Annotated in this window: 39 protein-coding genes, 1 tRNA gene and 1 pseudogene (1 of these 41 only partly in view); 18 read left to right on the top strand and 23 right to left on the bottom strand. The window is 36.8% G+C overall.

Features of this window, described 5'->3' with window-relative positions:
* The first annotated feature begins 1,076 nt into the window (after positions 1-1,076).
* Both tgt and ACFINM_RS03500 read left to right on the top strand, forming a co-directional pair.
* The gene (gene tgt / locus ACFINM_RS03505; protein WP_375613106.1) at positions 1,077-2,195 is read left to right on the top strand and encodes a tRNA guanosine(34) transglycosylase Tgt; all 1,119 of its coding nucleotides are present in this window, start codon (positions 1,077-1,079) and stop codon (positions 2,193-2,195) included.
* Positions 2,196-3,408: 1,213 nt separating this feature from the next.
* On the top strand, positions 3,409-4,608 hold the full coding sequence (locus tag ACFINM_RS03500; RefSeq protein ID WP_375621400.1) for an MFS transporter: 1,200 nt from the start codon (positions 3,409-3,411) through the stop codon (positions 4,606-4,608).
* 44 nt (positions 4,609-4,652) lie between these two features.
* Here the strand turns inward: ACFINM_RS03500 and ACFINM_RS03495 are convergent, their stop codons facing one another.
* From ACFINM_RS03495 to ACFINM_RS03485, 3 genes are all read right to left on the bottom strand, one after another.
* On the bottom strand, positions 4,653-6,080 hold the full coding sequence (locus ACFINM_RS03495; protein ID WP_375640459.1) for an MFS transporter: 1,428 nt from the start codon (positions 6,078-6,080) through the stop codon (positions 4,653-4,655).
* A gap of 118 nt (positions 6,081-6,198) precedes the next feature.
* Positions 6,199-7,413 (bottom strand): NADP-dependent isocitrate dehydrogenase, encoded by a 1,215-nt coding sequence (locus tag ACFINM_RS03490; RefSeq protein ID WP_375621398.1) that lies wholly within the window; start codon positions 7,411-7,413, stop codon positions 6,199-6,201.
* A gap of 789 nt (positions 7,414-8,202) precedes the next feature.
* Positions 8,203-8,277 (bottom strand) — tRNA-Glu (locus ACFINM_RS03485).
* Between the two features lie 1,341 nt (positions 8,278-9,618).
* Between ACFINM_RS03485 and ACFINM_RS03480 the strand changes: the two genes are divergently transcribed.
* Positions 9,619-10,935 (top strand): homoserine dehydrogenase, encoded by a 1,317-nt coding sequence (locus tag ACFINM_RS03480; RefSeq protein WP_375621331.1) that lies wholly within the window; start codon positions 9,619-9,621, stop codon positions 10,933-10,935.
* A gap of 141 nt (positions 10,936-11,076) precedes the next feature.
* On the top strand, positions 11,077-12,063 hold the full coding sequence (gene glpX / locus ACFINM_RS03475) for a class II fructose-bisphosphatase (protein WP_375621330.1): 987 nt from the start codon (positions 11,077-11,079) through the stop codon (positions 12,061-12,063).
* 105 nt (positions 12,064-12,168) lie between these two features.
* Here glpX and ACFINM_RS03470 read toward each other — a convergent pair whose 3' ends face one another.
* Positions 12,169-13,275 (bottom strand): branched-chain amino acid aminotransferase, encoded by a 1,107-nt coding sequence (locus ACFINM_RS03470; RefSeq protein WP_375630167.1) that lies wholly within the window; start codon positions 13,273-13,275, stop codon positions 12,169-12,171.
* 304 nt (positions 13,276-13,579) lie between these two features.
* On the opposite strand from ACFINM_RS03470, the gene ACFINM_RS03465 reads away from it, so the two are divergent.
* A complete protein-coding gene (locus tag ACFINM_RS03465) occupies positions 13,580-13,855 on the top strand; it encodes a hypothetical protein (RefSeq protein ID WP_375630168.1) in 276 nt (91 codons plus the stop codon).
* Positions 13,856-14,035: 180 nt separating this feature from the next.
* Here ACFINM_RS03465 and ACFINM_RS03460 read toward each other — a convergent pair whose 3' ends face one another.
* The 3 genes from ACFINM_RS03460 to ACFINM_RS03450 form a co-directional block, all read right to left on the bottom strand.
* Positions 14,036-16,552: an SPOR domain-containing protein gene (locus ACFINM_RS03460; protein ID WP_375640454.1), complete on the bottom strand. Its 2,517-nt coding sequence runs from the start codon at positions 16,550-16,552 to the stop codon at positions 14,036-14,038.
* A 151-nt stretch (positions 16,553-16,703) separates the two neighbouring features.
* A complete protein-coding gene (argS, locus tag ACFINM_RS03455; RefSeq protein ID WP_375640451.1) occupies positions 16,704-18,461 on the bottom strand; it encodes an arginine--tRNA ligase in 1,758 nt (585 codons plus the stop codon).
* Between the two features lie 30 nt (positions 18,462-18,491).
* On the bottom strand, positions 18,492-19,694 hold the full coding sequence (locus ACFINM_RS03450) for a deoxyguanosinetriphosphate triphosphohydrolase (protein ID WP_375630171.1): 1,203 nt from the start codon (positions 19,692-19,694) through the stop codon (positions 18,492-18,494).
* Positions 19,695-19,802: 108 nt separating this feature from the next.
* Here ACFINM_RS03450 and ACFINM_RS03445 point away from each other — a divergent pair, with 108 nt between their 5' ends.
* The 5 genes from ACFINM_RS03445 to glmS all read left to right on the top strand — a co-directional run bounded on the left by ACFINM_RS03445 (position 19,803) and on the right by glmS (position 25,348).
* Positions 19,803-20,126, top strand: coding sequence for a HesB/IscA family protein (locus ACFINM_RS03445; protein WP_375613096.1), 324 nt, complete (start codon positions 19,803-19,805; stop codon positions 20,124-20,126).
* 39 nt (positions 20,127-20,165) lie between these two features.
* Positions 20,166-21,155, top strand: coding sequence for a carboxypeptidase regulatory-like domain-containing protein (locus tag ACFINM_RS03440; RefSeq protein ID WP_375630184.1), 990 nt, complete (start codon positions 20,166-20,168; stop codon positions 21,153-21,155).
* 43 nt (positions 21,156-21,198) lie between these two features.
* Entirely contained in the window at positions 21,199-21,987 is a 789-nt protein-coding gene (locus ACFINM_RS03435) for a cytochrome c biogenesis CcdA family protein (RefSeq protein WP_375640546.1), read from the top strand.
* 14 nt (positions 21,988-22,001) lie between these two features.
* Entirely contained in the window at positions 22,002-23,351 is a 1,350-nt protein-coding gene (glmU, locus tag ACFINM_RS03430) for a bifunctional UDP-N-acetylglucosamine diphosphorylase/glucosamine-1-phosphate N-acetyltransferase GlmU (RefSeq protein WP_375610449.1), read from the top strand.
* Positions 23,352-23,524: 173 nt separating this feature from the next.
* Entirely contained in the window at positions 23,525-25,348 is a 1,824-nt protein-coding gene (glmS, locus tag ACFINM_RS03425; protein ID WP_375640447.1) for a glutamine--fructose-6-phosphate transaminase (isomerizing), read from the top strand.
* A gap of 355 nt (positions 25,349-25,703) precedes the next feature.
* On the opposite strand, the gene recG is transcribed toward glmS, so the two are convergent.
* A complete protein-coding gene (gene recG / locus ACFINM_RS03420; RefSeq protein ID WP_375640443.1) occupies positions 25,704-27,812 on the bottom strand; it encodes an ATP-dependent DNA helicase RecG in 2,109 nt (702 codons plus the stop codon).
* A gap of 402 nt (positions 27,813-28,214) precedes the next feature.
* Here recG and dnaE point away from each other — a divergent pair, with 402 nt between their 5' ends.
* Positions 28,215-31,682: a DNA polymerase III subunit alpha gene (gene dnaE / locus ACFINM_RS03415; protein WP_375640542.1), complete on the top strand. Its 3,468-nt coding sequence runs from the start codon at positions 28,215-28,217 to the stop codon at positions 31,680-31,682.
* Positions 31,683-31,873: 191 nt separating this feature from the next.
* Here the strand turns inward: dnaE and ACFINM_RS03410 are convergent, their stop codons facing one another.
* Together ACFINM_RS03410 and ACFINM_RS03405 are read right to left on the bottom strand one after the other, a co-directional pair.
* Positions 31,874-33,121 carry an FAD-binding protein gene (locus ACFINM_RS03410; RefSeq protein ID WP_375640438.1) on the bottom strand — a complete coding sequence of 416 codons (1,248 nt, stop codon included), beginning with the start codon at positions 33,119-33,121 and terminating at the stop codon, positions 31,874-31,876.
* Between the two features lie 52 nt (positions 33,122-33,173).
* Positions 33,174-33,422: a zinc-finger domain-containing protein gene (locus ACFINM_RS03405; protein ID WP_375611536.1), complete on the bottom strand. Its 249-nt coding sequence runs from the start codon at positions 33,420-33,422 to the stop codon at positions 33,174-33,176.
* A 324-nt stretch (positions 33,423-33,746) separates the two neighbouring features.
* Here ACFINM_RS03405 and ACFINM_RS03400 point away from each other — a divergent pair, with 324 nt between their 5' ends.
* The gene (locus ACFINM_RS03400) at positions 33,747-35,927 is read left to right on the top strand and encodes an RNA degradosome polyphosphate kinase (RefSeq protein WP_375640434.1); all 2,181 of its coding nucleotides are present in this window, start codon (positions 33,747-33,749) and stop codon (positions 35,925-35,927) included.
* 6 nt (positions 35,928-35,933) lie between these two features.
* Positions 35,934-37,451, top strand: a complete 1,518-nt coding sequence (ppx, locus tag ACFINM_RS03395; RefSeq protein ID WP_375640429.1) for an exopolyphosphatase — start codon at positions 35,934-35,936, stop codon at positions 37,449-37,451.
* A gap of 273 nt (positions 37,452-37,724) precedes the next feature.
* Here the strand turns inward: ppx and ACFINM_RS03390 are convergent.
* A pseudogene (locus ACFINM_RS03390) lies at positions 37,725-37,909 on the bottom strand (DNA-binding protein).
* Positions 37,910-38,553: 644 nt separating this feature from the next.
* Positions 38,554-39,708 (bottom strand): ribonuclease D, encoded by a 1,155-nt coding sequence (gene rnd, locus ACFINM_RS03385; protein WP_375640425.1) that lies wholly within the window; start codon positions 39,706-39,708, stop codon positions 38,554-38,556.
* Positions 39,709-39,840: 132 nt separating this feature from the next.
* Between rnd and aspS the strand changes: the two genes are divergently transcribed.
* Both aspS and parC read left to right on the top strand, forming a co-directional pair.
* Complete coding sequence (gene aspS / locus ACFINM_RS03380; protein ID WP_375640419.1) at positions 39,841-41,634, top strand: aspartate--tRNA ligase; 1,794 nt, start codon at positions 39,841-39,843, stop codon at positions 41,632-41,634.
* Between the two features lie 778 nt (positions 41,635-42,412).
* Positions 42,413-44,662, top strand: a complete 2,250-nt coding sequence (parC, locus tag ACFINM_RS03375) for a DNA topoisomerase IV subunit A (RefSeq protein ID WP_375640414.1) — start codon at positions 42,413-42,415, stop codon at positions 44,660-44,662.
* 466 nt (positions 44,663-45,128) lie between these two features.
* On the opposite strand, the gene ACFINM_RS03370 is transcribed toward parC, so the two are convergent.
* The 10 genes from ACFINM_RS03370 to rpe all read right to left on the bottom strand — a co-directional run bounded on the left by ACFINM_RS03370 (position 45,129) and on the right by rpe (position 54,232).
* Entirely contained in the window at positions 45,129-46,385 is a 1,257-nt protein-coding gene (locus tag ACFINM_RS03370) for a multidrug effflux MFS transporter (RefSeq protein WP_375611542.1), read from the bottom strand.
* A gap of 71 nt (positions 46,386-46,456) precedes the next feature.
* Positions 46,457-46,789, bottom strand: coding sequence for a Grx4 family monothiol glutaredoxin (gene grxD, locus ACFINM_RS03365; protein WP_375606638.1), 333 nt, complete (start codon positions 46,787-46,789; stop codon positions 46,457-46,459).
* Positions 46,790-46,887: 98 nt separating this feature from the next.
* The gene (locus tag ACFINM_RS03360; RefSeq protein WP_375611543.1) at positions 46,888-47,121 is read right to left on the bottom strand and encodes a BolA/IbaG family iron-sulfur metabolism protein; all 234 of its coding nucleotides are present in this window, start codon (positions 47,119-47,121) and stop codon (positions 46,888-46,890) included.
* A 57-nt stretch (positions 47,122-47,178) separates the two neighbouring features.
* A complete protein-coding gene (gene purL / locus ACFINM_RS03355; RefSeq protein WP_375640412.1) occupies positions 47,179-49,389 on the bottom strand; it encodes a phosphoribosylformylglycinamidine synthase subunit PurL in 2,211 nt (736 codons plus the stop codon).
* Between the two features lie 293 nt (positions 49,390-49,682).
* Positions 49,683-50,354, bottom strand: coding sequence for a phosphoribosylformylglycinamidine synthase subunit PurQ (gene purQ / locus ACFINM_RS03350; protein WP_375613086.1), 672 nt, complete (start codon positions 50,352-50,354; stop codon positions 49,683-49,685).
* A gap of 11 nt (positions 50,355-50,365) precedes the next feature.
* Positions 50,366-50,605 (bottom strand): phosphoribosylformylglycinamidine synthase subunit PurS, encoded by a 240-nt coding sequence (gene purS / locus ACFINM_RS03345; RefSeq protein ID WP_375640410.1) that lies wholly within the window; start codon positions 50,603-50,605, stop codon positions 50,366-50,368.
* A 78-nt stretch (positions 50,606-50,683) separates the two neighbouring features.
* The gene (gene purC / locus ACFINM_RS03340) at positions 50,684-51,448 is read right to left on the bottom strand and encodes a phosphoribosylaminoimidazolesuccinocarboxamide synthase (protein WP_273791179.1); all 765 of its coding nucleotides are present in this window, start codon (positions 51,446-51,448) and stop codon (positions 50,684-50,686) included.
* Positions 51,449-51,621: 173 nt separating this feature from the next.
* Positions 51,622-52,170: an RBBP9/YdeN family alpha/beta hydrolase gene (locus ACFINM_RS03335; protein WP_375611547.1), complete on the bottom strand. Its 549-nt coding sequence runs from the start codon at positions 52,168-52,170 to the stop codon at positions 51,622-51,624.
* Between the two features lie 68 nt (positions 52,171-52,238).
* On the bottom strand, positions 52,239-53,546 hold the full coding sequence (purB, locus tag ACFINM_RS03330; protein ID WP_375613148.1) for an adenylosuccinate lyase: 1,308 nt from the start codon (positions 53,544-53,546) through the stop codon (positions 52,239-52,241).
* The gene (gene rpe, locus ACFINM_RS03325; RefSeq protein ID WP_375640409.1) at positions 53,546-54,232 is read right to left on the bottom strand and encodes a ribulose-phosphate 3-epimerase; all 687 of its coding nucleotides are present in this window, start codon (positions 54,230-54,232) and stop codon (positions 53,546-53,548) included. Before rpe ends, purB begins: the two co-directional genes overlap by 1 nt.
* Before the next feature lie 146 nt (positions 54,233-54,378).
* On the opposite strand from rpe, the gene ACFINM_RS03320 reads away from it, so the two are divergent.
* Together ACFINM_RS03320 and dksA are read left to right on the top strand one after the other, a co-directional pair.
* Complete coding sequence (locus ACFINM_RS03320) at positions 54,379-54,918, top strand: flavin reductase (RefSeq protein WP_375611549.1); 540 nt, start codon at positions 54,379-54,381, stop codon at positions 54,916-54,918.
* A 308-nt stretch (positions 54,919-55,226) separates the two neighbouring features.
* A complete protein-coding gene (gene dksA, locus ACFINM_RS03315) occupies positions 55,227-55,643 on the top strand; it encodes an RNA polymerase-binding protein DksA (protein ID WP_015856486.1) in 417 nt (138 codons plus the stop codon).
* Between the two features lie 52 nt (positions 55,644-55,695).
* Here the strand turns inward: dksA and ACFINM_RS03310 are convergent, their stop codons facing one another.
* Positions 55,696-56,172: a hypothetical protein gene (locus tag ACFINM_RS03310; protein ID WP_375621317.1), complete on the bottom strand. Its 477-nt coding sequence runs from the start codon at positions 56,170-56,172 to the stop codon at positions 55,696-55,698.
* A 217-nt stretch (positions 56,173-56,389) separates the two neighbouring features.
* Between ACFINM_RS03310 and ACFINM_RS03305 the strand changes: the two genes are divergently transcribed.
* A protein-coding gene (locus ACFINM_RS03305; protein WP_375640405.1) for a response regulator crosses the window boundary here: on the top strand, positions 56,390-57,671 show its 5' portion. It continues 1,253 nt past the right edge of the window; 1,282 of the gene's 2,535 nt are visible here — the first part of the coding sequence; its start codon is at positions 56,390-56,392; the stop codon falls past the right edge of the window.

Here is a 57,671-nt window from a genome sequence, read left to right as displayed (position 1 = left end):
TATTAAGACGGATAAGAGCTTTACTAGCTCATCCAGTTTTCCTAGCAAGGTGGAAAACCAGCATTTATATATATTGGCGTAATCTTTAAAATAAGAAGACGGTTTAATCTTAGAAGAATATAATAAAGGCGCAGAAGTGAAACAAATGGCTAGTCTTGCCATCTCCTTTTTAATTCAACTTTACTTTTTTAAAAGTATCTAACGCAATATCTTTTAAATAATGAAGATTATGCATGGACTTACGCTTTTATTTTTCTCGTTTTTTAATAGAGGAATGCTCCAAACGGAATACACTTGTGTTGCGTATTTACGTGTTTTTTTAAGAAGCATTTCTCAGTACATATCAACGTTCACTTCCACGATGATATTCATGGCATGTATAGTTTTAAAGCTATAAATAGTATAAAATCTATTATGCACCACCTTCTTTAAAGCTTATGACGGAGCAAGCGGGTACCATCATACGCTTTTTCAGCCTCTAATGGTACGATAGAGCTTTTGGTATTTGAGAATCTTTACAAAAAGCATTTTTAGTTTTTTAAAGTATTTTTATTTACACGTTAATTTCTTTTGTGAATTATCTTAAATGCCAAGAGCTATCTCAATATTGTGAGTGGATAAGTGATTATGCTCATTTGCGCTTTTATTAAGCGTGAGGATCGCTGTGCCCAGTAGATGAAAAATTTTTATCTGTAAAAGTTAAAGAATATGTAAGCTGTACAATGCGTTCAAAATTTTCTTCTATGGGTACAAAGTTACTGCTTATGGAAGTATGTGAAGATGAAATTATTGTGATAATAATTTTGCAGTTCTGTTAAGGCTTTAGTGCGTTAAGCGTAGGTATTTTGTGGTATGATATTATAAGGATTTTACTATTTTTCTAGAGTTAGATTATCACTTTTATTATGGTGATTTCTTAATAAGAAATGTTCTTTTATTTCGTTTAATTTTTGATGCTGGTTACAATATTGAGCGAATCAAAAATTAATTCATAAAGCTTTTGACAATGCTCGTAAGGGGATATCTTTTTTCTTTCTATAGAGATATGCATTGATGGAATCAAAAAGACGAGAGTTATGATAAAGACATTTCATTATAGAAAAATTGCTCAAGATGGGTATGCACGTCGAGGCGAAATTATAACGGGGCGAGGATGTGTTCGTACACCCGCATTTATGCCTGTTGGGACGGCAGGAACCGTTAAGGCTATGTATATGGATCAAATTCGTGATCTTGGTGCAGATATCATTTTGGGGAATACTTATCATTTAATGTTACGTCCAGGAGCTGAACGTGTTGCGCGTTTGGGAGGATTACATGAATTTTCACGCTGGAGCGGACCTATTTTAACCGATTCTGGTGGCTTTCAGGTTATGTCATTGGCGGGAATCCGTAAAATTACTGAACAAGGTGTGATTTTTCGCTCTTACATTAATGGAGCTTACTATGAAATGAGTCCAGAGCGTTCTATCGAAATTCAAGAACTTCTTGGTGCGGATATCCAGATGCAGTTGGATCAATGTATTGCATTACCCGCAACTGAAAAAGAAATGGAAGAAGCTATGGAACTTTCATTGCGGTGGGCGCTGCGTTGTAAAACAGCTTTTGGAGATCAGCCAGATAAAGCATTGTTTGGGATTGTTCAAGGTGGTGATAATATGAAACTGCGTGAACGTTCTGCTCAAGCATTAAAAGAAATCGATTTAAAAGGTTACGCTATTGGAGGGCTTGCTGTTGGTGAGCCGCAGAGTGTTATGACAGCAGTATTGGATACTACTTGTCCGATTTTACCAGAGGATAAACCACGCTATCTTATGGGAGTAGGGACACCTGATGATATTTTACAAAGTGTTGCTCGTGGTGTTGATATGTTTGATTGTGTTATGCCGACGCGTGCAGGACGTCATGGTTTAGCTTTTACCCGCTTTGGTAGAATTAATTTGCGTAATGCGCGTTATGCAGAAGATCCACTTCCTCTTGATCCACAGTCACTTTGTCCAGCAGCACATGATTATAGTTGTGCTTATTTGCATCATTTGATTAAATCTGGTGAATCTCTTGGGGGGATGTTATTGACTTGGAATAATCTTTTTTATTATCAACAACTTATGCAGGGAATTCGTGATGCCATTGAGGAAGGCTGTTATGCCGATTTTTGCGCTGAAACGCGTGCTCTATGGGCACAAGGACGCTAAAATATTAATCGTAATATAGCACCTCATTTTTTTATTGAATTTATTCTCGCACTTACAAATTTAGCTAAAAATATGAAATTAGAAACATCTTCCAAAATTATAAAATTCCACTATCTTAAGATATAACAGTGCGGTTTTATAGGGTACATATTCTTTTCTAATTACTATATAAAACAGAAACTGTTACTCCGGTACGCGCTACCTGATCCGGAGAAAAACAGTTTTTCTGTTTCTGATGACTGTTTACAGCAACAATGTTAATGAGGCGTTAGCGAACTCTTAAAGAAGTATGAAAATTGTACTTTTATGAGCTACTTTGTGTTTTTTATTACTAAAGGTAAAGAATGGATTATATACAATCGAACAGATAAATTTTTAGAAAAATTAAAATAAAACTAAAATAAAATTACAACATTTAAAATGTTATAATTTTATTTTTTAAGTTTTTATATATAAATTTAAATATTAATCACGGTAATTGTCATATTTATAAAATATAAATAAATATACTTATACAAAATTTATTATATTTGTTTTTTGCTTTGTTTATAGAATTTATCTGAAAATAATCATAATATATTTACGTGAATATTTTAATTTACAGATAGTGAGTTAGATATCTGATGCGATTTCTCTGTGAGAGAGGGGTAAAGATGTCTAAAAGAGGGTATTTAATAAATCTAGAAACCAAGCACTATTATCATGAGAATTTTTAAAAGACTCTATAATAATTTATAAGAATGGCGTAAAGTTGAAATTATAACTTATCGATTTGGAGGGTCTATATTCAGGTAGCAAAAATAAAGCAACAATAATTTTGGGGGAGAAGTTTTATCTTTGTATCAAGATAATGATGAGATATTATTCACTTGTTTGAAATGCATTCTTCGGCAAATTTTAGAATTATTTATAGGATGTAGTATATCGTTGCAAAATAAAGCTTTCACTGTAAAATTACAATGGCTGAAAAGAGGAGACAAAGTTTATTATCTGGCAGATCTGATAGAAATAGGTGAATACGTCTATGATCTTGAGGTTTTCAAAGATTTTCCATTAAAGAATCTTACTTAAAACTCCATAAAATGCTTTATATATCAAAATATTTCTAAAACTTTATTAGGGACTATTGGGCATGCGTATAACAATGTTTTGAATTTTTGTTTGTGTGTATTACAGATATTTACAGTTAAAACTCCTATTCAGAAGTGATGATATGAGGGATTCTTATCAACAAAAGGTTCTTGTATTGGGAATTGATTCGAGAATACGACGTTTAATAATTTTAGCTCTTGCCGTGGGCAGTTTTGCTATTGGTACTGCAGAGTTTGTTGCAATGGGGCTACTGCCAGAGATGGCACGAAGTTCCTATGTTGATATTCCTACCGCTGGTCAATATATTTCTGCTTATGCATTAGGAGTTGTGATTGGAGCACCTCTTTTAGCTGTGGCAACAGCTCAGGTATCACGCAAAACTGTTTTGATAGGCTTGATGCTTTTTTATGCCTTAGCAAATATTGCTAGTGCCTTTGTTTCTGATTTTAGCATATTAGTCGTATTACGCTTTCTCAGTGGACTTCCTCATGGAATCTATTTTGGACTTGCGGCTATGGTTGCCTCTTCAATGGTAGAAATGAAAGAACGTTCTAAAGCTGTTGGATATGTTATGCTTGGCTTAACAATTGCAACCGTTTTGGGGGCACCCAGTGCTACTTGGATTGGTCAACTTATTGGTTGGCAGATTGCTTTTGTCCTTGTGGGGATGATCGCTTTATTATGTTGTTTGCTTGTTTGGAATTTTTTTCCTTGTAATTCAAGTTTTCCAAAAACGAATCCTTTGCAAGAAATGGGTGCATTAAAGCAAAAGCAGGTGTGGCTTCTTTTGTTGATGGTGTCGGTGGGAGCGTCAGGATTATTTTCTGTTTTCACTTATATCAAGCCAACATTAATGCATATTTCTGGTGTTTCACTTGAGTTGGTACCATTTATCATGCCGTTAGTTGGATTGGGTATGGTGGTAGGAAATCTCTTGGGGCCTAAATTGGCCGTTAAAATTGGTATTTCGCCGATGATATTTTTTTCTATGCTTTGGAGCGTATTTGTTTTTTTTCTTTTTTTCTTTTTATCCTATGCTCCGTTAACAGCGGCAATAGGATGCTTTTTTGTTGGAACTTCTTTTGCTGCTATGCCTTCTATACAAACAAAAATTATGGATGTTGCACTACAGGGACAGATTTTGGCAGGAGCATTAATGCAGTCTGCTTTTAATATTGCCAACGCTCTTGGTGCAGAATCTGGAGCATTAGTTTTAAAATTGGGCTATAGTTATGAATATACAGCTGTTTTAGGAAGTGTTCTAACTTTGTGTGGATTAATGGTTTTTTGCGTCTCATGGTATATGGAGAAGCATGCTTAATATTTTTCATTTTTTAAATGAAGAAGGAATTTTTCTATTTATTTTTAGTTATTGGAATGTCCTGTTGGATTTTTCAATATGCAGTAAGAAATGCGCAGTGCTAATGGAATAGCAAGACAAAATAAAAGACCCATGAGCACTATAAGAAGAGTTTTTGCTGCTAAGATCATTCCTATTGTTCCTCCAGGATTAAAGAGGCCAGCAAGATTGGTGATGACTCCTGCTAGAGTTGCACTTAAGGCCGCTGAAAATAGTTGTACAGAGGTAAGGGATTCACTGGCACGGAGAGCATCTTCATCATTTGCACATTGTAAGATCCTTGTGAGCAAATGTGGCCATGCTATACCCGCACTGATTCCAATAGAAAACAGTGCTAAGCAAATAATAAAAATATATTCAAGCGCGGAAACTTCTGTTGGGATGAGCCATAAAAGAATCACTATGCCTAACAGTTTTAATAGGGGCGAGTATACAATGATGTTGCGAATTTTTTTTGTGGAGACACCAGCACTTGAGATGGCTCCACATGTCCACCCTATGCTCATAAGTGCTGCTATATAACCAGCAACAAGTGGAGCTTGCCCATGAAGCTCTTGAAGAAAAAGTGGAAAATAAAGTTCTATACTGTATACGACTGTTGTCATAACAAGTATCAATGCGTAAACAGAAAAGATTTCAGAAGAGAAAGAAAAGGATTTGCGGGGCAACATAGGATGAGGGGTAGATGATTCGATTTTTGCTAGAACAAAGAGAAGACTAAGTCCGATAACTAATCCGCAAATTTTTGCTATTGTAGACTCCATAGCCCCTCCAACAGAAATAATAAAAATCAATAAGGAGAGTGTGAAAAGCTGGAGAAGAGGAAGAGGGGGTGTTGGAACATCGTTTTCATTCTTTTTTGGTAAAAATTTAAAGGCGATGAGTGAGAAAAATATAGCTAATACGCCAATGATCAAAAAGGATGCTCGCCATAGCCCATAATATACAGAAAGCCCCCCGATTGCTGGTCCTAACAAGGTTGATATTCCCCACATTCCAGAGATAATACTTAATGCATGTGACCATAAAGATGGGCTGAAAACAATCCGTACCATGGAATAGGATAGGGATAACAAAGAACCACTTCCAAATCCTTGGATAAAGCGTCCTATTAAAAACAATGGCATAGATGAAGAAATGCTGCACATAAAAGTGCCTAGGGTGAAGATAAGTCCAGAAATAACATACGCATTGCGAGGACCTAATTTCCCTAATATTTTTGTTGCAAGTGAAGTACCCACGAGTGAAGCTGTAATAAAGACAGTAGCCACCCAAGAATAATATATTTCACTGCCAATATGATTCATAAGAGAGGGTAAAATAGTAATAACAATATAAACGTTGGTGGCGTGTAACACAACTCCACCTGTAAACGTTAAAAAGCAAAGACCATTTTTACCCAATAAAAGCGCAGACCAGCCCTGTTTTTTCACTGTTTTTTGCTATTTAATAAAAATCTATCCTCTTTTTACTTATAAGGTACTTCTTTGAATTTGCCAAGAGAAATTCAAAGCTCTGTTTAGAGCTTTGAATTTTAATTTAAGTAATAACTTAACTGCCCATTGCTTTTTTGAGATTCTCATCAATTTTATCGAGGAAACCTGTTGTAGAAAGCCACTTTTGTTTAGGCCCAATCAAAAGTGCGAGATCTTTGGTCATAAAACCTTCTTCGACGGTTTTAATACAAACTTCTTCCAATGTCGTGGAAAAGTTTTTTAACTTCTCATTGTTATCTAGTTTAGCACGGTGCGCTAGTCCACGCGTCCATGCAAAAATAGATGCAATAGAGTTCGTTGATGTTTCTTCATTCTTTTGATGTTGACGATAATGGCGTGTTACGGTGCCGTGTGCTGCCTCTGCTTCAACAATTTTGCCGTCAGGTGTCATGAGAACAGAAGTCATGAGACCCAGAGAACCAAAGCCTTGGGCAACAATATCAGATTGGACATCACCATCATAGTTTTTACATGCCCATACGTATCCACCTGACCACTTTAATGCAGAAGCAACCATATCATCAATAAGACGGTGTTCGTAATATAATTTACGGTTTTCAAATTCAGTTTTAAATTCCGTATCGAATATTTCTTGAAAGATATCTTTAAAACGACCATCGTAAGTTTTTAGAATGGTATTTTTTGTTGAAAGATAAACTGGAACATTCCGTTGTAGTCCATAATTAAAGGATGCGCGGGCAAAATCACGAATTGACTCATCAAGGTTATACATAGCCATGGCAACCCCTGCGCTTGGAGCATCAAAAACATCATGTTCAATAACTTGATTGTCATCACCTACAAATTTAATACTTAATTTCCCTTTGCCTGGAAATTTAAAATCTGTTGCCTTGTATTGATCGCCAAAAGCGTGACGTCCGATAATAATTGGCTTTGTCCAGTTAGGAATAAGGCGAGGGACATTTTTACAGATAATGGGTTCGCGAAAAATGACTCCTCCTAAAATATTGCGGATTGTACCATTAGGTGATTTCCACATTTTTTTTAGGTTAAATTCTTTAACGCGTGCCTCATCAGGTGTAATGGTTGCGCATTTTATACCAACCCCATATTTTTTGATAGCATTGGCAGAATCTATAGTTACCTGATCATTGGTTGCATCACGATTTTCGACGGAAAGATCATAATATTTTAGATCAATGTCGAGGTAGGGATGGATTAATTTATCTTTGATATATTTCCAGATGATGCGGGTCATCTCATCCCCATCAAGTTCAACAACGGGGTTTTCTACTTTGATCTTTACCATTAGAAATCCTTTTTCTTTTAAGCAATACTACTTGTATAACACTTTCAAGTTTATAATGAAAAGTAAAAACAAGGGAAAAAAGCATTCAAATATGAGCTTTTAGAATATATTATCAATAGAGTGTAAAATTTTGGTGGAGGGTTTAATCTTTGAAAAGAAGTGATGTGTTGCAAATCTATAATTATTCTATGATTGATGAAGAATCTGTTTAATGGATAAGGTAGTTAGATCACCGGGGGACAGGGATTGTGCATTTTTATTATCAGAGATTCCATTTAATAAGTTGATCGTATTCTGAATTATAGTTTCTTGATTTTTTGTGTTAGGTGAATAAGAAACTATTTTTATATTGCTATTCCAATTCTAAGATTATGGTCTGTTTGTTTATAAAAAGTTTAATGTGATAACAAAGGCACTGTAATTAGAAATGCTTCATATAAAATGCGTTTGGGATAAACTTCAGTTTTGAAGGTTGGAAAAAACGTATAAATGATGCGGCTGGTTTTAATTTAAAAATTAACAGCAGACGCGAAAATATGACTTATAAATTACCGTATCGCGAGCTAGAATCTTCTAATTCTTATGTTTTATCGATTCTTATTGTTATTAACTGTGTGCTGTAAAGCACTATCCTCGAAATGCAACAAAGAAATTAGTTACCTAATGATTCTTGTATCCTTTTTACGAAGAGATACCTTTTAAAATCTTATTCCCTCATTTTTATTTATGCATTCCTCATTTTTAAAAACACAAATAAAATGAATATATTACACATATAAAAAAGAAACATGGTACGCCCAAGGGGAATCGAACCCCTGTTTCCGCCGTGAAAGGGCGATGTCCTAACCGCTAGACGATGGGCGCAAACCAATGATGAGGCTTATAGAGAGGATCTTTTTACTTCGCAAGCCCTCTGTGTCATTTTTTTTGAAAAAAGAGTGTTTTATTGAATAATTTTTGAGCGATTCCTGTTTGGATCATTTTATTTTCTAAGATTTTTTGTAGAAAAAATATAAAGTTATCATGATTGATAGAAAATTTTGATGTGGGAATCATCTCAGGGAATGATATTTTCAGTTTGAGGAGTAGGCAAAAATGATCAAAAACAGCATTTTTATGTATTTATTTTTTGCATATTTTATCGCTTGTTATCTTTGCTCACCACATGAGAATATTATTTAACTTGCTTGAAAGAGCCTTTATACAGAAGATTTCTCATTCGAGCTTATCATAAAACAAAAACTGTATAATTTATGAAGTAGAAAGACAATATTTATTACCAAATTAATAAATAATACCAATCATACAAAAGTTTTTTGATGAATAATCCATAGATTATTTGCAGTTTAAAAAAATATAAATAGATATCTGTATGATAAAAATGAAAATATTAAAGCAATTTTTATAGAATATATGAAAAAAATATTTTTTTATATTTACTTTTACATGTCTGTAAAATTTTTAAAATTAAAAACCATTCATTTGCTCTTTTACATATTGGGAAGGTTCTTGATTTGAAAATGAATTAGCGTGGATAAAGGGTAGATTGAGTTTTTTCTCATTTCAATTCGCTAGTTTTTCAAAGAGGTGGCAATAAGTTTAGATAAAATATTCGAGTTTTGTAAATTTATTCTCCATATTTATAATATTTCAGAATTATGGTATACAAATATTAATTCTTGTTTTTTAATTTAATGTAAGATTCTATTTTGATATATGGGTTCATTAATATTTTTGCATTAAAGATTTATATTTCAAACTATGGAATGGTAGGAAGGAATGTGTTATTATTTACTGATCTAATTTGTTTTATCCATTCTTTTAATTTATCATATGAAAGAATGTTTTTTGTTCCGTATTTGTTAATTTAGAAGAGATGTTTTTATTCTTTCTTACTAATCCTTAATATTCTTTAACTTGTTATTGATTATTTTTTAGAACTTTTCTTTATGGCAACTTGCATTTATCAGTTTTACAGATTTTCATTCTGAATTAGATGTTTTATAAAGATTCTGAAATCTTTGAAGACAATAAATATTATATTTTTAGGAATGTTGATTGAACAAGCGGGGATCATTCTATTGGAGAACATGAAGTGAATAGAGCAGGGTATTTCTTTTGTTCTTATGAACATAAGTACTTTTTGTGTTGATTGGCACATCATTTAAACGATTTTTCAGTGAAGATAGGGATCAGTGGTTAATAATGGCAGAAGCTTTAAAAGTTGGTGTTGCGGGACTTGGTACAGTTGGTACTTCAGTTGTTCGAACTCTATGTGAAAAAGCGAATAGTTTAGCTTGTCAATGTGGGCGATTCATCAAAGTTGTTGCTGTTAGTGCGCGCGATAAAGGCCGCAATCGTGGACTTGATCTCAGTGATATAAAATGGTTTGATTCACCTGTGGAGTTGGCTGCTTCTGATGAGATTGATGTTTTTGTAGAGTTAATTGGTGGTGAATTGGATGTGGTGTATACCGCTGTTAAGAGAGCGCTTGAGGCGGGACATCATGTTGTAACAGCCAATAAAGCTCTTCTTGCTCGACATGGAGTAGAGCTGGCTATAATTGCAGAAAAAAAAGGTGTTTTTCTTCATTTTGAAGCAGCTGTTGCAGGGGGGATTCCTGTCATCAAAGCGATGAGAGAATCACTTGTTAGTAATCGCATATCGCGAATTTATGGTATTCTCAATGGAACCTGTAATTATATATTAACACGCATGTTTACGGAAGGTCTTTCATTTAAAGATTGTTTAGCAGATGCACAGAGACTTGGGTATGCTGAAGCAGATCCAGCTTTTGATATTGAGGGAAATGATACTGCTCATAAATTAGCTTTGTTGACAAGCTTGGCATTTGGAACAGCTGTTTCGTTAGATGATGTTTATGTTGAAGGAATTCATAATATTTCGCAAATTGATATTAGAGCAGCTGATGAATTGGGGTATCGGATTAAGCTTTTAGGGGTTGCATTAAAAACGGATTCTGGAATAGAGCAACGTGTTCATCCAACAATGGTACCAGCATCCTCAATGATTGCACAGATAAATGGTGTAACCAATGCTCTTTCTATTCAAAGTGATTTATTAGGTGAATTACTGTTTTCTGGTCCTGGCGCCGGAGGAAAGGCAACAGCATCAGCCGTTATTGGTGATTTGGCTGATATAGCAAAAGCGCGTTCTGGTTTTCAGTATGCACCTGTTTTAAGACGTCCAGCATTAGAACTTACTCCTCATAAAAAAGCACGTATTTCGCATCATGCAGGTGGTTATTTTATTCGTTTAAATGTTCATGATCGTACTGGTGTTTTTGCCGCGGTCGCAAGGCATATGGCTGATAATCACATCTCATTGGAGTCGATTGTTCAAAGATCTTTTGTAGAAGATCAAATTGAAAAAACAATTATTTTAATTACGCATGAAACAACAGAGGTGAATGTACGACAGGCACTTGCAGAAATTGAAAAAGATGGACATCTTGTTGCAAAATCTCAATTTATTCGTATTGAACCTATGGCAAAGAATTGATAACTTTCTTGATAATAAAAAAAGCACGCTTGAGTTCTTTTATCTCTTGTGGAAAATTTTCATCTTTGCCAAAAAACTTTATTCTTAGTATTTAATAAGGACTCATATTTTTCTGGTATTCATTCGGTAGGATTTTTTCATATGCCCACAACTCAGAAGATTTTAAATGGACTTGATCGTATTTTGACGCTTGAATTGGTACGTGTTACTGAACGTGCTGCTGTTGCTGCTGCACGCTGGCGCGGACGTGGCGATGAAAAGGCAGCGGATCAAGCTGCTGTAGATGCAATGCGGCAGGAACTTAATCGATTGCCTATTGATGGTACAGTGGTGATTGGTGAAGGTGAGCGGGATGAAGCGCCTATGCTTTATATTGGAGAAAAAGTAGGTTTTCAAAGTGGATTGGCGATCGATATTGCACTTGATCCACTAGAGGGTACAACACTTTGTGCTAAAAATATTGCCAATTCTTTGGCAGTAGTTGCAATTGCTGAAAAGGGTAATCTCCTTTATGCCCCTGATGTTTATATGAACAAAATTGCTATTGGTCCTGGTTATCCAAAGGGAGTAGTCGATATAGATGCTTGTCCTACCGATAATATACATGCTCTTGCGAAGGCTAAAGGAGTGACTGTTAATCAGATTGTTGTTTGTATTATGGATAGACCTCGTCATGAAAAATTGGTTAATGAAGTACGAGCGACAGGGGCGTCGATTCGCTTGATTGGGGATGGAGATGTGGCTGCTGTTATTGATACAACTGATCCAGAAGAAACAGGTATTGATATCTATATGGGGATTGGTGGAGCACCTGAAGGTGTCTTAGCTTCTGCTGCTTTGCGCTGCATTGGAGGACAGATGCAAGGTCGTTTGCTGCTAGATACAGAAGAGAAAATTGCTCGTGCAGCTAAAATGGGGATTAGTGATCCCAATAAGGTTTATACAATGGAAGAAATGGCAAAGGGTGATGTTTTGTTTTCAGCAACAGGGGTGACAGATGGCAATATGCTTTCTGGTGTTAAATTTACATCTCGTTACATTCAAACGGAAACTCTCGTAATGCGCTCCTATACGGGTACAGTCCGTAATATTAAAGCAAAGCATAGAAATCATTCGAAATTTGATTAGTGCTTTCTTTTTTGTCACTAAAAATAGAGGGAGTTTTTCTAGGAAAAACGCTTCCATGAATCTACTTTCATGGAAGCGTTTATAGATATGAGAATACCTTAAATATTATGAGAGCTGGACAGAATGTACCCAGCCATTTTTATCTTCTATGTTCCCTTTTTGAATGCCAACCAATTGTGTACGAAGCTGCTTTGTAACTTCTCCAACTGTTTCATTTCCAATAATAAATTCTCCCCCTTTATATCTAAAACGACCAATTGATGTGACAACGGCAGCTGTACCACAAGCAAAGGCTTCTTTAAGGTGTCCACTCTTTGCATCTTCTTGAAGCGCTGCAAAAGAATAAGGACGCTCTTCTATTTTTAATCCCATTTGTTGAGCTAACCTTAAGATTGAATCACGGGTTATCCCTGGAAGGATAGTTCCATTAAGTGGGGGGGTTACAAGTGTATTATTGTCCATAATAAAGCAGACATTCATACCACCAAGTTCTTCAATCCATTTATGTTCAATCATATCAAGGAAGAGTACTTGGCTACAATTATTTTCAGTTGCAGTTTTTTGTGCAAGTAAGCTTGCTGCATAGTTTCCACCACATTTGGCAGCCCCTGTTCCTCTTGGACCAGCACGACTATAATCTGTTTCAATCCAGACGCTGACAGATTTTTCTTCTCCTTTGAAATAGGATTCAACTGGAGAGGCTATGACACAAAAAAGATATTCTTGAGAAGGGCGGACTCCCAAAAAGTTTTCATTGCCAAACATAAATGGACGGATATAGAGGCTAGCGTTGGGCTGATCAGAAACCCATTTTTGATCAATCTTTACTAATTGATGAACGGCATCCAGAAAAATATCTTTTGGCAATTCTGGCATAGCTAAACGTTGTGCTGATTCTATAAAGCGTTGTGCATTGGCATCAGGACGGAAGAGCAAGATGCGTCCATCTTTTGCACGATATGCTTTTAAACCCTCAAAAATTTCCTGTCCGTAATGTAAAACGGTACTTGCAGGGTTAATTTCTAAAGCTTTGTATTGAGAAATGATGGCATTGTGCCAGCCTTTGTCTTCAGTCCATTGAATAGTACACATGTGGTCTGTAAAAAATTGACCAAAACCGGGACTTTTTAAAATTTCTTCATATTTTTCTTCTGACAGAGGAGATGGGTGTTTTTCTATTTTAAAGGGAAGCGATGATATGGGAGATTTCATAAAAAACCTTTTGAGTATGTTTCATTTTTATTAATAAAAATAATGAAATATTTTGATTATAACTCTATTATTAACAAAACCTTTGTGTCAATGTTTTATTATAGAATACAAAGGGGTTTATTATAGAATTCAAAGGTATGGTAAGTATTTTAATTCTATCCCTACCTCTTTTTCTCAACTTTATGAAGTAAGCTGGAACTTTTGTCTATAATTATCGTTTTCTCACAATAAGTATCTGAATAATTTCATATATGCATATTTTCTAGAAATTTAAAGGTAAGGGAATTGAGAAAAGGAATCCACTATGATTGATAAAAATTATCACACATATGAAGAACGTATGGCAGCAGAAAGAAGAGATAGTGAACAACGTGTTTCAATAGCTAAGGGTATTTTTGCTATTCTTCTTGCGATGGTTATTATCTGGTTTATTTTTGGTTTTTTAGGATCTTTTTTTGCAAAATCTCCTGAACATAGTTCGCGTTATAATACCCCAGAAACAAGCCAAAGTGTAACAACGCCGAAAAAAGATTTAAATTCGCTTCCTCCTGTACCTTATACCTATAAGGGTACGGAGTAATTTTTTCGTAAATATAATCTTTTAGATAGGGCGAAAATCGACGTAGATTAAAGAATAAAGTCAGTGCAAACAGATAAGCGAAAAAGATAGGACGATTTTAATTTCTGAAGTTTTTGATAAGTAATTAAATGGTATGGAAATAAATAATGCAACGGTTGTTAAAACCGTTGCATTATTGGTTTAGCGTGTGATGAAGCAGCTTCCACCAGAACTTTTAATGGATTCACAAAGGATTATGGCTTCATTACGGTCTTGCGCTTGAAGTCGAACACGGTAATAAGTACCTTTTCCTGGTATAAAAGCGGATTGAATATTTAAAGAACGGGCACCGATAAGGAATCCAAATTTAGATTTCATATTTTTTAAAGAATTTCTAGCGAGCTCATACGTTGGTTGAGATGCAAGTTGTACGTAATAACTTTCTGAATTTTGTGCTGCGACTCTGTTTGGTGATATGGGGCGAGACGCGGCTGGTGTTTCAACTTGTGTATTTCTTTCTGCATGAGAAGGGATAGGGATAAATTTTTCTTCAATATTTGAGCTAGAATTATTTTCTGCGATTATTTTATCAATATTATTTTTGAGATCATGATCTCTTTCTTGGTCGTTTATATCAGAATCATGCGACGAAACAAGGGACGGATCTTGAAGTTCATTAGAAGTTTGATCAATGCTTTCTTCAGATTGAGCAGCAGTTTTGCTGTTTGTTTGATGCGCGGGGGCTAGTGTAACTGTACCATCTTGATTGACAATAACAGTTTGTATTTCTCGCATTGGAATAGTATGGTTTATGGCTTCTGTGACTGCATCTTCAACATCAGATTCATTTAAAGACGATGAGGAAACGTTTGAAGATTCTTCAGGGTTTAATTCTTTTAAATTTTCAGGTTGTTCAGAGTTATCAATAAGAAATTGTTGTGTATTTTCTTGTTTCTCATTTTGTTCAGTTGTTTGTTTATAGATATCTAAATTATGTGCAACATCATTTTTCGTTCCAGTTGTTTCTGGTTTGAATTTAAAAGGCGTATTATCAGCGTGGATAATGATCGTTTCTTCATTTTTTTGTGATGGCATAAAAAAATGAGAATAACCAGCAAACCCAAGTCCTATTAAAATAAGTATAAAAAAACCTTTAATGAAAGTTTTACCAAAAATAAAACTTTTTAAGGGAGGAGGAGCTGATGGAGGCGTGGGAACCTCATCTGAGCTTGTGTATGATGAATTCTCGCTAAAAGAGGGAAAATTATATTCCATATTGGCAGAAGAAAAATAGTCGGAATTTTGTTCTTTAGAGTTTATATAAACACCTTCTTTTGAATTTTGCATAGACTGATGAAAAACTTCACTAAAAACCTCATTTTTCTGTTGTTTTTGAGAAAAATTATCCGTTGGGACATTCCCTACATTGAGTACATCAGCAAATTCTTCTTCTAAACCACCATTAGTTGGCACATCATATTCTGGCGCTTCGTACGGGACTTCTGGAACCATAATAGGACCAGTTTTTTCTACGATTTCCTCTGAAAATTTATAAGTATCAACATTGGGAGGGGGAGTATCTCTGTGCGTATAGTTATGGGCAAAAAAGCCATCCGTTTGTTTTGTATTTAAAGAGGGGGATGAGGAAAGAAACTCATCTAAATTATTTTCATTATATGAAATTTCTCTATTTGGGTTAGAGGCACCTTCGCCGTTATTGATGTATTGGGCTCGAGCCTCATCATATATCGGAACTTTTTCGCCATAAGTTTCTTGTTGTGAGGGGTTTTCTGCAAAAAAATGGGGATAATTGGTTGTATGATCTTCTTGTGAAGCCCCCTTTAAATAAGATTGTCTATCAACTGGTGGAGAATCTAAAGGTGAGGAGAAGGTACTTGTTGTTTGATTTCTTGCAGTGTTTTGTCTTTTTGACACAAGATTAGAAGATGAGAAAAACTCATTTTCCTCTGTAGAAGAGGAGACATTAGGATAATCCTTTTTAATCCAATTTTCTTGATCAGCTGAAATTTTATAGGGATGGTTTATAGGAGTGTCATAGAGGTTTTGATTGTCCTCATAAGTTTTTTGTATATTCGTAGTCTCAGGTTGTTGTGAATTTATTTGTGAAAAACGATTGGTTTGTTCAACATCTTCTGGCGTCTCTCTCTTATTTTCGTGCCTTTCAGATTTATCAAAAAAGAAATTTTCTGATTCTGATTGTGACATAAGATTACTTTTTTCAAGAAAAGGATCAGCACTGGTTGCTGTTTTTTTCTGTTGATGTGATTGATTTTTTGGGATTGGTAATGGAGAAAGCTCATCTAAAATTTGTTCTTCATCATGACTGCTAGGTGAAGAATATTTCTCTTCAGATAAATTATTTTGTTTTGAATGGTTGAAAGAAGAAGATTGTGCAATATCTGAGGCTGTTGCGTTGCTGGTTGTATGCAAGTCCCATTGTTTTTTTTGATCATCAAACGGTAAGTCATGTGCTAAATTTTTTTCAAGTTCCTCTTCTAGAAAGGAGAAATCAAAATCATCATCATGGGATGATGTTTCGGGGTGAGATGTTGATCGTTCTGTTTTTAAAGAAGATTGCTCATTTTGGTTTCCGCTTTGTTTGTGCGGATTAAAAATGCGCGTAAGCCTTTCTAAAGGATCATGGTGTTCATGATCGTGTTTTGTTTCGTGTAGATTTTTGCGATCGTTATCGCTCATAGCTTTTCTCACATGATGGTTTGCACTTACGTGCAATCAATGGTTGATTTTGATTTGTTATATTAAAATTATAAATTTTCCCCCTCTCATGCAAGGATACATGAAAAAGTTTATCAATAGAGTACCTATTGTATGTATTTATAGAACTTTTTCAACGCATTTCTATGGGTGCTTCGACTCCTATGATGGTAAGCCCTGATGATAAAATATTGATAACAGCTTGTATCAATCCTAATCTTGCAAAGGATAACTCTTTATCATCAGGTTGAATAAAGCGTAAATTGAGATTTTCACTCCCTTTATTCCAATGGGTGTGAAAGCTGGAGGCAAGGTCATAAAGATAAAACGCTAATCGATGCGGTTCTTTATGAATTACGGCCTGTTCAATAATACGTGGATATTCAGAAAGTTTGCGTATTAACAATATTTCATGGTCATCTGTTAATCGATGAAGATGGGCAATCAATGTATCATTTGAAAAGCTTTTAATATGAAGCGCTTCTTGTGCTTGACGAAAGACTGAGTGACAACGTGCACTTGCATATTGTACGTAAAAGATGGGGTTATCTTTTGATTGTTCTGTTACTTTTGCAAAATCAAAATCAAGAGGTGCTTCACACTTACGGTATAGCATCATAAAACGCACAGGATCACGCCCAACCTCTTCGACAACATCCCGTAGAGTGACAAAAGATCCTGCTCTTTTTGACATGCGTACAGGATGACCGTTGCGAAAAAGTTTTACCAATTGACACAAGAAGACACTTAATTTAGCTTTACCCCCAGAAATTGCTTTTGCCATTGCCTCTAGCCGCTTTACATAGCCAGCATGGTCTGCGCCTAGAATATAAATCATTTCATCAAAATGACGATTAAATTTATCCCGAAAATAAGCAACATCAGCAGCAAAATAAGTGTAAGAACCGTCAGATTTGACTAAAACACGGTCTTGGTCATCACCGACATTTGTTGAACGGAACAAAGTTTGTTCGCTTGGTTCCCAGTCTTCTGTATTTTGTCCTTTGGGAGGGGGGAGTTTTCCTTTGTAGATATAACCATTTAAAGTGAGGTCATTGATGGTGTTACGAATGGCGCGTGCATTATCTGCATAAAGCATTCGCTCAGAGAAAAAGATATCATGATAAATATTAAGAGCAGCCAAATCTTCGCGAATCATGGACATCATTGCATGAATTGCACGTTCTTTCACAAGAGATAAGGCTTCATCTTTATCCATCGTGAGGAGTTGGTCACCAAACTCTTGAGCAAGCGATTGACCCAATGGTATCAAGTATTCTCCAGGATAGAGTCCTTCTGGAATTTCATTAATTTCTTGCCCAAGAGCTTCACGATAGCGCAATAGTACCGAATGGGCGAGGACTTCGATTTGTTGACCCGCATCATTGATATAATACTCTTTTGTAATGTTATAGCCCGTAAATTGTAGCAAATTGGAAAGGACATCTCCAACAACGGCTCCGCGGCAATGTCCTACATGCATTGGCCCTGTCGGATTTGCTGAGACATATTCAACATTGACGCATTTTCCTTGTCCCATTGGAATACGACCATAAGAAGTGCCTAATTCAAGCATAGATTTTATAGCATCTTGCCAAAATAATTTTGTAAGTTTTATGTTTATAAAACCAGGACCGGCAACATCTATATTTTCGATAGAGGAATCATTTTTAAGAAGTTCTATGATTTTATCTGCAAGTGCACGTGGATTGTTTCCAATAGATTTTGCAAGCACCATAGCAGCATTGGTTGATAAATGACCATGGGAGGAATCACGCGGAGGATCAACAGTGATTTTTGATAAATCTAGAGATTCTCCATTTTTTCCTTTTATATCAGATAATTCAATTGATCTCTTAATTTTTTTTTCGAAGTTTTTAAAGATATTCATATTTAGCTTCCATGATGATGCCAAAAGCCATTAAACGAAATTATCTGTATGGTCAAATAAACGCTGATATTCACGTAGAGCGTAGTGATCCGTCATGCCTGAAAGAAAGTCTGCAATCAAACGTGCTAACTCTTGATTTTTTAAGTGCACTGTTTTGCTCTGCCAACTTTCAGGCATTGTATTTGGATTTTCATAATAACAATTGAATAATTTTTGTACAATGCATTTTGCTGCATTGCGACGACTAAGAACTTGTTCATGGTAGTAAAGATTTTTAAATAAAAAGTTTTTTAGTTCTTTTTCATAAACGGTCATTGTCGGTGAAAAGGTGACAATAGTTTGTTTTGCTTGGTGAATATCGTTTATGCTTGTTGGTTTGATGCGTGCTAAATTTTTTTGTGACTGTTTGATAACATCTTCAACCATGGTTGTTATTTGTCTTCGTACAAGCGTGTAACCGCGACGCGTTTGGTCGAGCTGGGGATGCTCATCTGTTATATCTTTTAATATTGCTGCTGTTAGTGAAACATGTTCAAATTGATCGAGTGTTAAAAATTGCGAACGTAGACCATCATCAATATCATGCGCATTGTATGCGATATCATCTGCAATAGCAGCACATTGCGCTTCTAGTCCTGCAAAACAATCGAGTGCAAGGTCTTGCTTTACATTGTATTGTAAAATATCGATAGGAACCTCCTTATTCTTCGCGTGAGGACCTAAAAGGGGACCATTATGCTTTACAAGTCCTTCGAGGGTTTCCCATGTAAGGTTAAGTCCATCAAAATTTGCATAGCGCTGTTCTAGTTTTGTTACAATGCGTAATGCTTGTGCATTATGATCAAAGCCGCCATAATGTACCATGGCTTCATTAAGAGCATCTTCTCCTGCATGGCCAAAGGGTGTGTGTCCAAAGTCGTGAACAAGGGCAATGGCTTCGGCAAGGTCTTCATCAAGACACAGGGCACGGGCTAATGTTCTTGCAATTTGAGAAACCTCTATGGAATGGGTTAGGCGAGTACGGTAATGATCGCTTTCATCAGCAATAAACACTTGCGTTTTATGTTTAAGACGTCGAAATGCATTAGAATGGATAATACGATCTCTATCTCGTTGAAAAGGTGAGCGTGTGGTGCTCATCGTTTCATGGTATAATCGACCACGGCTTGTTTGTGGATGAGCACTGTATACTGCTCGAGATTGGTAATTGAAGTTGATATTTCCTATATCCATTGCAAGCTGTCTATTATCATCTTAAAATTGAGAGTGGTTTATGAGAAATAAACTGCTCTTTGAGTGTAGGATACTCTTTCTTGATGGTTTAATGCAAGGATATATAAAATGAATGTGAAAATTTCAGATGTTGCTGCCAAAAAAATTGCACAGATACTTTTGCGTGAAACCGATAAAATAGCATTACGTATTTCTGTTGAAGGTGGTGGGTGTTCTGGTTTTTCTTATAAATATGACTTGGTTTCTGAAATGTGTGAAGATGACCTCGTTCTCAAAAAAGACGGGGCAGTTGTGTTTATTGATTTACTATCACTTCCTTTTATGGAAGGAGCTGAGATTGATTTTGTTGATGATCTTATGGGGCAGTCTTTTCAAATCCACAATCCCAATGCTGTTTCATCGTGTGGTTGTGGTGTAAGTTTCTCAATTTAAAATGATGGCTGTGTGATATTGTTTCTTGAAAAAAAGATCATGTTGGTCAACAATGCAAAAATGGGTATTCTTATAAAAATAGTGCACCGATGTGTATGGTTGTGCGTGGTGCTTGCTTTATTGACTTGGAGTCACTGTGCTTTTTCTGAAGCAGGAGAAGGGCAAGATCTGCAGCAGAGACAATCAAGGAGTTTTATTGTAAAGACTCAAGAGCAGGAAAATGAAAACTTAGCATCTCAAACACAACTCATTTTGAATGCTCGATTAACAAATAGTCATCCGGATATTGAAAAAGGGCTTGTCTGGCGGGTTTATGCCCCTATTCTAGGGATTGATAATAAGTTACCATTAGTGGCAACCTATAAGGGGGGAGGTGCACGTTTTAATCTCGAACCAGGAAATTATCTTGTTCATGTCTCATTTGGTCATATGAGTGCTGTGCGCCATATTCGTTTAGAAAATGGGCAGAGTCTTGTAAAAAACTTTAATCTTGAGGCTGGTGGTGTCATTTTAAATGCAACACTGCTCAATGGCGTAATGAATGAAAAGGAACTCCGTTTTACCATTTATGAGGATGAAAAAGAAAATGATGATACGGGAGTGATTATATCAAATGTTAAACCCCACTCAGTTGTGCGTTTAAAAGCTGGCCGCTACCATGTTGCTTCCCATTATGGTTCTATTAATGCGACGGCTCGTTCCGATATTCAAGTGGATGCAGGTAAAATAACAGAAGTTACTCTTGAACATCAGGCCGCTCAGATTGTCTTAAAGTTGGTGCGACAAGAAGGAGGAGAAGCGCTTGCAGATACAAGTTGGTCTCTTGCCAATGATTCTGGTGATATCGTTTATGAAACAGTTGGTGCGTATGTTTCACTCGTGTTAGCAGAGGGAGAGTATATTGCAATTGCTAAAAATAAAGATAAAATCTATCAAAAAGTTTTTTCAGTCGTTTCTGGTCATGATGAAGATATAAGTGTGATAGCGAATGAAGAAAATATGCAACAAATTGATGAAGATGTGGATTGATCATTGTTCATGGGGGTAAACTATGATGAAAGACGGGGTATGAATTTTGATTGAAATTTCAACAGTTGGTGTGTTTTTTGCTGGGGCACTCTCTTTTTTGTCACCATGCGTTTTGCCGTTAGTTCCTCCTTATTTGTGCTATATGGCAGGGGTTGGTATTGATGATTTTCGTTCAGAAAAGCCTGATGAGAAAGTTTTTATCCGGTGGGCTTTATTATCTTCTGTTATTGCTTTTGTTCTTGGGTTTACGACTGTTTTTGTTGCTTTAGGTGCCAGTGCTAGTACAATTGGGAAATTCATCGGTTATTATCGTGATTGGTTTGCCCTTGCTGCTGGAATTGTCATTATTATTTTTGGTTTAAATTTTTTGGGGATTTTCAAGATCGCTTTTTTATTTCGTGAGGCGCGTTTTCAGACCCATAAAACACCTGCTGGTCCTTTAGGCGCGTATATTATTGGTTTAGCTTTTGCCTTTGGTTGGACACCGTGTATTGGCCCCATTTTAGGGCCTATTATAACGCTTGCTGGAACAAAAGAAACTGTGGGAGAGGGAGCTGTTCTCTTAGCGGTTTATGCATTAGGTCTTGCTATTCCTTTTATGTTAGCAGCTTTATTTTCGAGCAGTTTTATGCGATTTTTAGGAGCTTTTCGTATTCATTTAGGAAAAGTTGAAAAAATCATTGGTGTTTTTCTTATTCTTACAGGGATTTTGTTTTTAACAGATTCTATGCAGGATCTTTCATTTTGGCTTTTAGAACATTATCCTTCGTTGAGTTATATTGAAGATATTCGTTGGCACAGTATTATGAATTTTTTTGGATTTCCTCGTTAGTCTTATGTGTTTTTATGGTTAGAAGTTGTCTTTCTATTGTTCTTGCCGCAGGTGAGGGGACGCGCATGAAATCGTCTCTGCCTAAGGTACTTCATAAAATTGCTGGATTGCCTCTTATATGCCATGTTCTAAAACAAATAGAATTGGCAGGCTCTTCACAATTAGCGGTTGTTGTGGGATATGGTGCTAAGGAGGTTATGCACGTTGTTCAGTCATTTGTAAAAGATGTAATGATTTTTGAACAAAAAGAGCGTTTAGGAACTGCCCATGCTGTTTTGTCTGCTCGTTTAGCTTTGCAAAAGGAGGTGGATGATGTGCTCATTGTTTTTGGGGATACTCCTCTCATTCAGCAAGATTCATTGCACCAAATGCGTGCACAGCTTGCTGATGGAGCAGATGTTGTTTTTGCAGGTTTTCATACCAAACATCCAACAGGTTATGGACGTCTTCTCGAGAAAAATGGTCAATTGATTGCAATTGTAGAAGAAAAAGACGCTAGCGATGAAGAAAAAAAGATTTCTTTTTGTAACGGTGGAATACTCGCTATGCGTGGAAAACATGCACTTTCTCTTTTAGAGAAAGTTGGTAATAATAATGTGAAAAAAGAATATTACTTAACAGATATTGCTTCTCTTGCAACACGCGAAGGATTAGATGTGCGTGTTGTTGAAGTTCCTTTTGAAGATATTGTAGGAATTAACAACGGTTTTGAGCTTTCTGAGGCTGATTCTTTGTGGCAAAAACGTAAAGCGCGCGATTTAATGTTATCGGGTGTTACACTCTTAAAGCCAGAAACACTCTATTTTTCTTATGATACAGAAATTGCACCAGGGGTGGTGATAGAACCAAATGTTTATTTTGGGTTAAACGTAAAAGTACAATCTGGTGCGGTTATTCATGCATTTAGTTATCTCGAAGGTGCTGTGGTTGGTAGAGATGCACAGATTGGTCCCTATGCACGTTTGCGTCCTGGAACAGAGTTGGCTAAGTCCGTAAAGATTGGAAATTTTTGTGAAGTCAAACAAGCTAAGGTAGGAGAATCTTCTAAAATCAATCATTTAAGTTATATTGGTGATGCCGAAATTGGTGCACATACCAATATTGGAGCCGGTACGATTACTTGCAATTATGATGGATTTAACAAATATAAAACCATGATTGGTGATCATGCTTTTGTTGGGTCTAATACGGCACTTGTTTCCCCATTGGTAATAGGGGATGGCTCTTATGTTGCTTCAGGAAGTGTTATTACTGAAAATATTCCTATGAACAGTATGGCTTTTGGGCGTGCACGACAGGTTATAAAAGAGGGCTATGCGACAAAATTTCGAGAGCGTTTGTTAGAAAACAAACAGAAAAAATGATTATTTTCAGCTTATTCTTTTGTTTCGTGTTAATCTAACGATGGATGGAAGATTTATTCTTAAAGATTGCCGTATTCCATGTTTGAATTATTTTTATTATTTATAGTTTTAAATAAAGGCTGTTGGATTGTTTTGTAAAATTTGAATCTTAAGATGTGGGTTGGAGCTTTTTAATGTGTGGAATTATTGGAGTTCTTGGAAAGAGGTGTGTTACGTCCTCTTTGGTTGAGGGGTTAAAACGTCTTGAATATAGAGGGTATGATTCATCTGGGGTGGCAACGGTCCATAATGGGCATCTTTATCGTGTACGTGCTGAGGGGAAGCTTGTTCATTTAGAAGAAAAATTAAAAAAAACACCTCTGGAGGGAAGTTTAGGGATTGGTCATACCCGTTGGGCTACGCATGGAATTGCTGTTGAACGCAATGCGCATCCCCATGTGACTGAAAAGCTTGCGATTGTTCATAATGGTATTATTGAAAATTTTGTAGAACTGCAAAAGGAACTCATAGAGGATGGTTGTATCTTTGAAACAGAGACGGATACGGAAGTTATTGCACATTTAATAACGCGTGCATTAAAAGATGGTCTTTCTCCGCAAGAAGCCATACGTACCAGTTGGAAAAGGCTGCAGGGGGCTTTTGCTATTGCTCTTATTTTCGAAGGTGAAGATAACCTTATGATTGCGGCTTGTTCTGGTCCACCTCTGGCAATTGGTTATGGAAAAGATGAATTTTTTGTGGGGTCAGATGCCATAGCTTTGGCACCATTCGTTGATTATATTAGCTATATGGAAGATGGGGATTGGGCTGTTCTCACACGGGAAGGTGTTACAATTTATGATGCTAATAACCAACCGGTCAAACGTCCTGTGACGACATTACTTGAAGGGGCTTTATTGATTTCTAAGGGTAATCATCGTCATTTTATGCACAAGGAAATGTTTGAACAACCTGAAGTGATTTCTCATAATTTGGCACATTATCTTGATCTTGGAAATTATGTCGTTCGACCGCTTAAGAATTTGATTGATTGGAAAAATATTCATCGGCTTCTTTTTGCGAGTTGTGGAACGGCATATTATTCAACCTTAGTTGCGCGCTATTGGTTTGAGAAATTTGCCGCTTTAAGTGTTGATAATGATGTTGCTTCGGAGTTTCGTTATCGTGAACCTCCTATAACGTCTGATGTGTTATCGCTGTTTGTTTCTCAATCTGGTGAGACAGCTGATACATTGGCTTCTTTGCGTTATTGTCGTGAGCGGGGTGTAAAAACAGCAACAATTGTGAATGTAGAGCAATCAACAATGGCAAGGGAGGCTGATTTTATTCTCCCAACACTTGCTGGACCGGAAATAGGTGTTGCTTCAACAAAAGCTTTTACCTGTCAATTGGCAACGCTTGCTTCACTCGCTCTTAGTGCGGCTAAACAACGTGGCTATCTCTCGGCTCAAATAGAAAAGCAATTGGTTCAACAGTTGGCAGAAGTTCCACGTATTTTAAATGAGGTCTTAAAATTAGAGAGAAAAATTGAATGTATTTGTCGTGATTTGGTGAATGCAAAAAGTGTTCTTTATCTGGGACGTGGAACTTCTTATCCGATTGCTTTGGAGGGAGCTCTTAAACTGAAAGAGCTTTCTTATATTCATGCTGAAGGTTATGCGGCAGGTGAATTAAAGCATGGACCAATTGCTCTGGTGGATGAGACAATACCCGTTATTGTTGTTGCACCTTATGATCGGTGGTTTGAAAAAACTTTTTCTAATATGCAAGAAGTGGTAGCGCGTAATGGTCGTATTATTTTAATAACCGATAAAAAAGGAGCAGATGTGGCTTGTCTTAAGACTTTATCAACGATCACTTTGCCAGATGTTCCAGAATTTATTTCTCCTATTATTTATGCACTCCCTGTTCAGTTAATCGCTTATCATACGGCTGTTTTATTAGGAACAGATGTTGATCAACCCCGTAATTTAGCAAAATCAGTCACGGTTGAATAAAAGTATATTTCTGAATCTTTTGGAGAATAATCAAGTGTAAGAAATTGATTTATAATGAAACTTATTTTTTCATTTTCTCTGTTGAACGAGAATGCTGTAGACAGTTTTTTTCTTTCTCAATCCTTTACGATAAAACGAAAAATATCTTCTTACCTATCAAAAAATGGATCAGCTATGTGAACATAATGGTAAAAAAAGACGCAATATTGCTTCTACTGTTTTAATGCAGTTGATTTGTTATTCGTTCATGAAGCATAAAGATGGTAAGAGACTGCGTAGATCATTTATGGGTAATTCTAAGAAAAAACCATATTTGAACAGAGAGATATTTAAGTTTTTTATTAGAGGGTCTTTGTTATCCTGCTCGTAAGAGGCGTGCAGCATCGTTGTGTCCGAAAAGATAAAGGAGCAACCGTAAAGCTTGTCCTTGCTCAGAAGAAAGATGAGGATCGCGTTGTAAAAATAAACGAGCATCTTTTCTTGCCATTGACAAAAGATCGCTATGAACTGCAAGGTTTGCTATATGAAATTCAGGGACTCCAGATTGTTTTGTACCTAAAAGCTCTCCTTCGCCTCGTAGGCGCCAATCTTCTTCAGCGATTTCAAAACCATCTTCTGTATTGCGGATAATATTAAGGCGTGTTGCTGCTGTTTTAGTCAGTGGATCTTTATAGAGCAAAATGCAGGAAGACTTTTTATCGCCTCGTCCTACACGTCCACGTAATTGGTGCAATTGTGAAAGGCCAAAATGTTCCGCGTGTTCGATGATAATGATCGAAGCATCTGGAATATCTACTCCCACTTCAATGACTGTGGTTGCAACTAAAATACGTGTATTTCCACATTTAAAAGATGCCATAGCGGCTTCTTTTTCTGCTGTAGACATTTTTCCATGGATCATACCAACGTGTGCTCCAAAGCGCTCATGGAGAAATGCAAAGCGGTTTTCAATTGAAGTGAGATCAAGAGCTGTCGATTCCTCTACTAAAGGACAAATCCAATAGAGCTTTTCTCCTTTTTCTAATGCAATTGCGATTCTCGCTATAAGCTCATGAAGACGTTTCAAAGAAAGCGTTGCTGTTGTAATGGGTTGTCGTCCCATTGGTTTTTCGGTAATTTTAGAGACATCCATATCACCAAAAGCTGTTAAGACAAGTGTGCGCGGAATGGGCGTGGCGGTCATAACCAGCATATCAGCTTTATTGCCTTTTTCTGTAAGAGCGATACGTTGATGGACACCAAAACGGTGTTGTTCATCGATAATGGTTAAAGCGAGATTATTATAAGTAACACTGTTTTGTATGAGAGCATGGGTTCCGATGACAATAGAAACTTGACCTGACAGAATATCATTCACGATATTTGTCCGCAATTTCCCTTTTTCTCGTCCTGTTAAAAGCGTTGTTTGTAATCCGACCTTTTCGGCAAGAGGAGCGATGGTGGCAAAATGTTGCCTAGCAAGCACTTCAGTTGGTGTCATTAAAGCTGATTGTCCTGAATTTTCAGCAATTTGTGCCATTGCCATCAATGCAACAACAGTTTTTCCTGCGCCTACATCACCTTGAAGTAGTCTTAGCATCGGTTCTGGTGAAGCAAGATCATTTGCGATATCTTCTACTGCTTTTTTTTGTCCGGTTGTGAGTTGAAAGGGGAGGATATTAAGCAATTTTTTAGTATAAATTCCTGTTGATGGTCGAGAAGTGCCAACAAGAGATTTAGTTTTCAAACGCACGAGTCCTAGTGCCAATTGACAAGCGAGCAATTCATCATAGGCAAGACGTTTGCGTGCTGTACTTTCTAAGGATAGATCATTGGGGTTAATGGGCGCATGGATACGGCGTAAAGCAACGGAAAAAGAAGGAAAATTTTGCTGCTTTTTTACATTTTCATCTATCCATTCTGGTAGAAGAGGAATAAAATCAAGAGCGTTTTGTATGGCGCGTCTTAGTGTCTTTACAGTTAGTCCGGCAGTAGAGGGATAGACAGGTTCGATCAGAGGTATCTGATTTGATTGTTCGCTTGGGGCAATATAGTCTGGATGCGCCATTGAAAGCTGTCCATTAAACCATTCAACTTTTCCTGATATAATGACTTTTTTTCCTTCGGGGAGTTGTTTTTTTAGCCAAAGAGGTTGAGCATGAAAAAAGACTAAATTTATTTTTCCTGTGTGATCATGGGCAATAACACGATAGGGAATTCGGTTGTGACCACGGGGTGGTGGTTGATGTTGATCGATGATAATTTCGAGCGTAACAGTATCTCCTTCTTTTGCACAAGTAATGTTGGGACGCATTCTGCGGTCTATAACGGAATGGGGCATTAATTGAAGAAGGTCAATAAGGGTTGCTTCGCGTTGTGTGGGATTAACATCTAAGAGTTTGGTCAATAAACCATAGACTTTAGGTGTAATACCAGAAAGAGTTCGGATAGAATTAAAAAGTGGGGTAAGAAGACTTGGAGGCATGAGCAAATTTAACCTGCCCTTTTTGTTTTTTCTAGACCTTTAGAAGAGCTTTTTGGGGATAAAGTCATAAAGAGGAGGTTGCTTTATTTACACATTGAACTTTAGGAAGAGAAATTAATATTTAAAGAAAAATACAATTAAATGGTCAAAAATTAAAGTGCTTAGATGAGGTATATTGTTTTTCTTTTTATTTTAGGTGTTTATTTGCTGTGAATAGAAGCATTTTCTTGATAGAACTCTCTTATAAATATTAATAAAATTGGGATATTGCTCCTATGTAGGATGATGAATTTATAGCTTTAAAGTTTGATGATAAACAGAAGTTTTTTCTTTTATAAGGGGTGCTGTTTAGCATTTATTTTGTAGTGGGAAATTGTGAGAGTGGTAAAAAATAAAATGCAAATGCAAGAGAACAAAAATTCTCTTCCTCGCTTTATTCATTTGAGAGTGCATTCAGCTTATTCCTTGCTCGAAGGGGCTTTAAAAATCCCCCAAATTATTCAACAGACGATTTCAGATCATGCACCAGCGGTTGCTATTACCGATACCAATAATTTATTTGGTGCTTTGGAATTTTCACAGCATTGTCTTTCTCATGGGGTCCAACCTATTATTGGTTGTCAGCTTACTGTTGATTTTTGTGATGAAAATGATCATTCACGTTTGGCTAAATGGCGTAATCCTTCAGATTTTTGCTCTATTGTTCTTTTGGCTGCTAGCGAAACCGGTTATGCTCATTTGGTTCGTCTTGTGAGCCGTGCTTATCTTGATAAGTGTGATACTGATCCTCCTCATATTAAAGCTGATTGGTTGTCAGAACACAGTGAAGGCATAATCGCTTTAACGGGTGGAAAGGGAGGACCTATTAATCTTTCTTTGGCAGAAGAGAAAAAAGAACATGCTGTTGAGCGCTTAATTTATTTGAAAAAATCTTTTGCTGATCGTCTTTATGTGGAGTTACAACGGCATGGCTCTTATGACCGGAGAGTAGAAGCTGATCTTATTGAATTGGCTTATGCGCATGAAATTCCTCTTGTAGCAACGAATGAAGCTTTTTTTCTGCAAAGAGAAGGGTATGAAGCGCATGATGCGCTGATGGCTGTTTCAGAAGGACAAATTGTCTCTAATCCAGATCGCAAACGTGTGACACCAGATCATTATTTGAAGTCACAAGATGAAATGGTTACACTGTTTTCTGATCTTCCAGAAGCTTTGGAAAATAGTGTTGAAATTGCATTGCGTTGTCATATTGCCTCGCCTCTTCGAAAACCGATATTGCCTCGTTTTATAGAACAATCTGTTAATTCAGAAACTACTTTAGAAATAGAAGATAGTGAGTTATTAAATCAGGCTAAAGATGGTTTGAAGATTCGGCTTGAAACAATAGGGTTGGCTGAAGGGTATACGATTGCAGATTATGAACAGCGGCTTGATTATGAAATTTCAGTTATTACGCGTATGCAATTTTCTGGATATTTTCTTATCGTTTCAGATTTCATAAAATGGGCAAAGGTTCATGACATTCCCGTTGGACCAGGCCGGGGTTCTGGTGCTGGTTCACTTGTTGCTTATGCATTGACGATTACTGATGTGGATCCCTTGCGGTTTTCTCTTCTCTTTGAACGTTTTCTGAATCCAGATCGTGTTTCGATGCCAGATTTTGATATCGACTTTTGTCAAGAGCGGCGCGAAGAAGTTATTCAATATGTTCAAAAAAAATATGGACGTGATCAAGTTGCTCAAATTATTACTTTTGGTAAGTTACAGGCACGTGCAGTTTTGCGTGATGTGGGGCGTGTTTTAGAAGTTCCTTATCGTCAGGTGGATTATCTTACAAAATTAATTCCTGCCACCCCAGGAAGTCAGGTAGAATTAGCAGATGCTATTAAGGATGAACCTAAATTTGAAGAAGAAAAGAAAAAAGATCCCGTTGTTGGACGCGCATTAGATATAGCGCTTCAGTTGGAGGGACTTTATCGTCATGCTTCAACTCATGCTGCTGGGATTGTTATCGGAGATCGTCCACTTTGGGAGCTTGTCCCGATGTATCGTGATCCTCGTTCTGATATGCCTGTTACACAATTTAACATGAAATATGTTGAACAAGCGGGGCTGGTAAAATTTGATTTTCTTGGATTAAAAACGCTTACTGTTTTGAAAATGGCAGTCGATTTTGTTGCCAGAAAGGGGATTAAAATAGATTTATCAAATATTCCTCTGAATGATGAAGCAACCTACGCTATGATGGCACGTGGTGAAACGGTTGGCGTGTTTCAGGTGGAAAGTTCTGGTATGCGCAAGGCGTTGATTGGAATGAAGCCAGACCGTATTGAAGATATTATTGCGCTGGTTGCACTTTATCGTCCAGGTCCAATGGAGAATATTCCAACCTATAATGCACGCAAACATGGGGAAGAGGAAATTGCTTCTATTCATCCTAAAATAGATCATCTGATCAAAGAAACACAAGGTGTTATTGTTTATCAAGAACAGGTGATGCAGATTGCTCAGGTGCTTGCTGGCTATTCGCTTGGGGAAGCCGATTTATTACGTCGTGCTATGGGGAAAAAAATTCATGCTGAAATGCAAAAACAGCGTACGCGTTTTGTTAATGGAGCCGTTGCAGGTGGTGTGGATAAAGATCAAGCTGATATTATCTTTGATCTTTTAGCAAAATTTGCCGATTATGGTTTTAATAAATCGCACGCTGCTGCTTATGCAATTGTTTCTTACCAAACAGCTTATATGAAAGCAAACTATCCCGTTGAGTTTTTAGCTGCTTCAATGACATATGATATGACGAATACAGATAAGCTCAATGATTTTCGGCGTGAAGCATTAAGGTTGGGTATTGAAGTTATTGCACCTTCTATACAAACATCTCATCGTGTTTTTGAGGTTGGTGATAACTGTATTTATTATTCTCTTGCTGCCATTAAAGGTGTGGGAGAAACTGTTGTAGATCATATTGTTTCTTGTCGTGGGAATAAGGTTTTTAAGGATTTGGAAGATTTTTGTGCGCGTGTTGATCCTCGTATTGTTAATAAGCGTGCGATGGAAAGTTTAGTTTGTGCTGGTGCTTTTGATTGTTTTAACATTGCACGTGAGGTTTTATTAGCCAATCTTGGAACCCTTCATGCGCGTGCACTTCGTATTCTCGATGACAATTCTAGCGGGCAGGTTGATATATTTGGAATGGCAGGAGGATTAAAAGAACCATTGATTTTATCGCAAACAACCCCTTGGTTGCCGGCTGAGAAACTTTATCGAGAATTTCAAGCTATAGGTTTTTACTTTTCTGCGCATCCTTTGGAGGAGTATCAAGCTATTCTGAACAAAAAACGCATTCAGACTTGGGGTAATTTTGCCAATGCCGTTAAAGGGGGAGCAACGGCTGCACGGCTTGCTGGAACTGTTGTGGCAAAAAACGTGCGCAAAACAAAATCTGGTAAAAAAATGGGAATTATTCATTTTTCTGATACAAGTGGACAATATGAAGCAGTTCTCTTTTCTGAGGCACTCTCGGATTATGAAGAGATGCTAGAACCCGGAAAATCTTTTATTATTACGGTGAGCGCAGAAAATCGTTCTGAAGGAGTTAGTTTGCGAATTGAAACAATTCAGTCTTTGGAAAATGAATCATTACAACAGCATAAAATGATGCGTCTCTTTATAAAAACAGTTGATATGCTTCCACAAATTGAACAAAATTTAAATCTTGGGGGGAATGGAGAGGTTGGGCTTATTTTAATTCAAGAGGATGGATTGCGAGAAGTCGAAATTGCGCTTCCTAAGCGATATAAGGTAAATTCACATGTCGCAAATGCTATGAAATTAATTCAGGGTGTTGTTGATGTAGAATTGAGTTAAAGAAAGATTAAAGATGGGAGCTGATTTTGAGTGGTGTTTTTGCTTTTAGGAGAGCTAAAAATGGAGCTTTTAAAATCGGATTGTAGGTTTCGAAAAATATTGCTTTTATTAGAGTAAATTATGATATTTTTTAGTGTCATAAAATTAAAAAAATCTCGTTCTTTCGTAATATTCAAAGTGCCGGAAGAATTTTATAAGTTTTTATCATTATTTTTTATAGAATTCATCGCATCATACATGTAAAGCCAATTGAGATCTGACATAATGCTCTCTGGTGTACGAATTTTCATCATGAGATTGCGTGCAATTGCTATGGGACCGGTTGCGTGATAGGCTAATCTATTGAAATCTCCGCGTTTTTTTACTGCTGCAATACGCGGGGTGCGTGTTGTTTCGTAAAGCGAAAGTGCTTTCGTTAATGAAAAATCTTTCAATGAAAGTGCTTTTGCTAATGTGGCGGCATCTTCGATTGCCATAGCGGCACCTTGTGCTGCAAAAGGTAAGGCAGCATGTGCGCAATCGCCAACAAATACTTGTCTCTCTAAACCGATAAAACGATTTTGTTTCATTTGAAAAAGTGGCCAATAACTCCATTCATCAATATGATCGAAGATTTGTAAGATTTTTGAATTCCAATCTTTAAAAAGAGATTTGAGTTTTTCTTTATCTCCTTTATGGGCCCATCCTTCTTTTGAATTTTCTCCATGCGTAATGGCGACAAAATTAAAAATTTTTTCTGACGATTGAATGGGGTAGACAACAAGATGATTTTTTGGTCCCATCCAAGCCGTAATTGTCTTCATATTTTGCAATGAAGAACGAAAGTTTTGAGGAAGATTATCAGATGTTGTTGTTGCACGCCAAGCAATAAAGCCACTAAAAGTTGCTTTTTCATGAAAAGGAGATTGTTGCCGTAATGTTGACCAAACGCCATCACATCCGATCAGGAGGGGCGTTGAATAAAGCTGTTCTGTTGCCGTATCTATTTTTATTGTCGTGATTTTAATGTTGGTTGCCGATTGGGTAGAAGATACAATCGTTTCGCCTGCTTTGTATTTGATCAAAGGATTTTCAATCACTGCATTATATAAAATTTTTTGTAAAGCCGCGCGGTGAATCGTCATATAAGGGGCTTTCCAATATTTTTCTGTTAGATTAATAAGATGAGCCCGTAGATGTATTTTTAAAGATAATCCATCTTTTAACTCAAAAAAATATGGGATTGTCGCGACTTCAGTGAGTTTGTTAAGAAGTTTCCAGCGAGCAAGAATAGATGTTGCATTTGGTGTCAGTTGAATACCAGCGCCTATCGTTTCAAGTTGCTTACACTTTTCGATAATGGTGCTTGCAATTCCTTTATGAGCGAGTGCTAAAGCAGTGCTTAAACCAGCAATTCCTCCTCCAACGATGATGGGTGATTGTTCCACAAATGATTTCATATTAAACAAGCAGAATTAAAAGAGGGGTTATTAAGAAAGCCAAAAAACGCAATTATAATAGCTTTTCTGGATGATATAAGCATCCTGTTGGGTTTGTTTGATCGTATGATAGCGAGGGAACATAACGATAAAGGGTTGAGCAGTAAGGGCAAATTTTCTCATCTGCTGCTCCCATATCGATAAAGATATGAGGATGATCGAATGGGTGTGTAGCGCCTACACACATAAATTCTTTCACACCAATTTCGATTGTTTTATATCCAAGGTCATTTTGGAAATGAGGAATATTGTGATCAGCCATGGCATACAAACTCCAGAATAAATTTTCTCATCAGCTATGATTGGGCTCTTCTATTTTATAGGCGTGAGTTTGTAATAAAGCGTATAATAATGCAAGCTGCTTTTTAAGACAAATTTTTACTCTTTTATGCTATATTAGAATAGTTGTCTTACTTTTAGTGCTTTGCGCATAGCAATAATTCCAAGTATTTTTTAATATTAAATAGAAAAATGATGAGGGAAGTTAGGCTTTGATATATTATTATGATGATAACATAATATCAAATGTCATGTGAGATATTTCGTCAAGGATTTTAGAAAATATAAAAGAAAATTATTAGGATATATGGAACAGAGGGTGGTAGATAAAATTTCTATATCGAATATAACAATGAAAAATCCGGTACGGTTTATTAATCGAGAGTTTTCATGGCTACAATTTAATAATCGTGTTTTGATGGAAGCGGCTAATTCGAAACATCCTTTATTAGAACGTCTACAATTTCTTTCTATTTCAGCTGCAAATCTTGATGAGTTTTTTATGGTTCGTGTTGCAGGACTAGCAGCTCAAATTCGTGCTCGCGTTACAGCGTGCAGTGCAGATGGGCACACTCCACAGGAACAACTTGATATTGTATTAGCTGAGATTTCAAAGCTGCAGGCTCACCAACTACGAGAATTGAATGTTTTACGTGATGAATTAAAAAAGAATGATATTGAAATTATTTGTTCTGATGATCTTTCAGAAATTGAAAAATCATGGCTTGAAAAATATTTTCTTGAGACAATTTTTCCTGTTTTAAAACCTTTACCTGTTGATTCTACTCATCCTTTTCCATTTATTCCTAATTTAGGGCTTTCTATTGGGCTTCAATTGTCTGGAGAAACTGATCAGAATTCACACACAGTGTTGTTGTCTATTTCAATGCTTTTAAGGCGTTTCGTTCTTCTTCCTCAAGAAGGTAATCATTTTCGTTTTATCGCATCTGAAAATGTTATTTGCCTTTTTATTAAACATGTATTTCCTAACTATGAGATTAAAGGAATTGGTACATTTAGAATAATCCGAGATAGCGATATTGAAGTAAAAGAAGAAGCTGAGGATCTTGTTCATTTTTTTGAAACTGCTCTCAAAAGGCGGCGCCGTGGGCAGGTTATTCGAGTTGAGTTTGACGCAAAAATGCCAGAGAGTTTACGCCAATTTATAGCGAATAGTCTCGCTGTTCCTGATAATTGTATTAATGTCCTTGACGGATTTTTAGCGCTTAATACGGTATCAGAAATTGTTTCTATTCCCCGCGATGATCTTAAATTTATTCCTTATATTTCTCTTGTTCCAGAATGTATTCGTAAACATAAAGGGGATTGTTTTGCGGCTATTCGTGAAAATGATATTGTGATTCATCACCCTTATGAGACATTTGATGTTGTTGTCCAATTTTTACGTCAAGCTGCTTGCGATCCTGATGTTGTAGAAATAAAACAAACACTTTATCGTACATCAAATGATAGTCCAATTGTTGGCGCTTTGATTGAAGCAGCTGAACAGGGAAAGTCTGTAACTGCTTTGGTAGAACTTAAAGCACGTTTTGATGAGGAAGCAAATATTCGTTGGGCCCGGGATCTTGAATGTGCTGGGGTTCAAGTTATTTTTGGTTTTATTGCATTAAAAACGCATGCTAAGATGTCATTGGTTGTGAGACGTGAGGGAAAACGTCTTCGCTCTTATGTTCATCTTGGAACAGGAAATTATCATCCCATTAATGCTAAAACTTATACCGATCTTTCTTTTTTTTCCACGGATGATGATATCGCTCATGATGTTGCGTTATTATTCAATTATATTGCGCAATATGAGCGTCCAAATGAAACAATGAAGATTGCTTTTTCACCCTTAACATTGCGTGGTCGTATCTTAGAGCATATTGAGGGAGAAATTGTTCATGCACAACAGGGAAGGTTTGCTGCTATTTGGATGAAAGTTAATGCATTGGTTGATCCTGAAATTATTGATGCTTTATATCGTGCCAGTCAAGCAGGGGTGCAAATTGATTTGGTTGTGCGGGGGATATGTTGTTTACGGCCTGGTATTCTAGGAATTTCGGATAATATTCGTGTAAAATCAATTGTTGGGCGTTTTCTTGAACATAGTCGCATTTTTTGTTTTGGGAATGGTCAAGATTTGCCTAATGAAAATGCACTCGTTTACTTAGGTTCTGCTGATATGATGCCTCGTAATTTGGACTATCGTATTGAAATATTAGTTCCGGTTTTTAATAAAATAGTGCGTCACAAAATTCTTTTACAGATTATGTTAGCTAATATCATTGATAATCAACAAAGCTTTGATATACTTAAGGATGGAACATCAAAACGTATTACACCGCAGATAGGTGAAAGTCTATTTAATGCGCAGGAGTATTTTATGGCCAATACAAGTTTTGCGGGGGAAAATGAGTCTTTTGAGTCTTCTGTTTCGCGCTTGGTTGCGTTGCATCGGCAACAAGCCGAAATACATAAAGACTAAAATCCAATGACATATAGAGATGCTCAAGGTCGGTTAAAAGGGCGTAAGCCTGTTGCTGTTATTGACATTGGCTCAAATTCTGTTCGGTTGGTTATTTATGAGGGGCTTGTTCGATCACCAACAGTTTTATTTAATGAAAAGATTCTTTGTGGTCTCGGTCATGGTGTGGCGAAAACAGGATTTTTAGAAGAAAAATCGATGAAAATGGCGTTGCAAACACTGAAACGGTTTCGTACGCTTTGTCGACAGATTGGGGCAGATGAGGTCTATACTTTAGCAACAGCAGCAGCACGAGATGCACAGAATGGCGTAGCATTTATTCAGCATGCTGAAGATATTTTGCAAAATAAAATATATCTTCTTTCAGGAAGTGAAGAAGCTATGTATTCAGCATATGGAGTTGTGTCTACTTTTTATCAACCAAAAGGTATTTCTGGGGATCTTGGTGGTGGAAGTCTTGAGCTGATTGATATTGATCATTCTGATGTTGGTGAAGGGATAACGCTCCCATTGGGTGGTTTAAGGCTACAGTATATGTCAAATAATGATAGTGCTGTAGCTACAAAAATTGTACATGAGCAATTTTATAAATCGTCTGTTGTTCGTGCTCGTAAAGGTATAGCACGTTATTTTTATGCAGTAGGGGGGACATGGCGTAATTTGGCAAAACTCCATATGGCAATGAAACACTATCGGCTCCCTGTTATGCATGGCTATGAAGTTGATGCTGTTGAAATGGAGAACTTTTTACGTCTTGTAGCACGTGGCAATATTGATAATATGAGAGGGATTGCAGCGGTTTCTCAGAACCGTCGAAAACTTTTATCTTATGGGGCAATAGTTCTTATTGAACTCATTCAGTGTATGGAGTTTGAAAAGATAATCTTTTCTGGTGCTGGTGTTCGTGAAGGTTTTCTTTATTCACGATTGCCGCAGACGATTCGACTTTCAGATCCTCTCATTGCAGCATGCACAGAAATGGCTATTTTACGGGCACGTTCACCAAAACAAGCAGAAGAACTCATTGATTTTACGACGAATGCTTTTGAAGTTTTTGGAATTTCAGAAACCGAAAATGAATGCCGTTATCGTCAAGCCGCTTGTCTTCTTGCGGATATTGGTTGGCGTATACATCCAGATTATCGAGGCAATGAAGCAGCAAATCAAATAGCTTTAGGATCTTATCCAGGAATTTCTCATGAAGGGCGCCTTTATGCGGCGCTTGCTGTTTTTTTTCGCAATACGAGTTTATTGGTTGATAAAGAATCTCTTCCCATTTTTCAATTAGCAACTCAAAATATAATTGAAAAAGCACGTATTCTTGGCGAAACTATGCGTATTGCTCATCTTTTTAGTGCTTCTGTTGCAGGAATTTTACCTCATTTATTGTGGCATAAAAAAGCAGATCATATTATCCTGCAGATCCCAAAGAATTACGCTGGGTTATTAGGAGAACGTCCTCTTGGACGATTACAGAAGTTATCAAAAATAATAAAACAACCTCTCGCTTTTGAAATTTTTTGATTTTTTCCCTAATTTATTCGTGTTTTATGTCTTAATAATAGGGCCATTGACGAGGGATAAACTAGGTAGCCTATCATCATGAGCTGGACAATAGGACTTGTTCCATAACGCCCCTGCTAGACACCACGCAAAGCATTTGTAATGCCTGAGCATTCATAAAAGAAAACATAATTTTTTATTCTGTTACGTGCATCACAGGATGGATTTTTCACTTCATAAGCTTCATGTGAAAATGAAAAGTTTTGTCCATTTTTACGTGAAAAGGTTTTCTTTTTATGCTGCGTCGTTATAACGTTTCTGTTTAGCTTGCTCGATTATCTTGATAAGATTCGATTTTAACCAACGCGATAAAAAACAAGTTTTAAAGATTTTGGGAGAGATCTATTGGTTACATGACGCTGGAATGTTGAAATACTCATATGAAACAGTTTTGCACTTTCACGGTCTGTCAAAAGAATATCATTTCAGTCATTATAAAATCCTTTCACTATAAAAAATAGAAATAAATCACAACTATTTATTAACCATGATTTTTGAATCCTTTGAAAGGTGTTTAATTTATAAAAAACAGCGCTTTATCATATAATTTCTTATGTGAAACTTTATGAGTCTTATTGAGATGGAATGAGAGGATCTTACGATATTCGGAGGTCTAATTCAATATAAATAACGCTAGATTATCGTTAGAAATCAATATATTGCTTTTGTTAGGTATTTTAGTTGTTATGCTGGCTCGTTTTTGATTGTTAGATTGCAATCTTGGTAGTTTTTTAATACGATATGGTAACGTGAGGCATTATATCTTTGTTTGTTCCTATTTCTAGGCTGCTATTTTTGTAATGAATGCGCTTTTATTATCAGAACTTTTTTTTCAAAACTTTTAAATAAGGAACTGTCTGTTTTTTTTAGATTATTTTTAATGGGATTTCTATTTAATTGACCTGATAAAGATTTAGCTATCATTTTAATAAGAGTTTACTATTTAATTTTTTAACTTTGTCAGAAGTAGGCTTTATTTATCCTGTTTGCGTTGGCCTATAGGGCATACCAATTGATGTAGATAATGAGTAGCGTAATGGATTTTTCAAAATGAAAATGTAAATTAAAGCTGTTTTGTGCTTATTTTTCCATCGTTAAAGTAAAACCCTATCTGGCCCTTTAGCAGTTGTTCGGCTTTTTTACCAAATATTTCATAGCGCCAGCCATTCATAGCGGGAATATTTTTCTTTATTCCTCCATTGGCAATTTTTTCTAAATCATTAGATGTTGCAATAATTTTAGGGGCAATGCTGTTTTCATTTGCAACAATTTTTAATAACACTTTGAGCAGATCGATAACAGCGGCTGTCGTATCATTGAGTGGATTATGTTTAGGAATGGGGGGTAAAGTAGAAAGATCCACCTCTAATCCTTCGTGGACAGCTTTGATTAATGATTGAGCAATTGAGAGTTTATCCCAGTTCTTATTAAGACTGCGCAACCGTTTTAATGCAGATTCATCTTTTGGTTGTTGGGTTGCTATTTCTATAAGACATTCATCTTTTATGATATGACGACGTGGCATATTGTATTTTCGTGCTTCACGTTCCCGCCAAGCTGCTATCTTTTGTAATACAGCAAGTTCACGTGGCTTTTTAATTTTTCCTTTCACTTTTTTCCATGCTTCATCTTCTGGCATATCATAGGTTTTAGGATTTAAAAGGATTGTTATTTCATCATCCATCCAGTGAGCTCGTTGATTTTTCTCTAACCTTTTTTTCAATAACAAGTAAACATCTCTTAAGTAAGTTACATCGGAAAGTGCATAGAGCAGTTGTTTTTCCGACAAAGGGCGGTAACTCCAGTCTGTAAAGCGGGAGGATTTATCAAGATGATGCCCTGTACAGCGTTGTACAATTTGATCATAGGAGATAGAATCACCAAATCCACAAATGGATCCTGCTATTTGTGTATCAAAGAGAGGGGAAGGAATAACACCTCCAAGGTGATAAATTGTTTCAATATCTTGGCGCGCAGCATGAAAAACTTTTACAACTTTTTTATCGACCATAAGGTCAAAAAATGGTTGTAAATCAATATCTGGTGCTATGGGATCAATCAAAACTGTAACATCTGGTGATGCAAGCTGTATTAAACACAGTTGAGGCCAAAAAGTTATTTCGCGGATAAACTCAGTATCGACTGTTACAAAATCAGAGGTACGTAGAGCGTTAAGTGCAATTTCAAGATCTGTTGTTTGTGTAATAAGATTCATCATTTTATTATAATTCGATAAATTAAATTTGTCCTTTGGTGACTTTATTTTTAAGTTTTTATTCTCATATCTTGACAAATGGTTATTAAAAAGCGTTTGTAGCGCATGTGAATATTATAATCAAAGGCAAAAAACATGCATCGTTATCGCAGTCATCATTGTGCGGCTCTCCGTAGATGTGATGTAGGAACACAAGTTCGTCTTTCGGGGTGGGTTCATCGTGTTCGTGATCATGGAGGGATTCTTTTTGTGGATTTACGTGATCATTTTGGAATCACACAAATTGTTGCTGACCCTGCTTCATCAGCATTTAAAGTGATTGAAAAAGTGCGTTCTGAATGGGTTATTCGTGTGGATGGGGAGGTATGTGCTCGTTCTGATGAGGTTATTAATGCAGCGCTTCCAACAGGTGAGATTGAAATTTTTGCACAAGAGGTAGAAATTCTTTCAAAATCTGATGAGCTTCCTTTACCGGTTTTTGGTGAGCCTGATTATCCAGAAGATATTCGATTAAAATATCGTTTTCTTGATTTGCGTCGGGAGACTATGCACAAAAATATCATGCGTCGGACTGAAATTATTGCGGCTATGAGACGGGCTATGCAAAATAATGGTTTTACGGAATTTACGACGCCACTTTTGACAGCTTCATCGCCGGAAGGCGCACGTGATTTTTTGGTTCCAAGTCGTGTTCATCAGGGAAAATTTTATGCGTTACCGCAAGCGCCACAGCAATATAAACAGTTGTTGATGATGTCAGGTTTTGATCGTTATTTTCAGATTGCTCCATGTTTTAGAGATGAAGATCCAAGGGCCGACCGTCTTCCTGGTGAATTTTATCAATTAGATGTTGAAATGAGTTTTGTTGAGCAAGAAGATGTTTTAGCAACTATGGAACCTATTATGCGTTCTATTTTTGAAGAATTTGCAGATGGAAAGACTGTGACACAAAGCTTTCCTCGCATTTCCTATGATGAAGCAATGCGAAAATATGGTTCTGATAAGCCTGATCTGCGTAATCCGATCATTATGGAAGATGTTTCTCAGCATTTTTATAATTCTGGTTTCAAAGTCTTTGCTCAAATTTTAGCGAATGATGAGAATGCACAAGTGTGGGCTATTCCAGCTAAAACGGGTGGAAGTCGTGCTTTTTGTGATCGTATGAATGTATGGGCACAAGGCGAGGGGCAACCAGGGCTCGGCTATATTTTCTGGCGTGAAGAAGAAGGAAAATTTGAAGGAGCAGGGCCTATCGCCAAAAATATTGGTGAACAGAGGACTGAAGCAATCCGTATACAGCTTGGTCTTGAAAGTGGGGATGCCTGTTTTTTTGTAGCTGGCGATCCAAAAAAGTTTTCATCTTTTGCCGGAGCAGCACGCACAAGGGTAGGGGAAGAATTAGATCTTCTTGATAGAGATAGTTTCTCTTTGGCGTGGATTGTTGATTTTCCATTTTTTGAATGGAATGAAGATGAAAAAAAGATTGATTTTGGACATAATCCTTTTTCCATGCCCCAAGGGGGAGAAAATGCCCTTGCCTGCCAAGATCCTCTTACTATTAAAGCTTTTCAATATGATCTTGTTTGCAATGGTTATGAAATTGCATCAGGTGGAATTCGTAATCACTTACCAGAAATGATGCTTAAAGTTTTTGAACTTGTAGGACTTTCTAAGGAAGTTGTGAAAGATCGTTTCGGTGGTCTTTATCGTGCATTCCATTATGGGGCTCCGCCACATGGTGGCATGGCTGCGGGAATTGACCGCATTATTATGCTGTTACAAGGTGTTAAAAATTTGCGTGAAGTTGCTTTATTCCCTATGAACCAACAGGCGCTTGATCTTTTAATGAGCGCTCCGTCTGATGTTTCTCCTACACAATTACGTGATTTAGGAATCCGCATGGCTCCTACTCACAAAAATAGCTCATAAAGTTGATAATGGATTGTTTTCGTCTTTTTCTACGTAGAGTGAAGTTTTGATGCCTTTCAAGAGTCAACGGTGTGTGCGTGTACTATTTGTGAAATTTAGATAGGCAAAACGCTATTGTGTTGATTCTTTACGAGGCATTTTTATTCCTTGTTTCTATAGTGGCTTTTCCCCTTGTGATAGGTGAGGAAATAATTATAATTGCTTGATCATGAATAAATTAGAAATAAAAGAATTCTATAATATTCGGGAGCCTCATTTTAGTTGAAAAAAATGAATTATCTTTATATGTCAATATATTATTTATTTTTTATTGAAGTTTTTACAACGTTGTAGCAGAGAATTGTGTCTCTTCGTTTTTATGAGAATAATGTGGTTTTCCATTCTATGGACTTACTCTGAAAAGTTTAAATTTCATAAGTTTTGAACATTTTTTTGGTTTTTCGTAGAAAAACTGAATGGGGTTGTTATACAATTTATCTTTATAATAAAAGATGATGTTTGAAAGGTGCTTTTGTCATTTCAGAAAAGATGAAATAACTCTTTGTGGGCAGTTAAATTATCGTCGAATTTGACAAAGCTTTCAATAAATTACTTAAGACAAGGGGGGAAGGACATGTATAAATTTTTCAAATTGATATAATTTTCTGTTCATGTTCTAATTGCAGCGTTTGTTTTTATGTAATTGACTTTTAATAAAAAAGTCGACTCATAGAAGATTTCATTAAATAAATCCTATAAAATAATTTCTTATTATTGTGGGAATTGTTGTTTTAATACTATGTCTGATAAAATGAATTTACCTTTTGATAAAGAACATATTGAACCAATAGAATTACGTTCTGCTTTACAGGAACGTTATTTGGCTTATGCACTTTCTACGATTACACACCGTGCATTGCCTGATGTACGTGATGGATTGAAGCCGGTCCACCGGCGGATTGTTCATGCGATGCGTCTTCTCAAGCTAAATCCTGGACAGTCTTATGCGAAATGTGCGCGGATTGTTGGTGATGTCATGGGAAAATTTCATCCTCATGGGGATGCGTCTATTTATGATGCCTTGGTGCGCTTGGCTCAAAGTTTTGCTGTTCGTTATCCGTTGGTTGATGGGCAAGGCAATTTTGGTAATATTGATGGTGATAATGCTGCTGCCATGCGTTATACGGAAGCACGTATGACTGAAGTGGCTGCATTGTTACTTGAAGGAATTAATGAGAATGCTATTGATTTTCGTTTAACCTATAATGAGGAAGATGAAGAGCCTGTTGTTTTACCAGGAGCTTTCCCTAATCTTTTAGCAAATGGTTCTTCTGGTATTGCTGTTGGTATGGCAACATCTATTCCCCCCCATAATGTTGCTGAGCTTTGTGATGCAGCACTCCATTTGATTGCGCATCCCGATGTAAATGATGAGGAATTAAATCAATTTGTTCTTGGTCCTGATTTTCCGACGGGGGGAATTTTAGTTGAACCTAAAAAAAGTATTGAGGAATCCTATCGTGTTGGGCGTGGATTCTTTCGCTTGCGTTCACGTTGGCATCAGGAATCTGGTAGCCGTGGTTCTTATGTGATTGTTGTAACTGAAATTCCCTATCAGATTCAAAAGTCACGTCTTATTGAAAAAACAGCAGAGTTATTGCTTGCACGCCGATTGCCAATGCTTGAGGATATCCAAGATGAATCAGCAGAAGATATCAGAATCGTGCTGGTTCCTAAAAATCGGTCGGTTGATCCGGAGCTCCTTATGGAGTCTCTTTTTAAATTGACTGACTTTGAAGTAAGATTTCCCCTTAATCTGAATGTTTTGTCTTTGGGAAAAATACCCAATGTCCTTTCTTTGCGAGAAAGTTTGCAGCAATGGCTTGAACATCGTCAAGAAGTGCTTATTCGTCGCTCTCATTATCGGCTTGATCAAATTGATAGCCGATTGGAAATTCTTCATGGATATCTTATTGCCTATTTAAATCTCGATGAGGTCATTCAGATTATTCGTGAAGAGGATGAACCGAAAAAGAAGCTGATTAATCGGTTTGAATTAACAGAAAATCAAGCTGAAGCTATTCTTAATATGCGCTTGCGTTCTTTGCGTAAACTTGAGGAATTTGAAATTCGTAAAGAATTTGAAAGTTTGAAAGCTGAAAAAGAAAAACTACAGAATTTGTTAGCTTCTCCTATAAAACAGTGGAAAATAATTTCAGAAGAAATCAAAAAAGTTCGAAACACTTTTGGTCCTGAAACACTCTTGGGGAAAAGACGTACGACGTTTGAAGAGGCACCAAGACATGATCTTGATGATATTCAACAAGCAATGATCGAAAAAGAACCGATTACTATTGTTATTTCTGAAAAGGGGTGGATGCGTGCTTTGAAGGGACACTTGAACGATTATAAAGCACTTTCTTTTAAAGAAGGAGACAGTTTAAAGTTAGCCTTTCCAGCATTTACGACCGACAAGATTGTGCTGATCAGTACGGGGGGGAAGTTTTTTGCTATTGGTGCAAATAATTTACCTGGAGGGCGGGGACATGGTGAACCTATTCGTCTCTTAGTTGATATGGATGATGAGCACGATGTTCTCACAGCGTTTGTGCATCACGCCGAGGAAAAATTGCTCTTGGTTTCATCTCACGGTAATGGTTTTATTGTTTCTTCTGCAGAAGTGATCGCCAATACACGAAAAGGAAAGCAAGTGATGAATGTGAAAGCTCCTGATAAGGTAAAGCTTTGTGTTCCGGTAAATGGTGATCATGTTGCTGTAGTCGGTGAAAACCGTAAAATGCTTATTTTTTCTATTGAACAAATACCAGAAATGAATCGCGGTAAAGGTGTTCGTTTACAGCGTTATAAAGAAGGTGCTGTTGTTGATGCCAAGACTTTTAATTTATCAGAAGGCTTAAGTTGGCAAGATACAGCTGAACGAATCTTTAACCGTCAAGCTGATGATCTCATTGAATGGATGGGAATGCGTGCGGGCGTCGGGCGTTTGGTTCCAAGAGGATTTCCAAAATCAGGAAAATTTATCAATTAAATGTATTTTATAAATGGGAAAGTTCCCTATGGTTTTATGATTGTGTAAGATATTAATTTATAAAGATAATTTATTATTTTTTATATTGAACGAAAGACCTAAAGCGTAAGTTTTTCTCTTATTTCGATCTTGTTTAGGTTAAACCAATCAAAACTGTTTGTTTGCCTGTCATGAGATGAGAGACCAGCCCGTCTTCATAAAAACTATTGAAGAAAAGAATAAAAATATTTTTTAATAAACCGTTTCACAGACAAGAGTTGTTGCAACAATAGTATGTTTGTTTTTTTACATTATACCATTTATGGGTGCTGTCGTGAAATGATTTGATATTTCGAGAGCTGTACCTTTAAACAAACAATGTGAATGTTTAACACAAGAATGTTCTATTTGGAGATGTTTTATTTTGTCTGATAGGTTTATTTTCTTATTGTTCAAGAGAGATGTTATTAATCTTTCGTAGTAATATTTATTCGTTAGGATTACTATGATATTGTCTAAAAAGATGACCACGTTCAGCCCATAAGACGAGAAGTATGGCAGTGAGACTCAGAAAGAAAAATCCTGCTGAGTTTGGGATGGTTGTTTCATCAAATTGTTGGGCAATAAAAAAGCTAAGTCCTGCACCGATAGATGTTTGAAGAAAGCCGGATACAGAAGAAGCTGTTCCAGCTATTTCTCCTACAGGTTCAAGAGCGAGTGTATTGAAATTGGCCATAATACCACCGCAGGTAAACATTAATATACAATATAACGTCATATAAAAAGGAAAAGGGATAACACCACCTGCTAAGATGGACCCAATAAACCAAATGCATGAAGTGGCACAAAAGAGCAAAAGCATAGTATGAGCAATACGCCGCATTCCAAGGCGTCCAACGAGTTGAGAGTTAAAGAATGATGATAGAGCTTGAAATGCAGCACCAACTGCGAAAGCAATAGGGAACCAAAGTCCTAGATTATAGATCCCTTCATATGTTTGTTGTGATGTATTAACGGCGGTAAAGATACAGCCTAAAATAATGGACGTTGCAAGTGTATAGCAAAGTGTTGTGCGATTGGTTATTACAATCCATAAGTTGTGTTTAACTGAAGAAAAGGAAAGAGAGCGTTGCGCATAAAGAGTTTCAGGCAAGCGCAGTTGAATCCAAATCATCAGTCCTAAACCAATCATTGCCATGAAAATAAAAATATATTGCCAATGTCCGAGCAGTAAAATGATCTGTCCTGTTGCGGGACCAACCATTGGTGCAACAAGAAAAACCATCATAACAATAGACATAACTTCTGCCATTTTTCGACCACTGTAGAGATCACGTACGACGGAAACTGTGAGCACGCGCATAGCAGCCCCTCCAATTCCTTGCAAGATACGTAAAATAAGTAAGAGAGAAAAATCAGTTACAAAGGCACAGCCAATCGCCGTAAATGAATAAAAAGCAAGCCCGAGAAGAATAAGTTTACGTCGTCCATACCTATCGCTTATTGGACCGAAAAATATTTGAGCAATACCATAGCTAATAAGATAACTCGAAATGATATAATGTTGATCATTTTCATTGAGAACATTTAAGCCGTCTAAAATATCGGGCATAGCTGGCAGCATAATATCAACAGCTATAGCGTTAATAGCCATGAGCGAAGCAATAAGAATAACAAATTCTTTATAGCCAATTTTGTTTCTAATCGCATCTCTATGCGTTTGTTCATCGACTGAATATGACATATGGCATCCTTGAAATAAAAATTTCGTCTGAAAACAGCTCTTTTTAAGAGTCTGAATAAAATGAAAGATACCTATGATTGATTACATGGAATATTTTTTTCTTTCAAAAGTTCCTGTAACTCATTGTTTTGAAACATCTCTTTAACAATATCACAGCCTCCGATAAATTCACCTTTGATATAAAGCTGTGGAATTGTTGGCCAATTTGAGTAATCTTTAATCCCTTGACGCAATTCGTTAGAAGTTAAGATATTAATCCCTTTATAATTCAATCCTAAATAATCAAGAATTTGAACAACTTGTCCTGAAAACCCGCATTGCGGAGCGTCAGGTGTTCCTTTCATGAATAAAATGACGTCGTTTGTTTTAATTTCGTTGTCAATAAAATCATGAACAGTGGTCATTTTTATCCCTCGATATTTCAGATTTTTATCAGTGTGTAATTTATACTCATACTGCTTTTAATCGTATTAAATGTGTGAATGCAAGAAGAAATTTTAGATTATTTTGGGACATTTGTTTGCAACATTAAGGCGTGAAGGTCATTTCCCATATTGCCTTTAAGGGCATCATAGACCATTTTATGTTGTTGAACACGGGTTTTACCACGAAAACTTTCAGAAATAACTTCTGCAGCATAATGTTCCCCATCTCCAGCAAGATCACGAATTCTTACTGTAGCATCAGGAATGCCTTCACGAATAAGCGTTTCAATTGCATGGGCACTCATTGCCATCATTATTCTCCTATGTTGTTCATTTTTATAAAGGCTGTTTAAGAGAAAAAACAATTTTTACTCTTCACCCATAAATTGTGGAAACCAGTTTTCATAGGCTTTTGTGAGTTTGTCTATAGAAAGTTTTAGTATTTTATCTATATCAAGTGCATCACCTGCAACTTGACCTAGCTTTGTTAAAGAAACTGTATTGATTTGTGCGAGCTCTTTAAGACTATTAAGAGAGTGAGGTTTGACGGCTAAAAGATAACGTCCTTGGTCTTCTCCAAAAAGTTCTGCATGATGGGGTGATTTATTGCTTAACTTTACTTTGATTCCTTTACCTGCTTTAATCACCATTTCAGCAAGTGCTATCGCTAATCCTCCGTCAGAAAGGTCATGGGCGGCGTGAATAAAACCACGATGTATGACATCTCGAACAAATTGACCATGCTTTTTTTCAAGTTGTAAATCTACAGGTGGGGGGGCGCCTGCATCAATATTTAAAATGTTACGTGCATAGATTGATTGTCCTAAATGGGAGCCGCAATTTCCTACTAAAACAAGAATATCTCCATTTTGCATACCACTTATTGTTACCATTTTAGACCAATCATTAAGAAGGCCTACACCAGCAATTGTGGGGGTTGGAAGAATGGCTTCCCCATTTGTTTCGTTGTAAAGAGAAACATTGCCTGAAACGATAGGAAAATCAAGGATTCTACAAGCTTCTCCTATACCTTTAATAGCAAAAACCAGCTGTCCCATAATTTCAGGTTTTTCAGGGTTACCAAAATTGAGATTATCTGTAGCAGCCAGTGGTGTTGCACCTGTCGTACTAATGTTTCGCCAGCATTCTGCGACAGCTTGTTTACCCCCTTCATAAGGGTCTGCTTCACAATAGCGAGGTGTTACATCAGAAGAAAAAGCAAGAGCACGTTTGCTGTTGTTTCCTACACGGATAACGCCTGCATCACCTCCTGGACAAACAAGGCTATTTCCTTGGATAAGGGTATCATATTGTTCATAAACCCATCGCCGAGAACTTTGATCAGCAGAATTCAATAAGCACAGAAGCGCATCACCAAGATTTTCAACTTTTTTGACGTCTTCTGCTTTCAAGGGTGTTTTTTTTGCCGGCTCACTCCAAGGACGATCATAAACAGGCGCTTCATCACCAAGCTCTTTGATGGGAAGATTGACAACTTCTTCCCCTTGATGAAATACACGAAAACGTAAATCATCGGTTGTTTTTCCAATGATAGAAAAATGTAGTCCCCACTTATGAAAAATTGCTTCTGCTTGCTTTTCTAGTTCTGGTTTAAGGACCATGAGCATACGCTCTTGACTTTCAGAAAGCATCATTTCATAGGCTGTCATGTTTTCTTCTCGAACAGGAACTGTATCAAGATTAAGCTGTATCCCCAGATTTCCTTTTGCTCCCATTTCAACGGCAGAAGAGGTGAGTCCTGCTGCCCCCATATCTTGGATAGCAACCACGGCTCCAAGTTCCATGAGCTCTAAACATGCTTCAAGGAGACATTTTTCTGTAAAAGGATCACCGACTTGAACGGTTGGACGTTTTTCACTGATTGAAGAATCAAATTCAGCAGAAGCCATTGTTGCTCCACCGACACCATCACGTCCTGTTTTTGCACCCAGATAAACAACAGGGAGTCCAATACCTTGTGCTTTAGAATAAAAAAGGGCGTCTGTCTTTGCAATACCGGCGACAAAAGCGTTAACAAGGATATTGCCATTATAACGCTCATCAAAATTTACTTCTCCACCAACCGTTGGAACACCAAAAGAATTGCTGTAACCACCTATTCCAGAAACAACACCAGAAACAAGATGGCGTGTTCGTGGGTGATCAGGAGCACCAAATCGCAATGCATTCATAGCAGCAACAGGACGGGCTCCCATTGTAAAGACATCACGTAAAATACCACCAACACCTGTCGCTGCACCTTGATAAGGTTCAATATAAGAAGGGTGGTTATGGCTTTCCATTTTGAAAACAACACATTGTCCTTCGCCAATATCGACAACACCAGCATTTTCACCAGGTCCTTGGATGACATATTTTCCTTCTGTCGGAAGAGTTTTTAGCCATTTTTTAGATGATTTATAGGAACAATGTTCGTTCCACATCGCAGAAAAAATTCCTAGTTCAGTAAATGTTGGTTCTCTACCAATTAACGTTAGGATACGTTGATATTCATCTTCTTTTAGCCCGTGTTGTGCAATGAGTTCTGATGTAATAGTGATGTTATTGCAAGGCTTCATGAGTATTTATCCGTCAAATTAATCGAAATTTAGTATTTTTATTTTTTTAACCTAGCAGCTTATATTATAAACAATCATGTTGTTTAATAATAAAAATATTTATAGACAGTAAGCTGAAGATTTTGTCCGTTTGTTTGGTGGGATTTAAGACTAAAAATGGTCTTAAATAATTATGTGTTTAGAAAATAATATCCATTGTTGTTTGTGAAGAGCTTTGTTTATAGCTTTATGAAGCAAGAAATGGTATAAATCCTTATTTTTTTAAATTATGGAGCGCGAGTATTTTTGCAGCATTATCCATTTACTAACTCTAAAGCACTTTGAAAAAGTAAACGACCGTCAGTACCTCCGTGGGCGGGTTCAATAAAGTTTTCAGGATGGGGCATCATACCAAGAATATTACCAGCTTTATTAACAATACCAGCAATATCTTTCATTGAGCCGTTCGGGTTTGTATTTTCTGCATAGCGAAAAACAATTTGTTCATTGTCTTCCATTTGTTTCAATGTTTCACTATCAACAAAATAATTTCCGTCATGATGGGCAACAGGACAACGAATAATTTGTCCTTTAGAATAATATCGAGAAAATTTTGTCTTGGCGTTGACGACTTCAAGCTTGATTTCACGACAAACAAATTTTAAAGAAGCGTTACGCATTAAAGTACCGGGTAATAATCCTGCTTCCAACAAAATTTGAAATCCATTACAGATACCTATAATTGTCGTACCTTCTTGTGCTTTTTCACGAATGGCTTTTAAGACGGGAGTTCGCGCTCCAATCGCACCACATCTTAAGTAGTCGCCATAGGAAAAACCACCAGGAATAATAATAACATCTACATCTGGAATTGTTGTTTCTGTTTGCCAAATTTTTAGTGGCTCAACTCCCGTTATATGATGTAATGCTGCAACCATATCTCGATCACGATTTAATCCAGGAAGTTGAATGATGGCAGTTTTCATGAGCGTTTCACTTACAGAAGTTCGATTGTATAATTTTCGATGACAGTATTTGCGAGTAACTCTTCACACATTTGTTCAAGTTTTTTCTTTGCAGTTTCAGAAGGTAAATCATCAAGAACAATATCAAAAACCTTTCCTTGACGAATAGATTGAATGCCTTCGAAAGCCAAACTTTTTAAAGCACCGATAATTGCTTCTCCTTGTGGATCAAGAACGCTTTCTCTTAAAGTAACCGTGATGCGTGCTTTCATTTTTTGCTTCCTGCTTGTTAAAAGAACCTCTCCTTTGAAGAGGGGTGTTTGTATAAGGTGATGTTTTTTACCTTGTTTTTACTTTACGAGAACGGGACCACTTGGTCGTGTTGGTTCGTTTTCATTCATAATACCAAGACGTTTGGCAACTTCTTGATAGGCATTAATAAGCCCTCCCATATCACGACGAAAACGGTCTTTATCCATTTTTTCTTGTGTGTGCATATCCCATAGTCGTGCAGAATCAGGAGAGATTTCATCAGCAAGAACAATGCGCATTGTTTCATCTTCCCACAGGCGACCAAATTCCATTTTAAAATCAATTAATTGGATGTTAACACCGGCAAAAAGCCCAGAAAGAAAATCATTAATACGAATTGAAAGTTGCATGATATCTTCTATCTCTTGTGGGACAGCCCATCCAAAAGCTGTGATATGTTCTTCCGTTACCATAGGATCATCGAGAGAATCATTTTTATAGTAGAATTCAATGATGGATTGCGGAAGCGGGGTTCCTTCTTCCAGTCCTAAACGCTTAGCAAGAGAGCCGGCAGCAACATTGCGAACAACAACTTCCAACGGAATGATTTCCACCGCTTTAATAAGCTGTTCGCGCATGTTTATACGTTTGATAAAATGTGTTGGGATGCCCAAACGTCCAAGATGGCTAAAAATATGTTCCGAAATTCGGTTGTTTAAAACGCCCTTTCCGTCGATAATTTCATGTTTTTTTGCATTAAAGGCAGTTGCATCATCTTTAAAAAATTGAATATAAGTCCCTGGTTCAGGTCCTTCATATAAAATTTTAGCCTTGCCTTCATAAATACGGTGGCGACGATTCATCATGATTCTCTATTTATCTTGAGAGGTTTTTAATAACATTGATAAATGATACTATCCTAATTGATAGAATTTCTCAATGATATTGCTATGATACTTTTATAATTTTTATCATTACACGTTTACCCAAAGGTGAAGATACATAAGCGATGAGAAAGAAGATCACCTCTTTTGGATCAAATTTTTGCAAGAAAGTGAGAGAGGACCATAAGCCCTTCAGGCCAAGGTCCGTGTCCGGATTCTGCGTTAATATGGCCAGAATACCCAGCATCAACAAAGAGTGATCCCCAATCATTGGCAATTTTTTCTGCTACTGAAAATTGACAAAACTCATCGTTGCGACTGGCTATGACAATAGAAGGAAAAGGAAGCTTTTGGCGATGATAGGGGCCAAATGTCATTAAATGTTTGGGACGTATTTTTTCATTGGCGACATCTGGAGGTGCAACAAAGAAAGCGCCACAAATTTTTTCTGTATTTTGTACAGTTGCATGAATAACACTGGGAACTCCTAATGAATGAGCAATAAGCATAACAGGCCTTTGAGCTTTTGCGATGGCGGTTTTAACTTTGTTAACCCACTCTTCACAAACAGGCTTTGACCAATGGAGTTGTTCAATGCGGCTGGCTGTCGACAATTTTTTTTCCCAGCGTGTTTGCCAATGATCTGGACCAGATCCTTTGTAGCCAGGAACAATAAGAATATCGAGTTGATTTGCTTTCATGAATTGTTTTCTTTGTTACAACAGATTTTTGATCATAGGTTGAATGGATTTTGGTTTTCTATGTCGCTTTATTGTTCTTCAAAAACACGTTTAAAAATCGTATTGATATGTTTGGTGTGGTAAGAAAGATCAAATTTTTCGCGAAGTTCTTCTTCACTTAAAGCTTTGGTAACATCTTTGTCGTTGAGGAGTTCTTCTAAAAAATCTTTTCCTTGTTCCCAAACTTTCATCGCATTTCGTTGTACAATCCGATAAGAATCTTCACGACTAATCCCTGCTTGTGTGAGTGCCAAAAGAACCCGTTGTGAGTGAACAAGACCGCGGAATTTATTGAGATTTTTTTGCATATTTTCTGGATAGACAATGAGATTTTCAATGACAGATGTGAGGCGAGAAAGAGCAAAATCAAGTGTAATAGTCGCATCTGGAGCAATATAACGCTCAACAGATGAATGGGAAATATCACGTTCATGCCAAAGAGCTACATTTTCCATGGCTGGGAGTGCAAATGCACGTACCATACGGGCTAATCCAGTTAAATTTTCTGTTAAAACTGGATTACGTTTATGAGGCATTGCCGATGAACCTTTTTGCCCAGGTGAGAAATGTTCCTCTGCTTCAAGAACTTCTGTTCGTTGTAAATGGCGTATTTCTATTGCTAGCCTTTCAATAGAGGAAGCAATAACACCAAGTGTTGCAAAAAACATAGCATGACGATCTCTTGGTATTACTTGGGTGGAAACCGGTTCAGTACGCATTTTCAAGGCTTTTGCTACATGTTCTTCAACGCGTGGATCGATATTAGCAAAAGTTCCTACAGCTCCTGAAATCGCGCAAGTAGAAATTTCTTCTCGTGCAGCAAGAAGACGTTTGCGACAACGAGAAAATTCAGCGTATGCAAGAGCAAACTTGATTCCAAATGTTGTCGGTTCAGCATGAATGCCATGACTCCGCCCAATGGTGATTGTCTCTTTATGCTCAAAAGCACGTCTTTTTAATGCTTCAAGAAGTTGATCTATATCCTCTAGCAAAATATCACTCGCACGCATCAATTGAATGTTCAGCGTTGTATCGAGAACATCAGATGATGTCATACCTTGGTGGATAAAACGTGCTTCTGGTCCAATGAATTCAGCTAGGTGGGTTAGAAATGCGATAACATCATGTTTGGTAATTGCTTCAATTTCATCAATACGATTGACATCAAATTTAGCTGCTGCCCCTTTTTCCCAAATGACTTTGGCGGCTTCTTTCGGAATAATCCCTAAGTGAGCAAGAGCATCACAGGCATGGGCTTCAATTTCAAACCAAATACGATATTTTGTTTCAGGAGACCAAATTGTTACCATTGCAGGGCGGGAATAACGTGCGATCATCATTTTTTTCCTTGTTGTGAGAGGATTGCGGCTTGGCGCAATGCACTAATACGTGTTTTGTAAAGCTCTTTATTGCCATCTTTATAAATTGCAGAGCCTGCGACAAATACATTTGCACCAGCTTTTGCAGCTATCCCAATTGTATCAACGGTGATACCACCATCAACTTCAAGATCAATAGGGCGGTTTGCAATCATGCTTTTAACGCGCTTAATTTTATCTTTTATTTCTGGAATAAAACTTTGTCCACCAAAACCGGGATTGACCGTCATGATGAGAATGAGATCTAATTGATCAAGCAAATATTCAAGTACATGTTCAGGGGTGCTTGGATTGAGTGCGATTCCTGCTTTTTTCCCCATTTTTTTGATTGTTTGTAATGAACGATGAAGATGTGGACCTGCTTCAGCATGAATAGTTATAATATCTGAACCTGCTTTTGCAAAAGCTTCTAAATAAGGGTCTACTGGTGCGATCATCAGGTGGACATCAAATATTGCTTTTGTTAATGGGCGCAGAGCTTTGATGATTTCAGGACCAAAGGTGATGTTAGGAACAAAGTGCCCATCCATAATATCAAGATGAAGCCAATCTGCACCAGCATCAACAACATCTAACATTTCTTGTCCAAGTTTAGAAAAATCAGAAGCCAAGAGAGAAGGCGAAATGAGATGAGAATGGGGCATTAAAATCTCCTTAGATTGGCAGTTTTTATCATATCACTGTGTATACACAAATATTTTTTGTGTTATGACGGAAAAGAAAAAATATGTATTATAGGTCTTTTTATGGAAAGATTGCTTGAAATTTTAAAGCTTTATAAGTGAAAGATATGTCGAATCATAAAACATATTTGATGCCTGAACTTCAACATAAACATACTATTGCGGTTTCTTCCCAAGAATATCGAGATGCCATGAGTCTTTTTGCAGGAGCTGTGCATATTGTGACAACAAATGGTATTAAGGGAAGACGTGGGGTGACTGTTTCGGCGTGTTGTTCTTTATCTGATGATCCTCCAACCCTTCTTGTTTGTCTCATGCGTCATAATTTAAAGAATCAGGTGTTTATGGAGAATGGAAATTTTTGTGTTAATAGCTTGGCAGGAAAACATCGCTCATTAGCGGATGTTTTTTCGAGGCGTTGCAATTCTACACAAAATGAGCGTTTTGATGTTGCTCAATGGGGAGCTTTGCAAACGGGGGCGCCTAGTCTTTCAGACGCTCTAGCGTCGTTTGATTGTCGTTTGATTTGTTGGCACGAACACGCAACCCATTGTGTTTTGATTGGTGAGGTTGTTGCAATCAACTGTAATAAAGAAAAAGATGCTTTGATGTATTTGAAACGTGAATATCACACTTTGCCTTTATAAAGATTTTATTTTTTTGCATTGATGAAATGATTTATTGTTGCTTCATTTAGATTTTTAACAATGTAGGGAGTAGGGGAGGGATGGCTCTGATATCTGATTTCCTTCTTTTTAAAGTTTTTCAATAAGCGAGAAAAATGATTCTGGATGAGATTTGATCAAGAATTCAATCTACATAAAAAAGCGATCAAACCTAAACAGTGCATTTAGATATATTCGTCGATTGTTATGAAAAAACATTTTACTCTTGTGTTGATGGGTATTGCACAATATATAGACCGCACATAGCATATGTGGAGGTTTTTTATTGCATGAGCGAAGAGATTGATGGTCAATATCGCCCTAGTGAAGATGAGCCTTTTATGAATGAGCGGCAAAAGGCATATTTTCGTGCTAAATTGGTTTCTTGGAAGAATGATATATTAAAAGAAGCTCGTGAGACTTTGGAAAATTTGCAGGAAGAGAATGTTGGTCAGCCCGATTTGACTGATCGGGCTTCTTGTGAAACTGATCGTACAATCGAATTACGTGCTCGTGATCGTCAGAGGAAACTTATTTCAAAAATAGATGCTGCTTTAGAGCGCATTGATAATGGGACATACGGTTTTTGTGAAGAAACCGGCGAACCCATTAGTATCAAGCGTCTTGAGGCTCGGCCGATAGCCGTTTTGTCATTGGAAGCGCAAGAACGTCACGAACGACGTGAAAGAGTTTATCGCGATGATTAAGGTTATTGAGATGATAAACAAACGAAATTCGTGGTGATAAAATTGTATATTTTTATTTTTGATGGGTAGGAATGAATAAAGATGGTTCTTGCCGCCCCTCAATTTCGGCGGTGATGGCTGAATCTTTTACCGCTTGATTCGTAAAAGGAGAGGGACTTTTATCCGATACATCGTTTCTTTCTGGAGGGGCGGAATTTAGATGTGTGTGTATTTTTCTTTTTTGTATTTTTGATGTATCAGTAATATCGGATTCTACAACTACATCTGTTAATCCGCCAATAAGGAGCAAATGTTCTTTATTATCGCAACGGACTAAAACAAGGCGGCGTGCTCGATCTATAGAAATTACTTCACATAATGCTAATCGTGATAGACTTTTTTTTCTATTAATGCTGTATCTTCCTGTACTTAAGCGACGTAAAAACACGATAATTACGGTAATAGCTGCGATTGTTATTATAAAAAGCAGAAAGCTTATCGTTATGTTTGCAGCAGATACACCTATCTGCTCTGATAACCAGATATACATAGATTTTCTCCCATTTTGGATGGAAATATTATTTTTTATTGAGATAAAGTTATAAACATACCCTCAAAAGATTCACTTATAATGTAAGAAATAAACTTTTGAATATTAAGCGAGCTTATCTTAGATAATATCATAGTATATACTTTATAACAACATAACAACGAATATAAAGGAAGTTTGTGACATAAGAAATAGCTATAAGCTAAGGCAAAGAGAGATGGATAAAGATTTTCAGAATAATGAAAGATCAGCGTCTTCGTTTCACTGGAGAGTTGTGATTTTTGGTGTTGTTTTTGTATTAGGTTTTCTTTTCATTGTGGGTATTTTAGGTTTTTTTTATCCACAAAACTATTTGCAACAGGCGATATCAATATCTTTTTTGATTCTAGCAATGATCGGTGTTGCAACACTCGTTTTGTGTGGAATGGGAATTTTAAGATATCATGTGTGGTCGCATGAAGATTTTGATTTTAGCATCTTTAATAGGAGCGATGATGCAATTGTAATCTCTGATCTTTCTGGTTTTGTTTATTATTCTAATCAAAACTATCGAAAAATTCTGACCTATAAGCCTGAAGTGTCTTGTTATAGGGTTATTGCAGATCTGCCAGGAGCCGGTGCACTCTCGTATCGCTTAAAGGTTGCAGCCTGTAATAATCTTGCAGCGCAAGAGGAATTAAGAGTAGAACAGCCAATTTTTACCGATTCTACATTAAAAAAATCTGTTTGGTATAATATTTCCATTCAACCTATCACAAAACAGAAAAAAAAGCTTTTATTTTGGCGTATTACTGATATTTCGCACTTACAACAAACGCGAGAAGTTTTTTTCTCGAACCTTCAAGAGGCTATCAATCACTTGGATCAAGCTTCTATTGGTTTTGTATCCGTTAATAGACAAGGAACTATTCTTTATGCCAATGCGACTTTTGCAGAATGGTTTTCAATTGATTTAGCGAATTTCTCAATTGGTCAACATAATTTTGATTCGTTATTTGATAGCGTTGGTGCTAAGAGCTCATGGAGTGATATCTGTTTACAAACCAACAGATATCAAAGTTCAGGTTACTCTTTACCTTATAGGTTTTCGTTATGTTTAAATTCACACACGACTTGTGAGAAAATATTCCATTGTCTTATATCTGTTTCTTCTCTCTTAGAAGAGGAAGCCATTTATCGTGTTGTGATCATTCCACAACAAATACAAAAAGAAGAGGATGATCAATTAAAATTACCCAGTATATTAGGAGAATATTTTGATGCGAGTCCTTTTGCAATAGCCGTGGTGGATCATGCAGGGCAATTGGTTCATATGAATAAAGCTTTTTCATCACTCACGGGATGTATGGACAAAGCTGTCAATTTTTATGATGTTATTTCTCGTCGTGATTGTGTGCAGTTAGAGCGTTCTTTTCAGAGAATTGCGACAAATAAAAATTATTTTGTTTCTCTAGAAACTGTTTTAGAAAAAAATGAAGAATGCCATTTACGGCTCCATA

The sequence above is a fragment of the Bartonella sp. AA168HLJHH genome (genome assembly GCF_042197365.1).
Taxonomy (GTDB): Bacteria; Pseudomonadota; Alphaproteobacteria; order Rhizobiales; family Rhizobiaceae; genus Bartonella.
The sequence above is the reverse complement of the archived record's forward strand: the minus strand, read 5'-3'. Positions and strand labels throughout refer to the sequence as shown.

Coding starts and splice junctions, on each gene's coding strand:
- tgt (WP_375613106.1), top strand. CDS start 1,077: ATGATAAAGACATTTCATTATAGAAAAATTGCTCAAGATGGGTATGCA.
- ACFINM_RS03500 (WP_375621400.1), top strand. CDS start 3,409: ATGAGGGATTCTTATCAACAAAAGGTTCTTGTATTGGGAATTGATTCG.
- ACFINM_RS03490 (WP_375621398.1), bottom strand. CDS start 7,413: ATGGTAAAGATCAAAGTAGAAAACCCCGTTGTTGAACTTGATGGGGAT.
- ACFINM_RS03480 (WP_375621331.1), top strand. CDS start 9,619: ATGGCAGAAGCTTTAAAAGTTGGTGTTGCGGGACTTGGTACAGTTGGT.
- glpX (WP_375621330.1), top strand. CDS start 11,077: ATGCCCACAACTCAGAAGATTTTAAATGGACTTGATCGTATTTTGACG.
- ACFINM_RS03470 (WP_375630167.1), bottom strand. CDS start 13,275: ATGAAATCTCCCATATCATCGCTTCCCTTTAAAATAGAAAAACACCCA.
- ACFINM_RS03465 (WP_375630168.1), top strand. CDS start 13,580: ATGATTGATAAAAATTATCACACATATGAAGAACGTATGGCAGCAGAA.
- ACFINM_RS03460 (WP_375640454.1), bottom strand. CDS start 16,552: ATGAGCGATAACGATCGCAAAAATCTACACGAAACAAAACACGATCAT.
- argS (WP_375640451.1), bottom strand. CDS start 18,461: ATGAATATCTTTAAAAACTTCGAAAAAAAAATTAAGAGATCAATTGAA.
- ACFINM_RS03450 (WP_375630171.1), bottom strand. CDS start 19,694: ATGGATATAGGAAATATCAACTTCAATTACCAATCTCGAGCAGTATAC.
- ACFINM_RS03445 (WP_375613096.1), top strand. CDS start 19,803: ATGAATGTGAAAATTTCAGATGTTGCTGCCAAAAAAATTGCACAGATA.
- ACFINM_RS03440 (WP_375630184.1), top strand. CDS start 20,166: ATGTTGGTCAACAATGCAAAAATGGGTATTCTTATAAAAATAGTGCAC.
- glmU (WP_375610449.1), top strand. CDS start 22,002: ATGGTTAGAAGTTGTCTTTCTATTGTTCTTGCCGCAGGTGAGGGGACG.
- glmS (WP_375640447.1), top strand. CDS start 23,525: ATGTGTGGAATTATTGGAGTTCTTGGAAAGAGGTGTGTTACGTCCTCT.
- recG (WP_375640443.1), bottom strand. CDS start 27,812: ATGCCTCCAAGTCTTCTTACCCCACTTTTTAATTCTATCCGAACTCTT.
- dnaE (WP_375640542.1), top strand. CDS start 28,215: ATGCAAGAGAACAAAAATTCTCTTCCTCGCTTTATTCATTTGAGAGTG.
- ACFINM_RS03410 (WP_375640438.1), bottom strand. CDS start 33,121: ATGAAATCATTTGTGGAACAATCACCCATCATCGTTGGAGGAGGAATT.
- ACFINM_RS03405 (WP_375611536.1), bottom strand. CDS start 33,422: ATGGCTGATCACAATATTCCTCATTTCCAAAATGACCTTGGATATAAA.
- ACFINM_RS03400 (WP_375640434.1), top strand. CDS start 33,747: ATGGAACAGAGGGTGGTAGATAAAATTTCTATATCGAATATAACAATG.
- ppx (WP_375640429.1), top strand. CDS start 35,934: ATGACATATAGAGATGCTCAAGGTCGGTTAAAAGGGCGTAAGCCTGTT.
- rnd (WP_375640425.1), bottom strand. CDS start 39,708: ATGATGAATCTTATTACACAAACAACAGATCTTGAAATTGCACTTAAC.
- aspS (WP_375640419.1), top strand. CDS start 39,841: ATGCATCGTTATCGCAGTCATCATTGTGCGGCTCTCCGTAGATGTGAT.
- parC (WP_375640414.1), top strand. CDS start 42,413: ATGTCTGATAAAATGAATTTACCTTTTGATAAAGAACATATTGAACCA.
- ACFINM_RS03370 (WP_375611542.1), bottom strand. CDS start 46,385: ATGTCATATTCAGTCGATGAACAAACGCATAGAGATGCGATTAGAAAC.
- grxD (WP_375606638.1), bottom strand. CDS start 46,789: ATGACCACTGTTCATGATTTTATTGACAACGAAATTAAAACAAACGAC.
- ACFINM_RS03360 (WP_375611543.1), bottom strand. CDS start 47,121: ATGGCAATGAGTGCCCATGCAATTGAAACGCTTATTCGTGAAGGCATT.
- purL (WP_375640412.1), bottom strand. CDS start 49,389: ATGAAGCCTTGCAATAACATCACTATTACATCAGAACTCATTGCACAA.
- purQ (WP_375613086.1), bottom strand. CDS start 50,354: ATGAAAACTGCCATCATTCAACTTCCTGGATTAAATCGTGATCGAGAT.
- purS (WP_375640410.1), bottom strand. CDS start 50,605: ATGAAAGCACGCATCACGGTTACTTTAAGAGAAAGCGTTCTTGATCCA.
- purC (WP_273791179.1), bottom strand. CDS start 51,448: ATGAATCGTCGCCACCGTATTTATGAAGGCAAGGCTAAAATTTTATAT.
- ACFINM_RS03335 (WP_375611547.1), bottom strand. CDS start 52,170: ATGAAAGCAAATCAACTCGATATTCTTATTGTTCCTGGCTACAAAGGA.
- purB (WP_375613148.1), bottom strand. CDS start 53,546: ATGATCGCACGTTATTCCCGCCCTGCAATGGTAACAATTTGGTCTCCT.
- rpe (WP_375640409.1), bottom strand. CDS start 54,232: ATGCCCCATTCTCATCTCATTTCGCCTTCTCTCTTGGCTTCTGATTTT.
- ACFINM_RS03320 (WP_375611549.1), top strand. CDS start 54,379: ATGTCGAATCATAAAACATATTTGATGCCTGAACTTCAACATAAACAT.
- dksA (WP_015856486.1), top strand. CDS start 55,227: ATGAGCGAAGAGATTGATGGTCAATATCGCCCTAGTGAAGATGAGCCT.
- ACFINM_RS03310 (WP_375621317.1), bottom strand. CDS start 56,172: ATGTATATCTGGTTATCAGAGCAGATAGGTGTATCTGCTGCAAACATA.